Consider the following 54,022-nt stretch of genomic DNA (forward strand, 5'->3'; position numbering starts at 1 on the left):
CAAATCCTCTCAGACAGGGGCTTCCTCGCGCCAGCCCCGGCGTGCGCCCGTACCGCGTCAGCGGTTTAGTTCAATCCCGATTCCGTCAAAACGCGGCCCGCTCTAGCCGAAGCTCGCCCTTCGCCCAACGCGACCGAAGGAGCGTTCATGCACGCCGGAGATCACAACGCCGAACTGGCCCAGGCCCTGCTCGGGGTCAGCTACGATCAGCTGACGCCGGTGCAGCGAAGCGTCATCGACCTGATCGCCACCGAGCAGCCGAGCGGGCTGAACCCCAAGCTGACGGGGGACGACCGTACCTACTGGCAGAGGTTGGCCGACACCATCGCCGCGGTTGGCGGATCGTGGACCTTCATCTTCAGTTTCCTGGCGGTGCTCACCGCCTGGGTGACCTGGAACGTCCTGGCCGGGAATCTGACCTTCGATCCCTACCCCTTCATTTTCCTGAACCTGATGATGTCGATGATCGCGGCCCTGCAGGCGCCGGTGATCATGATGAGCCAGAACCGCGCCGCGGCGCGCGACCGCGTGAACGCCGAGCACGACTATGTCGTGAACCTGCGCGCCGAGCTGGAGATCATGCACCTGCACGACAAGCTCGACGCCCTGCGCAGCGAGGACCTGGTCAAGGTGATCAAGGCCCAGACCGAGACCCTGAACCTGCTCAAGCGCGACATGGCCGAACTGAAGGCGAGACGCTAGACCCTTTCCGGATCAGGTTGAAACAACCTGATCGGATAAAAAGGGTCTATCTTCTTGAATCTAGAGCATGTCCGGGCGGCGAACCGGTGTCCACTTGCGCCTGACATGCTCTAGGCCCGCGCCGCACGCCGCAGCGCCTGGGGCGGCTGACCGAAGGCGCGGAGAAAGGCGCGGCGCATCCGCTCGGGATCGCCAAACCCCACGGTTTCGGCCACGCGGTCGATGGGATCGGAGGAGGCCTCCACCCGCTCGCGCGCGGTCTCCACGCGCAGGCGCTCCACGGCCTTGGCCGGCGTCATGCCGGTCTCAGCGGCGAAGGCGCGGGCGAAGTGGCGGGGGCTCATGGCGGCCCGGTCGGCCAGCTGGTCGACGGTGAGCGGCTGGTCCAGATGCTCGCGCATCCAGTCCAGCAGGCCCGCGAACCGGCCACCCAGGCCGCCCATCTCGATCAGGGCCGAGAACTGCGACTGGCCGCCCGGCCGCCGGTGATAGACCACCAGGGTCTGGGCGGTCTTGCGGGCCACGTCCTCCCCCAGGTCCTGCGCGATGAGGGCCAGGGACAGGTCGATCCCCGCCGTGATCCCCGCCGAGGTCCAGATCGCCCCGTCCCGGACGAAGATGCGGTCGGCCTCCACCCGGACCTTAGGATAGCGCTTCTGCAGTTCGGCGCTGCGGGCCCAGTGGGTGGTGGCGCGCTTGCCGTCCAGCAGGCCGGCCTCGGCCAGCAGATAGGCGCCCGAACAGACGCTGGCCGTCCGCCGCGCCTTGGCCCCCACCTGCTGGATATAGGCCTTGGTCGCAGGGGCCTTCGACGCCTGGCTGGCCCCGATGCCGCCCGAGATCACCAGGGTGTCGAGATCCTCGTCCAGCGCCTCGGCGCCCATGCCGGCGGCGGCCGAACTGGCGACCATCCCCGGCTCCGCCGCCATCACCTTCAGGCTGTAGGCGCCCGGCATGTAGCGCCCGGCGATCTCGAAGGCGCCCAGCGGCCCGGCCACGTCCAGCAGCTGGAAGTCCGGGAAGATCAAGAAGCCGATCTTCCGGGTCATGGCTGAATCCGAGGTAAGATTGTCATTTCAGACGGACGCTAGGCCTGCGACCCTGGTGTCGTCAACTTGCAGGGAGCCCCCGCCATGTCCGACCTCGTCATCGTCTTCCCGCTCTATCCGGGCGTCACCCACCTCGATTTCACCGGCCCGCAACAGGTCTTGTGTCGCGTGCCCGGCGCGAAGATCATCGTCGCCTCCATGGGCGGCGCGGACATCGAGGCCGACGGCCTGACCTTCACCAACCTGGCCGACCTCGCTCAGGTCGAAGCCTGCGACCTGATCTGCGTGCCCGGCGGCTTCGGCGCCAGCGCGGCCATGCTGGACGACGCCTTCATGAGCCACATCAAGCGGCTGGCGGGCGGGGCGAAGTACCTCACCAGCGTCTGCACCGGCTCGCTGATCCTGGCGGCCACCGGCCTGCTGAAGGGCAAGCGCGCCACCTGCCACTGGGCCTGGAAGGACCAGCTCAAGCCCTTCGGCGTCATCGTCACCGAGGGCCGCGTCGTGCGCGACGGCAACATCATCACCGGCGGCGGGGTGACGGCGGGCCTGGACTTCGCCTTCACCATGGTGGCCGAACTGGCGGGCGATGCGCTCGCCCAGTCCCTGCAGCTTGGGCTGGAATATTCCCCCGCCCCGCCGTTCAACTCCGGAACCCCGGACACCGCCCCGCCGGAGATCCTGGCGGCGGTGAGAGCCATGATGGCCGGGGCCATGGGCGAGCGCCAGGAGGCGGCCGAGGAAGCCGCCCGCCGGCTGGAAGCCGTCTAAGGGTTGGGTCGCGCTGACGTCCACCTCCCGGCCAGGCCGGGGAGTGGACGGCGTGCAACGCCGGAAGGTGGGCCTGGCGCCGAGGGACGCCTAGTCGGCGATGTGGATCAGCATCTTGCCGTTGTTCAGGCCGTCGAACAGACCGATCAGACCTTCCGGCGCACGCTCGAAGCCGTCCAGGATGGTCTCCTGGTACTTGATCTGACCCGACTTCAGCCAACCGGTCATGTCGGCCAGGAAGTCGGCGTTCATGTGCGGGAAGTCGCCGGCGACGAAGCCCTCCATGCGGATGCGGCCATAGATCAGGGAGAACAGGTTCTTCACCCCTTCGCCGTCGCCGTTATAGGTGGAGATCATGCCGCAGACTGGGATGCGGCCACGCACGTTCATGCGGGGCAGGGCGGCGTCCAGGTGCGCGCCGCCGACATTCTCGAAATAGACGTCGATGCCCTTGGGCGTGGCCGCCTTCAGGGCCTCGGCCAGGTTCTCTTTCTTGTAGTTGATCACCGCGTCGATCCCGACCTCGTCGCGCAGCCAGGCGGCCTTCTCGTCGGTCCCGGTGGAGCCCACCACGTAGCAGCCCTTGATCTTGGCGATCTGGGCCACGACCGAGCCCACGGCCCCGCCGGCGGTGGAGACGAAGACCTGCTCGCCATCCTTCAGCGCGCCGGTGCCCAGCAGGCCGCCATAGGCGGTGATGCCTGTGCCGCCGAGCGCGTGCATGTAGACGCTGAGCGGCAGTTCCGGATCGCGGTTCAGCACCGAGACGCCGCGGCCGTCAGAGACGAAGGTCTCGCGGAAGCCGGCGCCGTGGCGGACCAGGTCACCTTCCTTGAACTTGGGGTTCTTCGACTGGGTCACCCGGCCGATGCCGCCGCCCAGCAGGGGCGCGTCCAGGGCCTGATCGGCGTCGAGGCGCGGCCGCATGTAGGGATCCACCGACATCAGCAGGGCCGTCACCTGGATCTCGCCGTCGGCGGCGTCGGCGACGGGGGCCTCCACCAGGGCGAAGTCCTCAAGCACCGGCTTGCCGTTGGGGCGGCGGACGAGGTGGATCTGGCGGGCGGTGGTCATGGGAAACTTCCTGGCGAGACTGGAATGAATTCAAACAATCGTTTGGAGGTAGTCCCGCAAGCCGCCGCGGTCACGCCAGAAAAACTCAAGCCGCAGAGATCAGACGGCGTCGAGGCCGATGTCGAGCACGGGCGCCGAGTGGGTCAGGGCGCCGACGCTGATCACCTGGACGCCGCTTTCGGCGATGGCGCGCACGGTCTGCAGGTTCACACCGCCCGAGGCCTCCAGCACCACCTTGTCGCCGGCCATCGCCACGGCTTTCTTCAGGTCATCGGGGCTGAAGTTGTCCAGCATGATGACGTCGGCGCCGTGCGGCAGGGCCTGCGCCAACTGCTCCAGGCTGTCGACCTCCAGCTCCACCTTGGTGAGGTGGCCGGCGAAGGCCCGCGCGCGCTTGAGCGCATTGGCGACCCCGCCGCAGGCCGCGACATGGTTGTCCTTGATCAGGATGGCGTCATCCAGCCCGAAGCGGTGGTTGACCCCGCCGCCGCAGCGCACCGCGTATTTCTCCAGGTGGCGCAGGCCCGGCGTGGTCTTGCGGGTGTCGACGATGCGGGCGGCGGTGCCCTGGGTCTGGTCGACATAGGCCCGCGTCAGGGTGGCGACCCCGGACAGGCGGCCCATCAGGTTCAAGGCCGTGCGTTCGGCCGACAGGATGGCCCGCGCATTGCCGGTGACCTTGGCCAGGACGGCTCCGGCCTCGACGCTGGCGCCGTCCTCCACCACGGCCTCGAAGCTGGCCTTGGGGTCGAGGGCCAGGATCGCCAGGCGCGCGCAGGCCAGGCCCGCCACCACGCCGCTCTGCCGGGTGGCGAAGACCACGCTCATCTGGGCGTCGGCGTCGATGCAGGCCTGGGCCGTGATGTCCCCCGCCCGGCCGAGGTCTTCGGCAAGCGCGGCGCGGACGGTGGCTTCGATCAGCAGGTCGGGGAGGGGTTGGATCATTCGGCCGCTAAACTGAGAGGGTCATCCGACCTGAGGTCGGCGAAGGTGACGAAGGTCCGCTTGGGGGGCAGGGGCTCGGGGAAGTCGGAGCGGTAATGGCCGCCCCGGCTTTCCTTGCGGTCCAGGGCGCACTGGGCTGTCAGGCGGGCGGCCACCAGGGGGCCGGCGCGGCCGTGGGCGGCCTCGAAGCGATCGATCTCGGAAAGCAGGTTGGTGAGGCCGGCGCCGTCGCGGACCACGCCGGCGTCGCGGCTCATGCCGATGCGCAGGGCGGCCAGGGCCTCGGCCGGCAGGTCCGGGGTCAGGATGCGGCGCAGGGGACCGGAGGGGGCCTCGCGTTGCTCGCGGGCCGCCTTGCCAGCGCGGGTCCCGAAGACGGCGGCCTCAAGCAGGGAGTTGGACGCCAGGCGATTGGCGCCGTGTACGCCGGTCGACGCGCACTCACCGGCCGCGAACAGCCCCTCCAGGGAGGTCTGGCCGTTGGCGTCGGTGACGATGCCGCCCATGTGGTAGTGGCAGGCCGGCGCCACCGGGATCGGCTGCACGCGCGGATCGACGCCGCCCGACAGGCAGGCGGCGTAGACGGCGGGAAACTCCTCGGGGAAGTGATCGCCGACGGCGGCGCGAGCGTCCAGGAAGGCGCCTCGGCCGGCGGCCAGCTCGGCATGGATGGCGCGGGCCACCACGTCACGGGGCGCCAGCTCGGCGTCCGGGTGGTAGGCGGCCATGAAGAACTCGCCCGCCGCATTGATCAGCCGGGCCCCCTCGCCGCGCAGGGCCTCGGTGGCCAGGGGGGCGGGATCACGGCCGATGTCGATGGCGGTGGGATGGAACTGCACGAACTCGGGATCGGCGATGGTGGCGCCGGCCAGGGCCGCCAGGGCCAGGCCCTCGCCCTGTAGTTCGGCCGGGGTGGTGGTGACTGCGTAGAGGCCGCCGATGCCGCCGGTGGCGAACAGGGTGGCCGGCGCGGTGATCTCGATCAGGCGACCGGCTTGTTCCGCCACCACGCCCCGCACCCGGCCGCTCAGGTCGTGCAATACGCCGCGCAGGCGCATGCCGGCCCGGACCTCGATGTGCCGTGAAGAAAGAGCCGTCTGGACGACCGCCTCCATGATCGCGCGGCCGGCCTGGTCGCCCTTCACCCGGGCCACGCGGCTGCGGGAATGGGCGGCCTCCAGGCTGGTGGCGAAGTCGCCCGCGGCGTTGCGGTCGAAGGGGGCCCCCAGCGCCGCCAGGTGGCGCACGGCGGCCGGGCCTTCCTTGGCCAGCAGATGGGCCATGGCCGAATCCACCAGGCCCGCCCCCGCCGCGATGGTGTCGGCGGCGTGCAGGGCCGGCGCGTCGTCGGCCGACAGGGCCGCGGCCATGCCGCCCTGCGCCCAGGCTGACGAGCAGCCCTGGTTCAGGGGCGCGCCGGTGAGCAGCAGGACGCTGCGCGGCGCGGCGGCAAGGGCCGCGCTCAGGCCAGCCAGGCCCGCGCCGACGATCAGGACGCCGTCATGGTGGATGCGGTCGACCACCTCAGATCAGCTCCACGTCCACGTGGTGGCGGGCCTTCACCAGGTCGTAGCGGGCCGGGACCAGGGGCGGCGGCAGGTCGATCATCCGTTGCACGGCCACGCGAGCGCGGGCGGCGATGGCCGGATCGACAGTCACCTCGTAGCGGTTGTGGACCAGGCTCTCGTAGATGTTCTCGAGCGTGATCCGCTTCATGTGCGGGCACAGGTTGCAGGGGCGCACGAACTCGGTGTCGATGGCGTCGACGGCGACGTTGTCGGCCATGGAGCATTCGGTGATCAGCACCACCTGCTTGGGCTTCCGCGTCAGGACGTAGTCGTTCATGGCTGCGGTCGAGCCGGCGAAGTCCGACACTTCCAGCACCTCGGCCGGGCATTCCGGGTGGGCCAGGATCTGGGCGTTCGGATAGGCGGCCTTCAGCTCCAGGATGTCGGCGGCGGTGAAGCGTTCGTGCACCTCGCAGCGGCCCTGCCAGGCGATGATCTTGATGTCGGTCTGACGCGCCACATTGCGGGCCAGGAACTCGTCGGGGATCAGGATCACCCGGTCGACGCCCCACTCGCGCGCCACATGCTCCACCACCTGGACGGCGTTGGCGCTGGTGCAGCAGACGTCGGTCTCGGCCTTCACGTCGGCGGTGGTGTTGACGTAGGTGACCACCGGCAGGCCGGGATAGCGCTGCTTGATCAGGCGCACGTCGGCGCCGGTGATCGAGGAGGCCAGGCTGCAGCCGGCGCGCAGGTCCGGGATCAGCACCGTCTTCTCGGGCGACAGGATCTTGGAGGTCTCGGCCATGAAGTGCACGCCGGCCTGGACGATGATCTTGGCGTCCGACTTGGCGGCTTCCTTGGCGAGGCCCAGGCTGTCGCCGACATAGTCGCCGACCCCGTGGAAGATGTCGGGCGTCATGTAGTTGTGGGCCAGGATGACCGCGTTCTTCTCGCGCTTCAGGCGGTTGATCTCGGCGATCAGCGGGGCCTGTAGGCGCCATTCCATGGGCGTGATGTGGCCCTTCACCTTTTCCCAAAGCGGCTGGGTGGCCTTGTCGACCTCAGGCGTGAACGCGAATTGGAACCCGTCGGCCATCTGGCCCTCCTTATGCTCACATTGAGCATTTCTTCCGCCTCAAAAACGCCGGGGAACACTCTCGGCACCCTCGGCGTGATGGATATGCTCAATTGGAGCAAAACCCAGTATCAGACATATAGACCCGTGTTCGCGCTCCGGCAAGGGGATCTTCAGCGGACGGCGCGAGGATCGCCTGACCTGTCCGAGGCGCGCGTCGCGCCTGGACGGCTGGCCGGGGCGCGCGGCGGGGGATAATGGCTCCTGTGCCCGGCCACGGTTCACCGTCGAACCTTCGCCCTCTTCCTTGCTACACTGGCTGACCCGGAAACGATCGAAAGACCCGACGCTGAGCCTCCGCCTTCCTCCCTGTCACCGCGCCGGCCTGGCCCTGGCCGCGCTCGCGGTCCTGCTGGCCGGGTGCGTGACCTACTACGTGCCGCGCGGCGCGGGGCGGCTGCAGGGCGTGGCGAGCGTCAGCGAGACCCTGTCCGACAAGGGCCTGGCGCGGCTGACCGCTGACATGGACCCGGCCATGCTGGCCCTGGCCCGCCGACACGATCCCCACCATGGCGCCGATCTCTGGGGCCGGCCGGAGGGCTGGTCCAGCCTGGACATCCGCACCCCACCCGACCTCGGCTTCGGCACGGCGGTGGACGCCCTGGCCGAGGACATCAACGCGCTGCGGCCCTTCTCCCACCTGCCGATCCGGCCCATGAAGCCCTTCAAGCTCGACGTCGCCACCCAGGACGGCGACCGCGCCCTGCTGTGCCTGGCCCAGGCCGTCTATTACGAATCCGCCCGCGAGCCACAGCTCGGGCAGGAGGCCGTGGCCCAGGTGGTGCTGAACCGCCTGCGCCATCCGGCCTATCCGAAGTCGGTCTGTGGCGTGGTCTATCAAGGCTCGGCCCGGACCACCGGGTGCCAGTTCACCTTCACCTGCGATGGGGCGTTGCAATACGCTCCGGAGGTCGGCCGCTGGCGGCAGGCCCAGGACGTGGCCCGCCGCGCTCTCAACGGTTTCGTCGCCAAGGGCGTGGGTTCGGCGACCCACTACCATGCCCAGTATGTCGCCCCCTACTGGGCGCCCACCCTGGTGAAGATGAAGCAGATCGGGGCGCATATCTTCTACCGCTGGACCGGTCCCTGGGGCGAGCCGCCGGCCTTCACCGGCCGCTATGCCGGGGGCGAGTCCAACCTGTCGGCGGCCATCCTCGGCAGCCTCGACCAGCGCACCCAGGGTCTGCTCGACCCCGAGAGTCAGGGCGTCCCGGCCGGCCGCAAGATCACGCTTTCGGTGGGGGGCGAGGTGCGCACCTACAACGTCGTCGATCCCCTGGCGGCAGGCGGCGAACGCACCCGGGTCCTGGGGACCATCTTCGCCCCGCGCCGCAAGCCGACGCCTGAGGAGATCAAGAAGATCAACGAGTCCCTGGCGGCCATGGAAGCCCCCGTGGCCACCCCCGCCGCGCCGCTCGGGGCCCCCGCGCCGGACTAGTTTCCGAAGGCGTCGGGGTAGGCCACCAGCACCGGCTCGGCCAGCGCGCCGTCCTCGATCTCCAGGGCCATGAAGGCCGGGCTGCCGGAGTAGGGGGCCTTCACCTTGGCCGCCGCCTCCGGGGTGAAGCCGAACTTCGGGTAATATGTCGGGTGGCCGAGCACGATGACCGCGTGGGTCCCGAACTCGCGGGCGGTGTCGAGGGAGGCTTTCACCAGCCGCGAGCCGACCCCGGACCTCTGCAGGTCAGGGCGGACGGCCATGGGCGCCAGGGCCGCGTACATGTTGACGCTGTCGGCCCACAGCCGGCTGTAGAAGATGTGGCCCACCACGACGCCGTCCTCGTCGGCCACCAGCTCGAAGACCTTGTCGCCATCGGCGCGCAGGCGCTCCACCAGGTCAGCCTCGTCGGGCTTGCCAAAGGCGGCGATGTTGACTTCGCGGATGGCGGCGTGGTCGGCGGGCTTGGCGTGTCGGATCATGCCGCCAGTCTACGCCCCTGCGACTTCAAGGGAAGGCATAGCCCCCCATCGGAGGAGGTTGGCGCGCTCGTGTCTCTTCCTCCCCCGTAAACGGGGGAGGAAGAGAGCGGCGCTCATTGGAAGGTCAGTCCCCCGCCACCCACGACACGTCGGCCCCCAGCGCATTCAGGTTCTCGACGAACTTGGGATGGGCGCGCTGGATGGGGGTGGCGTTGAGGATGGTGCTTTCGCCCTCGATGCTGGCGGCCAGCATGAACAGCGCGATGGCCACGCGGATGATGTAGGGGCTCTCAACCTGCGCCGGCACCAGCGGCTTGCCGCCGAAGGTGATCAGGCGATGGGGGTCGCACAGCAGGGAGTGGGCGCCGAACTTGCCCAGTTCCGAGGACCAGCCCAGCGCGCCCTCATAGACCTTGTTCCAGAACATGCACTGGCCTTCGGAGCGCACGCCGAGCGCCACGAAGATCGGCAGCAGGTCAGCCGGCACATAGGGCCAGGGCGCGGCCTCCACCTTCTGCAGGATGTTAGCGGTGAAGGGCTGGCGCACCCGCATGCCGCCACCGTCGACCTTGGCGCGGCTCCAGCCGTCCTTGTGGGTGATCTCGACGCCGAACTTGGCGAAGGTGCGGTCCAGCAGGGGGAACTGGTCCACCGAGCCGTTCTTCACCGCGATATCGCCGCCGGTCATGGCGCCCATGGCCAGGAAGGTGGCCACCTCGTGGAAGTCGTCGGCGAAGGTGAACTCCGTGCCGGAAAGGCTCGCGACCCCCTCGACGGCGATCCGCGAACCGCCGACCCCCTCGAGCCGGGCGCCCATCCTCTCGAGGAATCCGCAGAACTCCTGAACGTGCGGCTCGCAGGCGGCGTTGGTCAGCTGCGACCGTCCCTTGGCGGTGGCGGCGCAGAGGATGAAGTTCTCGGTGGTGGTGACCGAGGCGTAGTCCAGCCAGTGGTCGGTGGTGGCGAACCCCTTGGGGGTCTTGATGTAGATGGCCTCGGGCTTGCGGTCGATCTGGGCGCCGAAGCTCTCGAAGACCTCGATGTGCGGGTCGATCTCGCGGACCCCCAGCGTGCAGCCGGTGACGTCCTCCTCGATACTGGCCCCGCCGAACCGGTAGAGCAGGGCGGGGATCAGCATCAGGGTCGAGCGCATGCCCAGCGGCAGGTGCGCGGCCTTCGGGTCCAGGCCCTCGCCATGGCGCAGTTTCAGGGTGCCGGTGGCGTAGTCCATGTCCACGGAGGAGCCCAGGTTTCCGAAGAAATCCAGGATCTTGCGGACGTCTGTTATGTCCGGGACGCGGTGCAGGACGATCGGCTGATCGGTCAGCAGGGTGGCGCACAGGATCGGCAGCACGGCGTTCTTGTTAGCCGAGGGCGTGATGGTTCCGCGCAGGGCGCGTCCGCCTCTCACGATCAGGTTGGTCATGGCCGGCGGCCTCGTATTTTCGGGCGGAAGTGTTGGGTCGGACTAGATCAGGCCGGGTCGAAAGTCACCAGACGCCGATGCGTTCGGCCTCGTGGTGGCTGAGGGGATGGTTGTCCCGGATATGGTCTTCCTCGGCCAGGAGGCGCACGGCCTCCAGGGCGGCCATGCAGCCCATGCCGGCGGCGGTGACCGCCTGGCGATAGACATCGTCGGTGACGTCGCCGGCGGCGTAGACCCCCTTGATGGCGGTGGCGGCCGAGCCGGGCGTGACCTTCAGATAGCCGGCGGCGTCCATCTCCAGCTGCGCCTTGAACAGCTCCGAGGCCGGCGCGTGGCCGATGGCGACGAACACCCCGTCGCAGGCGACCTCACGGGTCTCGCCGGTCTTGACGTGCGTCAGCCGCACGCCGGTCACCCCCATGGGGTCGCTGTCGCCGGTCACCTCGACGACCGAGCTGTCCCAGATCACCTCGATCTTGGGGTTGGCGAACAGGCGCTCCTGCAGGATCTTCTCGGCGCGGAACTCGTCCTTGCGGTGAACGACGGTGACCTTGGCGGCGAAGTTGGTGAGGAACAGGGCCTCCTCCACCGCGGTGTTGCCGCCGCCCACCACCACCACGTCCTTGCCACGATAGAAGAAGCCGTCGCAGGTGGCGCAGGCCGAGACGCCGAACCCCTGGAATTTCTGCTCGCTCTCCAGGCCCAGCCACTTGGCCTGGGCGCCGGTGGCGATGATCAGGGTCTCGGCCAGCCAGACCTCGCCGGAGTCGGTGGTCAGGCGGAACGGACGCTGCGACAGGTCGGCGGTCAACACGATGTCGTTGATGATCTCGGTGCCCACGTGCTCGGCCTGGGCCTGCATCTGCTCCATCAGCCAGGGGCCCTGGATGACGTCGGCGAAGCCCGGATAGTTCTCCACCTCGGTGGTGATGGTCAGCTGGCCGCCGGGCTGGATGCCCTGGATCAGCACGGGCTTGAGCAGGGCGCGGGCGGCGTAGATCGCGGCGGTGTAGCCGGCCGGGCCGGAACCGACGATCAGGCAGCGGGTGGTGCGGGGGGCTTTGGTCTCGGACATGTGGCCTATGTAGGTGAGATTCCGCGCCAGCGCACCCTGGCGAGGGCGATCTAGCTTTCGCAGAAACATCCCCGCAACATGACGCAACGACATGTTGCTGAAAACGCCAGGGCCGCGAACGTCCTGGCCCCAAGAATTGACTTGGTTTGATCGCCGCACTCTGGCGCAATCTGGCCAAGCATAAGGAGGAACGCCTAGTGACCGACGTCGCAGCCCAACGGCCGGCCCTGACCCTACCCATCAAGCTGGCCTATGGCTTCGGGACCGTCGCATTTGGGGTGAAGACCCAGCTCATGGGTCTGTTGCTGCTCTATTACAATCAGATCGTCGGCCTGCCGCCGCACTGGGTCAGTATCGGCCTGGCGGTGACCATCTTCTTCGATGCGCTCTGGGACCCCTTCGTCGGACAGATTTCCGACAACTGGCGCTCCCGCCTGGGTCGCCGCCACCCCTTCATGTATTTCGCCGCCCTGCCGTCGGCCATCACCCTGGTGGCCCTGTTCAACCCGCCCCAGGGCTGGTCCGACGGCGCCATCACCGCCTACATGATCGTCATGGTCATCGCCGCCAAGGCGACCATCAGCCTCTATGAGGTGCCGGCCACGGCCCTGACGCCCGAGCTGGCGCCGGCCTACCACGACCGCACTCAACTGCTGACCTTCCGCTACTTCTTCGCCATCTTCGCCAGCAGCGCGGCGGCGGTCATGGGCTGGGTGGTGTTCCTCAAGGACACGGTGGGTCCGAACGGCGAGAAGATCCGCGGGCAGCTCAATCCGGACGGCTACGGCCCCTACGCCCTGGTGGTCGGCGGCCTGATGATCTTCTCGATCCTGGTGGCCTGCCTGGCGACCCAGAGGTTCATCCCCTTCCTGCACAAGCCGGCGGCCCGCAGCATCAGTGTCCTCGACGTGGTCAAGGAAATGCTGGTGACCATGTCCAATCGTAACTTCCTGGTGGTGTCTCTCTCGGCCCTCTTCGTGGGGGTCGGGGCGGGGCTCAGCAACGGGCTGAACATCTATTTCCAGACCTACTTCTGGGGCATGGGCTCGGCCAATCTGGCCTTCATCGTGGCCGGGACCATGCTGGGCAGCCTGCTGGCCCTGATCCTCGCGCCCCTGGTCTCGCGCATCTACGGCAAGAAGCGGGCCTGCGCGATCCTGATGGGGCTGGCTCTGGTGACGTCTCTGACGCCCATCTCCCTGCGCCTCTTGGGGATCATCCCGCAGGACATGAACGGCACCGGCAGCCTGACCGGCATCCTGTTGCTGGACCGCACCCTCTACGGCGCCTTCGCCACGGCCGCGGCCATCCTCACCGCCTCGATGATCGCCGATGTGGTGGAGGAGTCTCAGCTCGCCACCGGCCGCCGCTCGGAGGGCCTGCTGCTCTCGGCCGACAACGTCCTGCAGAAGGTCGCCGGCTCGGTGGCCAGCATCATCCCGGGCTTCCTCCTGCTGTGGGTGGGCATGCCCGAGAAGGCCAAGCCGGAGAGCCTGGACCCGTCCGTCATGACCAACCTGGCCCTGCTGTACCTGCCGGCCACGGCGCTGTTCGCCCTGATGGCCATCAGCGCCATCATGTTCTACCGCCTCGACCGCGCCGGCCACGAAGCCAATCTCGCCAAGCTGGCCGACGTCGCGGCCCTCGGTGCGGTGGTGGTGGAGACCGAGGGCGGTGTCGACGGGTCCGACCTGGCGGTCCCGGGCGCCAAGCCAGTCTAGGAGGGCGGCGCCCGACGGCTGACCCCGGCGTTCGCTTAACGCCTGCTTCAGCGCGTCGGGCTAGGGTTGGGTGTTCATCCTGCTTGGTCGCCCATGCCTGACGCCCCCCACATCGAGATCGCCGGCCGTCGGATCGGGGCGGACCACGAGCCCTACGTGATCTGCGAGCTGTCGGGAAACCACAACGGCAGCCTGGACCGGGCGCTGTCCATGATCGACGCGGCGGCCGACACTGGCTGCGACGCCATCAAGATCCAGACCTATACCGCCGACACCATCACGATGGATGTCGACCGGCCGGAGTTCAAAATCCATGGCGGCCTGTGGGACGGGCGCAGCCTGCATGAGCTCTACCAGGAGGCCCAGACCCCCTATGAGTGGCACGCCGCCCTGTTCGAGCGGGCCGCCCGGCGCGGGGTGACCCTGTTCTCCAGCCCCTTCGACGAGAGCGCGGTGGACCTGCTGGACGGCCTGGGAGCCCCGGCCTTCAAGATCGCCTCCTTCGAGGCCGTGGACCTGCCGCTGATCGCCTATGCGGCGGCCAGGGGCAAACCGCTGATCATCTCCACCGGCATGGCCAACCTGGCCGAGATGACCGCCGCCCGCGACACCGCCCTGGCCGCCGGCGCGCCCGGCGTGGTGATGCTCCACTGCGTCTCCAGCTACCCGGCCGCGCTCAAGGACGCCAATGTCCGTACCGTGGCCGACATGGCCAGCCGCTTCGACAGCCCCATCGGCCTCTCCGACCACACCCACGGCACGGCGGCCTCGGTGGCCGCCATCGCGCTCGGCGCCTGCGTCATCGAGAAGCATTTCACCCTGGCCCGCGCCGACGGCGGGCCGGACGCCGCCTTCAGCCTGGAGCCCGCGGAATTCACGGCCCTGGTGCGCGACTGCAAGGACGCCTGGACGGCGCTGGGCCGCGCCCACTACGACCTGCTGGGGTCGGAAAAGGCCAACCGTCAGTTCCGCCGCTCGCTCTACATCAGCGCCGACGTCAAGGCCGGCGAGGTCCTGACGCGGGCCAATGTCCGCTCGATCCGGCCCGGAAATGGCCTGCCACCGGCCGAGCTGGCCAAGGTCCTGGGCAAACCCGCGGCGCGGAATCTCAGCCGTGGCGAACCCCTGGCCTGGGACATGCTGGATTAGATATATCTAAATGGCGGGGCAAGCAACGACTGCAGGCGGCGCCCAAACCTAGGCGGCGATGGCCTCGGAGGCCTCGATGTTCAGGGCCTGGGCCAGCGACTTGGAGATCTCCGACAGCGAGGCGGTCTGGGTCTGGGCTTCCCAGGCGCCGGCGATGAAGTTGGCGCCCTGGTGCTTGGCCAAGGCGGTGTGCAGGCCCGACAGCTTGCGGGCGGCGTCCAGGGAGTGCTGGGCCCAGCGGGGTTCGACCTGGATCGAGACGGTCTCGTCCAGGTGCAGCGAAGCGCCGCCGAAGCCGCCCATCAGCCTGTGAACCTCTCGGCGCAACTCGCTGTCGGAGACCTCCGACACGCATTCCGCCGAGAGCAGGGCCTGGCCCCGGCACTCATAGAGGTGCACCCGGAACACCGATCCCTCGGCGGTGAAGTTGCGGACATGGAAGGGCAGGGGGCCGGCGTAGCGGGCCTTGAAGATGTAGCTGGTCAGGCTCTTGGCGAGGCGCTTGGGAGGCTCCAGGTCGAGCGGGGCGAACAGCGGCGACGGATCGGCCGCCCAGACCAAGATGTCACCGGCCTCGCGGGCCGCGAAGGCCTGCTGCGGCGACAGGAAAGAGGCGGTCTGGATGGTCACGCCCAACCGTTCCAGGGCGCTCTGGCAGCGCATGAAGAAGGTCTGGAAACCGCCGGCGGGCAGGCTCGCCGTCTGGTTCTGCAATCGGCCCCACAGGGCGCGGGGAATGCCGTAGAGGCCGTCATAGACCGGGTCGGACTTCTTGGCCCGGGCCAGGTCGCAGGTCTCGATATCGGTCGCATAAACCCGTTTTACGCCCAGAGGGATGGCCGCCCCGGCGTCGACTTCGTCCAGCCAGGCGCCCAGGACCCACTGGCAATAGCGGGTCAGAGGGCCTGAAATATCATGGGGATAGGCGCGGATCCTGTCGGCCAGACTGTCGCCGGTCACCGGGGTGAGATCCAGCGTGCGGGTGCGCAGGGCCGGGCCTTCGAAGTCGTGGGTGAAGGCCAGGTCGCCGCCCGGCGCGGGGCTGACCGAGCCGAAGCGGTTCTCGAAGTCCTCGAAGACCAGGCCGTTGGCCTCCAGCAGGGTGCGGGTCGGATCGCCCTGCGGTCCGAAGTGGCGGCGGTCGGCGCGCAGCTCCAGGCCATGGTCGCGGCGCGGCCAGGCGGTCCCGCCCAGCTGATCGAACCGCTCATGGAGTTCGATGTCGCGGCAACCGAGGCGATGGGCCTCGAAGGCGGCTAGAATTCCCGTGAGCCCGCCGCCGATGATGCGGACCGTCGGGGCCTTTGAGCCCCGGATAACACCAAGCTGTCGCATGCCGACTGTCTTACGAGCGCCTTCGGCGCCTCCCCGTTTCCGCCAACCTAGGCCATGGGGTGCGAAAGGACCGTTAAGGTTGCGGGCCCTGCGGATGAGGCAGGCTGTCGCGGGTGGCGATGAGCTTCAGGAAGGTCTCCGCGGCCCGGCCTGCGCCCAGGCCGTCGCAGATCGCCGCGCTGGCGGCCGAGAGCCGGGCGCGAAGCGCCGCGTCGGTCAGCAGGCGTACGATGGCGCGGTCCAGGCGGGCGTCCAGGTCATCGGCGCGGGCGTCGACCACCAGGGCGGCCTCGCGTTCGGCCATGGCGTCGGCCGCGCCCTGCTGGTTCTGGGCCAGCACCAGCATGGCCGAAGGTAGCCCCAGCACGCAGCGCTCCCAGATGCTCGACCCCGCCGCCCCGATGGCGATGTCGGCGTTGAGGATGAGGTTGGCCATGTCCTGGCTGTCGACGTGCAGGGTCATGCGCGGGTCACGGCTGGCGATCTTGGTCAGCCCCGGCAGGCTGGGCGCGCCGGCGCCCAGGACAACATCCAGGGTCACGTCGTTGAGGCGCATCCGCAGCCGTTCCACCACCCGTGCGGTGATCGCGCCGACGTCGGTGAGGCCAAGCGTCACCAGCACGCGGCGCACCCCGCCGCCCCTGCGGGCCAGGGCGGGGTTGCGCAGGTGGGCGAACTCCGGACGCACGGGAGCGAACTCCGGGCCCAGCAGCAGCTGAGCGTCGGTCAGCAGGGCGTAGTCGCTCGGCTGGCGGCCCGGGCCGGAGTCCAGCACCAGGTTGGCGGCCAGGGGGCGGTCGGCTAGGTCGTCGATCACCAGGGTCGTGCGGCCCCTGGCCAGGGCCTCGTGATGCTCGCGGCCCAGGCCGTAGTGATCGAAGACCACGGCGTCGAAGCGCACGCCGGTGAGGGCGTCGGCGATATGGTCGGGGTCGAGGCCGGTGGCCTCCTCGCGCACGATCTCCGGACCGAAGACCTCCAGCAGGGCGGCCACCTCCAGCGTGCAGGCGAAGGCGCAGTCGGCGCCCCGCTCGCCCAGGGCGCGGGCGAGCGTGATGCAGCGCATCACGTGGCCGCCACCGACTTCGGGGCCGGCGTTGGCGACAAACAGGATCCGGGGGCGGACGGGAATCATCTCCCGTGCATGGAAGGCCGAAAGCGGCGCGCTGGGAAGGCGACTTTGCAGCGCAGTTAGCCGTTCGCGGCCTCGATGGCGGCGTCCAGGGCGTCGCGGAAGATCACGAAGAACAGCTCCGGATCACCTGGGTCGAGGTTCTCCACCATGCCCGAGACCTTGTAGCCGCGCGCCACCAGCAGGGTGCGCATGGGCTGGTTGGACTCGTTGCAGGAGACGAACATCCGGTCGCCCTCGAACTGGCCCTCGATGTTGGCCATCAGGGCTCCGGCCACCCCCCGGCGCAGGAAGCGCTCGGCGGTGTAGATGCGCTCCAGGAAGGGGTGGCCAAAGAACTCCGCCATCACCGCGTAGCCGGCGATCTCGTCGTCCAGCACCAGGACGCGGACATCCATGCCCCGATCGCCGGCCAGGGCCTTGCTCACATAGTCGTGGCGGCGCTCTTCGCGCCGGGCGACGGGATCGAATTCCAGGATGGCGGCCAGGTCGCCTGGGTTGGCGGGGCGGATCTCGACGCTCATGCCGGGGTTCGCTCATCATAGCGGCGCAGCACCTCGACGGCGGCGCGGTCGGTTTCGGCCAGCGGCGGATACTTCCAGCGGTGGAAGGCGCCGCCGAACGGCCGGGCGGCGCCGAGGCGCTCGAGGTCTTCGTGGAACAGGCGGAACTTGAGGCTGTCGCCGTCCATCTTGAGGATGAAGACCGGCTTGCCGGTGCTGGCGGCGTCGGTGGCCATGTTGGTGGAGTCCTCGGTCACCAGGATGTAGTCGGCCGCGGCCAAGAAGGCGAAGTAGGGGTTCTCCCCCTCGCCATCCCAGATGATCCCCGGAATGTGCCGCAGCCGCGCCGTCAGCAGGGCGCGGGCCGCGTCGGGCGTGCGGCGCGAGAAACTCACCATGACCGATCCGCCTTCCTGCACGACGGGCAACTCGATCTCATGTGCGAGGGAGGCGGCGCGCTCGACCGACAGGTTGTGCGCCTTGGACCTGCCGCCGATCACCACGGCGACGCGGGGGCGGGGCAGGGCGTCGATCTGTTTCTTGAAGCGCGCCAGCTCGGCCTTCAGCCGCTTGGCGTTGACGCCATTGGGCGAGCCGGTGATCGGGAACACGTTGTCGCCCTGCAGCCGGTCGTGCTTGGGGGGGATCACCAGGTCAAACAGACTGGTGGGCATGCGGGGGTCCTGAGTCTGGACCACGAAGGTGGCGTTCTTGGTCCAGGCCTTCAGGCGGATGGAGAGCGGCAGGGTGGCGCGGCCCGCGGCCAGCCAGATGTCGGGCCAGGGCGGGCCGATACCAGTGTCGGGCTTCAGGGTCTTGAGCGGCAGGGGATTCAGCCACCAGGGCAGGCGGCCGATGCGGCCCTTCCAGGCCACGCGCTTGATCACGATCTGCGCCTTGCGCCGGGCGGCGATGGCGTTGGCCAGTCCCACGACCTGGCTCTCCATGCCCGCCCGTCCGTCGGATACGGCCCAGATGACGAGCGGCGGCGTGTCGGGGGATTTCGCCAAGCTTGCGGCTTCCGTGCTCAGGCATGAGTCAGGGAGCCGACTCTCGCCGGCTCACCATAGCGACCTTTTCGGCTTGGCTAAGGCCTAGCTAAACCCACTCGACCTTTAGGATCTCGTAGGCCTTGGTGCCGCCGGGGGTCGGGACCTCGACGACGTCTCCGGTCTCCTTGCCGATCATCGCACGCGCGATGGGGGAGGCGATGGAGATCTTGCCTGCTTTTACGTCGGCTTCGTGCTCGCCGACGATCTGGTAGCGGGCCTCATCCTCGGTGTCCTCGTCGACGACGGAGACCGTGGCGCCAAACTTTACCTGACTACCGGAAAGTTTGGAGACGTCGATGACCTGTGCGCGGGCCATCCGATCTTCGATGTCGGCGATCTGGCCTTCGATCCAGCCTTGGCGCTCCTTAGCTGCGTGATACTCAGCGTTCTCCGAGAGATCGCCATGCTGGCGAGCTTCCGAAATGGCCGCGATCACCGCTGGTCGCTCCAGGGTTTTCAAACGCTTGAGGTCTTCGTCGAGGCCTTGATAGCCTCCGACGGTCATTGGGACTTTTTCCATGGCAGATAGGTAACTCGGGTTCGCCCTTGGGTTTGTGTTCCGGCCGCGGGCGCAGGCGACCGGGGGGATAGAGGATAGAAGCCAGACTGTGAAAACTCAAGGGGTGCAATGCAGCAATGTCATTGCGAAGCGCGGCGGATGCCGGAATGGCCTCCCAAACTCCCCGCCCTTGGGAGGGTTCCATCGGCCGGCGGTGGCGCCGGGCGGGTCGGGCGCCTAGATTGCCCCTGCAACGAGAGACAAGACCATGGCCGCCAAGCGGGGCGTCACCCTCTATCACTCCCCCGCCAGCCGGGCCTTCACCGCCTACTGGCTGCTGGAGGAGCTGGGCGTGCCCTTCCGCGTCCAGACCGTCGACATCGCCAACGGTGACCAGAAGAAGCCGGAATACCTGGAGCTGAACCCGTCGGGAAAGGTGCCCACCGTCACCGACGGCGAGGTGGTGGTCAGCGAGAACCCCGCCATCTGCCTCTATCTGGCCGACCGCTACGGATACGGTTCGCTGGCCCCGAGGATCGAGGAGGCCGATCGCGGCCCCTATCTGAAGTGGATGGTCTATTCGACCGCGGTGCTGGAGCCGCTGCTGATGCTGCACGACAAGCACATCGACCTACCGGGGCGCGAGACCGGGTTCGGCGGCTATGAGGACGTGATCGGCGTGCTCACCGGCGCCCTGAAGGACCGCCAGTACCTGCTGGGCGACCGGTTCTCGGCCGCCGACGTCATGCTAGGCTCGGTGATCTCCACCTCGCTCTATCGCAAGGAGCTGCCGGAGCATCCCGTGCTGGTGGATTACAACGCCCGCCTGACGCACCGCGAGGCCTATCATCGGGCCGCCGACGCTACGTGGCCGGCCCACCTCTTCCCGGCGCCCTAGCTCTCCGAGATGATCGCGCCCCTCAGCTCCTCGGCGTCGGGGGCCTCATAGACGCCCTCGATGAAGTCGAACATGTCGGGGTTCACCTCGATGGCGAAGGTCTCGCCGTGCACCTCGTTGCGCTCCAGGACCCGCGCGCGGCGGATCTCCGAGCTGGCGGTGACGAAGTGGAACTGGAGAGGGAGTTCGCAGGCCTCGGCGATCTCCGCGACGCGGGCGCGGTCGGACTTGCGCATCAGGCCCAGGTCGAGGACCACCGAGGTTCCCGCCGCCATGGCCGCGGCGGCCACCGACCAGATCTGCGCCTCGCACCGCTCGACGCGGGACATCATCCACTCGAACTCCAGCGGCTCGGGCATGTCGGCGGCGAACAGCCGCGCCATCCAGTCGTCGATGGCGAAGTGGATGGCCGGCTCGGTGCGGGCGAGCTGCTTGGCGTAGGTCGACTTCCCGGCGCCGGAGGGGCCGAAGATCACGTGCAGGGTAGCGGTCATGGGCCGCCGGTTACTTCACCGAGAGGCCGCCGTCGATGACCAATTCCGCGCCGGTGACATAGCGGCTCTCCTCCGACGCCAGCCAAAGGACGCCGTTGGCGATGTCCAGCGGGTAGCCCTTGCCCCCCAGGGGCACGGCGTCGGCGCTCATGGCGTCCAGCACCTGGGGCCGGGGCGGGCGGGCGTTGTCGCCCGGCTCGCCGGTGCCGATGATGTCGTCCCAGATCGGCGTCTCGATGATGCCGGGGTGGACGGAATTGACCCGGATGCCGTCCTTGGCGTTTCCGCACTCCATGGCCACGGCCTTGGTGAACAGGCGGACCCCGCCCTTGGTGGCGCAGTAGCCCGCCAGGATCGCCGAGCCCTTGAGGCCCGCCACCGAGGACATGTTGATGATCGAGCCGCCGTCGCCGCTGAGGCGCATCAGCGGGATCGAGTGCTTCACCCCCAGGAAGACGCCGTCGAGATTGATCGCCACCTGTCGCTGGAAGTCGCTGAGGGGCATGTCCAGCACTGAGCCGGAGATGCCGATGCCGGCGTTGTTGACCAGGATGTCGAGCCGGCCGTGGTCAGCCTTGATGGCGGCGACCACATCGACCCACGCCTGCTCTGAGGTGACGTCCTGATGACGGTACTGCGCCTTGCCCCCCTTGGCCGCGATCTCGGAGGCCAGGGTCTGGCCCTTTTCGTCCTGCAGGTCGGTGAGGACGACGATCGCGCCTTCCTCGGCCAGGCGCTCGGCGCAGGCGCGCCCGATGCCGCTCGATCCGCCGGTGACCAGGGCCACCTTGCCTTGAACCCGTCCCGCCATTCTGTTTCCCCGTGGCTTCTTGTTCGTCGTGGCACGAGGGGTAGCCTAGGCCCGGCGCTTTGCCCAGCATCACCCCGCGTCAGGCTGGGCGTGGGTGCGCAAGAGTAAGAGCGTCCGCCCAGACTTGATCCAGGCGGACTTGGTGCGTCGAAGGTGTGATCCGCGCTGGCCCCTGCGCACTCGGGGCGGGGGCCAGCCCAGATCGTGTCCGGCTACCGGAGGTAGGACGGTGTTGAGTCACCCGTGGTGACGAGGCCGTAGATCAGCCCGATGGCCAGCACCACGACGGCGGCGACCATCAGGACACCGATCAGGCCCTCGAAGCGCTCATAGAGATGCCGGTTCTTGTGATGACGGACAGCCGTTTCGCCGGTCTTGAGATCTTCTGACATGGCGTTTCCCTCGCATTCTGTTGGGGGAACAAGTCCCCACGCCAGGCTGCGACAGGCGCCCTCTAGGGCTAGTCCGGTCAGTCTTCAGGGGCCGCCGGAAACACGCCCACTTGCGCCTGCAAAAGCAAGGCGACAGGCGGAGGTTGAGCCCAAAACGCTGTTCGGTCAATGAGGTCAGGCGGGCTGGCGGAGTTGATGTGTCACCGAGGCCGACTATGAGATGGGGGCATGGACATCGACAAGGTCGAGATCGCGCGTAAGGCGCCAGCGCCGGTGTCGCCCGCCGGGACGACAACGGCGGGGCGGCGGCGCTTCAATCCCTTCACCGCGCTTGGTCCTGGGTTGATCACCGGGGCGGCCGATGAGGATCCCGGGGGCATCGCGACCCACAGCCAGGCCGGCGCCCAGTTCGGACTGGGCATGCTGTGGACGGCCTTCGCCACCTATCCCTTCATGGCGGCCTTTCAGTCGGTCTGCGGACGTATCGGGCGGGTGACGGGCCGCGGTCTAGCGGCCAATATCGGCCGCGCCTTTCCGCGTTGGGTGGTGCTGAGCGTCGTCGGGTTGCTGCTGCTGGCCAATGTGCTCAACATCGCCGCCGACGTGGCGGCCATGGGCGAGGCCGCCCAGCTGGTGTTCGGCGGCAACCGGCACGTCTTCACCCTGGGCCTCGCGGTCTTCTCGCTGCTGCTGCAGGTCTTCGTGCCCTACCATCGCTATGTGGGCTTCCTGAAGTGGATGACGCTGGCCCTGTTCTCCTATGTGGCGGTGGCCTTCGCGACCCACATCCCCTGGACGGAGGTCGTGGCCCAGACCCTCGCCCCGCAGATCAAGCTGGACTTGGCGACGGCGACCGTGGTGGTGGCGGTGTTCGGGACCACCATCAGTCCCTACCTGTTCTTCTGGCAGGCCGCCGAGGAGGTAGAGGACGTCGCTCTTCGCCCCGACGAACACCCCCTCACCGAGCATCCCGAGGAGGCGGAGTACGAGCTCAAACGGATCGGCTGGGACACCTACCTGGGCATGGCCTACGGCAATGGCATCGGCTTCTTCGTGATGCTGGCCACGGCCGCAACCCTACACTCGGCCGGCATCACCCAGATCGATACGGCGTCCCAGGCGGCGATGGCCCTGCGGCCCCTGGCCGGGGACCTGGCCTTCATGCTGTTCGCCCTGGGCATCATCGCGACCGGCCTGCTGGCGGTGCCGGTGCTTGCCGCCTCGGCCGCCTACGCCCTCTCCGAGGCCATGGGCTGGAAAGCCAGCCTGGAGAGTCGCTTCAGTGAGGCGCACGGCTTCTACGGGGTGATCGGGGTGGCGATCCTGGCCGGGGTGATCCTCGACTATTCGCCCCTGGACCCGATCCGGGCCCTGTTCTGGAGCGCCGTGATCAACGGCGTGATCGCCGTGCCGCTGATGGCGGTGATCATGCTGGTGGCGACCCGCAGGTCGATCATGGGCGCCTTCACCGCCACCCCTCTCCAGCGCATCGTCGGCTGGGCGGCGGTGGCGATCATGGCCGCGGCGTCCGGGGTTATGTTCGCTCAGATGGCGGGGGCGTTCTGACCCTCAGGCGTAGCTCTGCAGCGGACGAACCTCCAGGGGCGCCTTGGCGGTCTCGGCGATGGCCTGGGCCGCGGCCAGGGCGCCGGCCGCGGTGGTGAAGTAGGGGGTCTTCATCATCAGGGCCGTGCGGCGCAATTCGAAGCTGTCGGCCACCGACTGCTTGCCCTCGGTGGTGTTGAAGACGAGCTGGACCTCGCCATTCTTCATGGCGTCGACGATGTGCGGACGGCCCTCCAGGACCTTCTTCACGTGCTCGACGGCCAGGCCTTCGCCGGCCAGGTAGGCGGCGGTGCCGCCCGTGGCGAGGACCCGGAAGCCCTGGCCCAGCAGCAGGCGGATCGGCTCGACGATCCAGGGCTTGTCGGCCTCGCGCACGGAGACGAACACGCAACCGGTCTTGGGCAGGGTCACCCCGCCGCCCAGCTGGGCCTTGGCGAAGGCGCGGGCGAAGGCGGGAGCCAGGCCCTCGCCCTCCCGCCGCCAGTCGAGGCCCATGACCTCGCCGGTGGAGCGCATTTCTGGGCCCAGGATGGTGTCGACGCCGGCGAAGCGGGCGAAGGGGAAGACGGCTTCCTTCACCGCGATGTGGTTATAGGGCGGCTCGCTGGTGTCGAAGGACGACAGTGGTTCGCCGGCCATCACCTTGGCGGCGATGGCGGCGAGCGGCTTGCCGATGGTCTTGGCCACGAAGGGCACGGTGCGGCTGGCGCGCGGGTTCACTTCCAGCACGAAGATCCGCGGATTGTCGGAGTGCGGCTCCTCGATAGCGAACTGGACGTTCATCAGGCCCTTCACGTTCAGGGCCAGGGCCATGCGCACGGTCTGGGCCTTCAGCTCGGCGATGGTTTCCGGTTTCAGCGAGAAGGGGGGCAGGGAGCAGGCGCTGTCGCCCGAGTGTACGCCCGCCTCCTCGATGTGCTCCATGACGCCCGCCACGAACACGTCCTTGCCGTCGCAGATGGCGTCGACGTCCACCTCGGTGGCGCGGCTGAGGTACTGATCGATCAGGACCGGGCTGTCGCCGGAGACCTGAACGGCGGTGCGGATGTAGCGGTCCAGCTGCTCGTCATCGCGGATGATCTCCATGGCCCGACCGCCCAGCACGTAGGAGGGGCGGATGACGATGGGGTAGCCGACCGAATGGGCGCCGGCGAAGGCCTCTTCCGCCGTGCGGGCGATGGCGTTGATCGGCTGGGCGATCTCCAGCTTGTGCAGCAGTTGCTGGAAGCGTTCGCGGTCCTCGGCCAGGTCGATGGCGTCGGGGCTGGTGCCCAGGATCGGTATGCCGGCGTCTTCCAGGGCCTGGGCCAGCTTCAGCGGGGTCTGGCCGCCGAACTGGACGATGACCCCCAGCAGGGTCCCCTTGCGCTGCTCGACGGCGATCAGTTCCAGCACATCTTCCGCGGTGAGCGGCTCGAAGTACAGGCGGTCGGAGGTGTCGTAGTCGGTGGAGACCGTCTCCGGGTTGCAGTTGACCATGATCGACTCGATGCCGAGGTCGGCCAGGGCGAAGGCGGCGTGGCAGCAGCAGTAGTCGAACTCGATCCCCTGGCCGATCCGGTTGGGACCGCCGCCGAGGATGATGGCCTTGCGCGCCTCGGTGGGCTCGCTCTCGCACTGGGGTTCCTGGCCAAGCGAGCCGGTCTCGTAGGTGGAGTACATGTAGGGCGTGGCGGCGCGGAACTCGCCAGCGCAGCTGTCGATGCGCTTGAAGACCGGGCGAACGGCCAGCTCCTGGCGAAGGGCGCGGACCTTGGCCTCCGGGGTGTTGGTCAGCTTGGCCAGGCGGGCGTCGGAGAAGCCCTGGGCCTTGAGGGCGCGGAAGCCCTGGGCGGTGACGGGCAGGCCCGCGGCGCGGACGTGACCTTCGGTGCGGACCAGGGTCTCCAGCTGGCGCAGGAACCAGGGCTCATACGAGCAGGCGCCGTGGATTTCCTCGACCGCCAGGCCGTGGCGGAAGGCCTGAGCGATGACGCGCAGTCGATCAGGGGTGGGCATCGTCAGGGCGCGCAGGACCGCGGCGCGGCCGGTGTCGGGATCGTCCGACCCCTCGATATCGATCTCGTCCAGGCCGGTCAGGCCGGTCTCCAGGCCGCGCAGCGCCTTCTGCAGGCTCTCGGCGAAGGTGCGGCCGATGGCCATGACCTCGCCAACCGACTTCATGGCGGTGGTCAGGTGGGGCTCGGAGCCCGGATACTTCTCGAAGGCGAAGCGGGGGATCTTGGTGACGACATAGTCGATGCTGGGCTCGAAGGAGGCCGGCGTCGCCCCGGTGATGTCGTTCATCAGCTCGTCGAGGGTGTAGCCCACGGCCAGGCGAGCGGCGACCTTGGCGATTGGGAAGCCGGTGGCCTTGGAGGCCAGGGCCGAGGACCGCGAGACCCGTGGGTTCATCTCGATCACCACCATACGGCCGTCGGCGGGATTGACCGCAAACTGCACGTTGGACCCGCCGGTCTCGACCCCGATCTCGCGCAGCACGGCGATCGAGGCCGCGCGCATGATCTGGTATTCCTTGTCGGTCAGGGTGAGGGCGGGGGCGACGGTGATCGAGTCCCCCGTGTGCACCCCCATCGGGTCGATGTTCTCGATCGAGCAGACGATGATACAGTTGTCGGCCTTATCGCGGACCACCTCCATCTCGTACTCTTTCCAGCCGAGCACGCTCTCCTCGATGAGCACCTCGGTGGTGGGGGAGAGGTCCAGGCCGCGCTCCACGATCTCGCGGAATTCCTCGACATTGTAGGCGATGCCGCCGCCGGTGCCGGCCAGGGTGAAGGACGGGCGGATGATGGCCGGCAGGCCGACGAATTCCAGGCCTTCCAGGGCCTCGTCCATCGAGTGGGCGGCCTTGGACTTGGGGCTCTCGAGGCCCAGCTTGTCCATGGCGTCGCGGAATTTCTGGCGGTCCTCGGCCTTGTCGATGACGTCGGCCTTGGCCCCGATCATCTCCACGCCGTACTTGGCCAACACGCCGGAGGCTTCCAGGGCGAGCGCCGTGTTCAGCGCGGTCTGGCCGCCCATGGTGGGCAGCAGGGCGTCGGGGCGTTCCTTGGCGATGATCTTCTCGACCATCTCCGGGGTGATCGGCTCGATATAGGTGGCGTCGGCCACATCGGGGTCGGTCATGATCGTGGCCGGGTTCGAATTGACCAGCACGATGCGGTAACCCTCGGCGCGCAGGGCCTTGCAGGCCTGGACCCCGGAGTAATCGAACTCGCAGGCCTGGCCGATGATGATGGGACCGGCGCCGATGATCAGGATCGAGGAGATGTCTGTGCGTTTGGGCATCGTTCGGTCCGCGCATAAGGGCGGCGCCGCGTGGCCGCGCGCCGTTCCCGTTCAATCTGTAGGTTAAGGCGCCCGTTTAGAGAGGGAGTCGTGCCTGCGCAAGCGGGCAGGGGGCGCCTGCGAAGACTCTCCTTGGCGGGCCTCGGATAGCGCGGAAAGAAAATGGGCCGGCGCGGACGCCGGCCCATTCCCGGGCGCCTGTCGGGGCGAGAGGCTCCGCGGCGGTGCTAGACCTGCAGGTTGCCCGCAGACATCTTGCCGCTGCGCTTGTCGCGCTCGAGTTCGAAGGTGACCTTCTGGCCCTCGTCCAGCGAACGGAGCCCGGCGCGTTCCACGGCGGAGATGTGCACAAACACGTCCGCGCCGCCGTCATCGGGCTGAATGAAGCCGTAACCCTTGGTGCCGTTGAACCATTTCACGGTGCCGGTAGACATAGAGATATTCGTCCTTGGATAGATATCTCCCACGCCCGAAACGTTCGGACGGGGATCAAAAGTCGGGGGATCGGGAGGCAGGTCCGGTGCGTCCGGGAACGCGTCGAAAGTCAGCCGAACCTACGAGTTTGACAGTGCCATCTTGGCCTAAAATCGCTCTGAAAGCAAGATGGAGCCACGTTGCTGTCTAGCAGCCGACAGGAGAAGCAACGACCATCCTCTAGGTCCCAGCCTGGGCTATCTGCACATGACGTTTCTTGCCGCCGCCCTGCCCGCTGGGGGTGGCAGGCCGTGATGCTCGACCACACGGGCGTCCGCCCAGGCCAGGGGTCGGGCGGCGCCGAGGTCTTCCTCAACGGGCGTTAACCATGATTTCATAGCCAAGCCTCAGCCTGATGCTCAACAAACTCGGGCTGGGATCTCGTCATGTCTGCATTCGCACGCCCGCTCGGGCAACCGCCGGCGGACGCCGCGTCCCTCAAGGGGGATGGCGGCAAAGGCGCGCCCACTTCCCTCGTGGCCCTCACTCGTTATGGCCTGGAACGGCAGGCGAGGGGCGACTTCCAGGCGGCCGTCGAGGCTTTCCGCGCGGTGGCCGGGGCCGCGCCCCGTCAGGCCCTGGTCTGGAACAACCTGGCGCTCGCGCTCGGCGGTTTGGGAGACCACGAGCAGGCCGCCATCGCCCTGCGCAAGTCCCTGGACATTGACGCCAGCCAGGTTTCGGCCTGGGTCAGCCTGGCCGCCTCGCTGCTGCAGCTGGGCCGCCCGGACGAGGCCGAGAGCGCCTGCGACGGCGCCATCGCCCGCGACCCCGACAACGGAGACGCCTGGCAGATTCGCGCCATGGTCCTGGCCGGCCGTGACGACTTCGGCGGCGCGGCGGCGGCCTTCGCCCGCACCATTGAGATCACTGGCGAGACCGGCGCCCTACGCGCCAACCTGGGCGTGACCCTCTTCAAGTCCGGCGCCTTCCACGAGGCGCAGCGCAACTTCGACGCCGCCATGGCCCTGGAGGCCGACGCCAACGCCGACGAGATCGTCGAGATGGCGCGCCTGTGCCGGTTCGTGGTGGCGGGGCTCGACGGCGACATGACCCGTGTCACCGCCATCAGCCGGGAGCTGACCGGCGCGGCGGAGACCGACACCCTCTTCAAGACCGCGCTGCTCTGCCTGGACTGGGCGGGGCGCAAGGGGCCCGCGGCCCTGATCGCCCAGACCTGGGCCGCCCTGCGCCCCGGCAACCTGGAGGCCCGGCACATGGCCGACGCTGCGATGGGCCGCCCGGTGGAGCGGCAGCCCGCCGCCTTCGTGGCCCAGCACTTCGACGGCATGGCCGAGCAGTTCGACGAGAAGCTCGTGGGCCGCCTCGGCTACCGGGGCCCGGAGGAAATCCGCAACCTGATGGCGGCCTGGATCGACGCCGATGCCGCCCTGGACGTGCTCGACATCGGCTGTGGCACCGGACTGTGCGGTCCAGTTCTGCGCCCCTATGCGCAGCGGTTGACCGGGGTCGATCTCTCTGACGGCATGCTGGCCAAGGCCCGAGCGGGCGGCCTCTATGACGAACTACGGTGCGCCGACCTGGTGGACACCCTCAGCCAGGCCGGCGCCCGGTGGGACATGATCGTGGCGGGCGACACCTTCCCCTATGTCGGAACCCTGGGCGGCGTCTTCGACGGCGCCGCGGCGACCTTGAAGTCGGGCGGCTGGCTGATCTTCTCCACAGAGGCGGCGGAAGGCGACGGAGTCACCCTGCGCGGCAACGGGCGTTACGCTCACGGGCGGGGCTATATCGCCGACCTCGCCGCCGGCCGCTTCGACATCATCGAGCGCAGGTCCACCATGCTCCGCCGCGAGGCCGGGGTGGCGCTGGAGGGCGACTACTTCATGATGCGCAAGATCTAGCGCTTCAGGGCCGCCTTAGGCCTTGCCAGCGGCGGTCGGCTTGGGGCAGCTTCGCCGCCAGCCTTCCGCCGGAAAAGACCCAAACTTGCCCGCGACCTCTGCGATCGATCCGCTGACCGAGTTGATGCCGAGGATCGCCGCGGGCGACCGCGCGGCCCTGCGACAACTTTACCAGGCCACCTCGGCGAAGCTATTCGGCGTCTGCCTTCGTATCCTCTCCAACAGAGATGAAAGCGAAGACGTGCTGCAAGAGGTCTACATCACGATTTGGCGTCGCGCCGACCGCTTCGAAGCGGGCCGGGCCAGCGTCATGACGTGGATCTCCACCATCGCCCGCAACCGCGCCATCGACCGCCTGCGCGCCCGTGGGCCCCTGGCCTATGCCGAGCAGGTGGAAGAGCTGGAGATCGACGACGGCCTGCCCCGCGCCGACGCTCTGCTGGAGGCCGCCCAGGATGGCGAGGCCCTGGGCCGGTGCCTGTCGGAACTGGACGAGCGCACCGAGAAGGTGATCCGCACCGCCTTCTTCGAGGGCGTCACCTACGAGGCCCTGGCCGCCCGGATGGAGGCCCCGCTGGGCACGGTGAAGAGCTGGATCCGCCGGGGCCTGGCCAAGCTCAAGGGGTGCCTTGAGTCATGAGTGAGCCCCTGACCCCCGACCTGCCCGAGGATGAGGCCTTCGCCGCCGAGCATGCTCTGGGCGTGCTGAACGCCGGTGAGCGCGCCGCCGCGGAACTGCGCATGGCCCGGGAACCGGCCTTCGCCGCCCATGTCGAGGCCTGGCAGGCGCGACTTGCACCCATGCTGGCCGCTGTGGCGCCCGTGGAGCCGCCCGCCAGCCTCTGGCCCCGTATCGAGCGCGGCCTTCCGGCCAATGACAACGAAGGCCGCGGCGTGAGGTTCTGGCGTGGCTGGGCCATGGGCGGCATGGGGCTGGCCGCCGCCAGTTTGGCCGCCGTCGTGGTGCTGGCCACCCGGCCGCCCGAGATCATCGCGCCGCCGACGCCAGGCGAACTGCTGAACGCCCGTCTCGACACCAGCGGCGGCCAGCACCTGTTCGTCGCCGCCTACGATCCGGTGCGCCAGAAGCTGATCGTCACCTCGCTGGTGGCGCCGGGGACCGACCCGATCCACGTCCACGAACTGTGGCTGATCCCCGCCGACGGCAAGCCGCGCTCGCTGGGCCTCATCGCGCCAGGGACCTCCAAGAGCCTGCCGATGCCGGAGGGCTTGCCGGCGCTCACCACCGAGGGCGCGTCCATCGCCGTCTCCGTCGAACCGCTGGGAGGCTCGAAAGAGAACGGACCGTCAGGGCCGGTGGCCGCGATCGGCAAGCTCGCCCGGATTTAATCTTCGGGTCCCTGCGTCCGGATAAGTTTCCGGACCGTATTCATGTCATCGCCGTCTAGTGGCGAACTGAATTCAAGGGACCGGAACATGAAGATCAACACTATCGTCGCGCTTGCGACCGGCGTCTCCATCTCGTTTGCTGGCGTTACTATGGCCTCTGCTCGGGCCATGGACCAGAAAACTGTGATGGTCGGTGGCGCCGCCATGTATCCTTCAAAGAATATTGTAGAGAACGCCGTCAATTCGAAGGATCACACCACCCTGGTCGCCGCCGTGAAGGCCGCAGGTTTGGTGGAGACCCTGTCGGGGTCTGGCCCTTTCACGGTGTTCGCACCCACCAACGCCGCGTTCGCCAAGCTGCCGGCCGGAACCGTGGAGAGCCTGGTGAAGCCTGAGAGCAAGGCCGCCCTCACCAACATCCTGACCTATCACGTGGTCCCGGGCCGCCTGACCGCGATGGATCTCACCGCCCAGATCAAGGCCGGTGGCGGCAAGGCCATGCTGAAGACTGTGCAGGGTGGAGACCTGACCGTCTCCGCCATGGGTGACATGGTGATGCTCACCGACGCGAAGGGCGGCATGTCTCACGTCACCATCGCCAATGTCATGCAGTCCAACGGCGTGATCCACGTTGTCGACACGGTCCTGATGCCGTAACGCTCGCGGGGCCGGCGAAAGCCGGCCCAAGTCGTTGCTGTGGCTCAGGCCGCGGCCCGCGTCACCGCGAAGAGCGTGTTGAGGTCAGGGCCGGAGATTTCGCCGTCGGTGAAGGCGACGCTGCCGGAGTCCCGCAGCAGTTCGGCCGAGCGCCTCACGAAGCCCAGGGCCGCCCGCGCCAGGGACCCGCCGACGCTGATCCGCCGCACGCCGGCCGCCAGCAGTTCGTGAGCGTTGCCTGACGATCCGCCGAGACCCAGGACCAGATTCACCGGGCCCGCGATTTCCCGCACCAGGGTTCGGGCCGTCGGCAGGTCGGTCACGCCCGGTAAGAAGACGCAGTCCGCCCCCGCCTCAAGGTACAGGTTGGCGCGGCGGATGGAGGCGGCGAGCGGGTCGCCTTCGCCCACCAGCCAGGCGTCGGTGCGGGCGTTGATCACCAGGTCGGAGCTTCTCGCCATCAGCGCCTGCCGCGCGACGGCGATCCGCTCAGCCGCTTGGCGGGGCTCGTAGAGGCGTTCCTCGCCGACCGGCTTGTCCTCAATGTTGCAGCCAGCCAGGCCGATCTCCACGGCCTGCAAGACACAGTCGGCGACGTCCTCGGGGCGGTCGCCGTACCCCGCTTCCAGGTCGCCGCTCACCGGCAGGGCGACCGCCTCGATGATTTGGCTGCAGCGGTCGAACATCTCCTGGCGCGTCACCCCCAGGCGCGGGTCGCTGACCCGGTAGTCCTGCTTGCCCAGGGAGAAGGCGATCCCGGCGCTCGTCGTGCCGATGGCGTCAAAGCCCGCCGCTGCGAGGATAAGGGCGCTGCCCGGATCCCAGGCGTTGGGCAGGATGAAGCCGCCGGGCCTCTGGTGCAGCGCCTTGAGCGCCTGTGCGGCCTGTTGTTGTCGGGTCATGAACGCCTCTCGGTTGGACATGAGCCGAGGAATAGGCAGGCTGTAAGTATCCGGCAAATGCATATAGATGGTGCTGATGATCAGGAATTTGCATGGATACTGAGGCGCTGCGCACCTTCGTCATAATCGCGCGGACAGGCGGGTTCTCCGGGGCGGCCGAGCAGATGGGGCGGTCGCAGCCGGCGATCAGCCGGCGGATCGCGCTGTTGGAGGCGGAGCTCGGCATGCCGGTGTTCGAGCGCCTGGCGGGCGGCGTGACTCTCAGCCAGGCGGGCGAGGCTCTGTTGCCGCATGCCGAGCGGGTGCTGGCCGCGCTGGAGGACGCCTCGAGCGCCATGCGAGTGCTGCAGGTCGGCGAGGGCGGGCCGATATCGGTGGCCGTGGTGGGCACCCTGGCCGGCGCCGATCTCGCCCAGGCGCTGAAGCGGTTCGCCGGGCAATTTCCGAAGGTGGCCCTGACCCTGCGCACCGCCACCAGCGTCCAAGTCACCGATCTGGTGCGGCGCGGCGAGGCGACGCTGGGCCTGCGCTACTTCGAGGACCCGTCACCAGACCTGGAGAACCGCGCCTGCGCGCCGGAGGCCTTGGTGGTGGTCTGCGCGCCCGACCACCGGCTGGCGGGAGGCGAGGTCGCCAGCCTGCGGGACCTGCGGAACGAGCCCTGGCTCGGCTTCCCGCCACCGGAGGGACGGGACGAACGGTGGTCGGGGATGCTGTCGGCCCAGTTTCTGACCCGCGGTGTGGCGGAGGCCCGGTTCACGGCCGTGGACAGTCTGACGGCGCAGAAGCGGCTGGTGGAGGCGGGCTTCGGACTGGCTCTGATGCCGGTCAGCGCCGTGGCTGAGGAACGCGCCGCGGGGAGCCTCGCCGTCATTGCGGTCGCTGACCTGGCGGTCTCCAATCCAGTCAGCCTGATCACCCGCAAGGGCGGCTATGTCAGCCCCGCGGCGCAGGGCCTGATCGAGGCTTTGACCGCCTAGGCCTTCCGGGCGTCCATCAGGCCCGCGAACCTTTCGAACAGGTAGAGGCTGTCGGTCGGGCCCGGCGACGCCTCAGGGTGGTGCTGCACCGAGAAGACCGGGCGGCCTTCCAACTGCAGGCCGGCGTTGGTGCCGTCGAAGAGCGAGACGTGGCTCTCCTTCACCGGGGCCGGCAGGCTGTCGCGGTCGACGGTGAAGCCGTGGTTCATGGAGACGATCTCCACCTTGCCGGTGGTGAGGTCCTTCACGGGATGGTTCGCGCCATGGTGGCCCTGTTCCATCTTCACGGTCTGGGCGCCGAGGGCGAGCGCCATCATCTGGTGGCCCAGGCAGATGCCGAACACCGGGGTGCCGCTGTCCACCAGCTTGCGAATCTCCGGCACGGCGTAGACGCCGGTGGCCGCGGGGTCGCCCGGGCCGTTGGAGAGCAGGACGCCGTCCGGCTTGCGGGCCAGCACGTCCTCGGCGGTGGTGGAGGCGGGCACCACGGTGACGCGGGCGCCGATCGAGACCAGGGAGCGCAGGATGTTGCGCTTCACGCCGAAGTCCATGACCACGACGTCGTACTTCGGCGTCTCGGCGGCCTTGGCGTAGCCCTCGGGCCAGGAATAGAGCCCTTCCTCATAGACGAAGGGCTGGAGGCAGGAGGCGTCCTTGGCCAGGTCCAGGCCCTCGATGCCACCCCACTCGCGGGCCTTGGCGCGCAGGGCGTCGAGATCGAACTTGCCGTCAGGCGCATGGGCGATGACGCCGTTTGGCATACCCTTCTCCCGGATAGCCAGGGTCAGGGCCCGAGTGTCGATGCCGGCCAGGCCGATAACCCCGCGCCGCTTCATCCAGCCGTCCAGGTCACTGTCGGCGCGCCAGTTGGCCGGCGCCGTCGGCACGTCGCGGAAGATCGCGCCGCGCGCCGCGGTTTCGGCGCTGCCCGACATCTGCTCGATGTCTTCGACATTGGTTCCGACATTGCCCATGTGCGGGAAGGTGAAGGCGACGATCTGGGCCATGTAGGAGGGGTCCGTCAGGATCTCCTGGTAGCCGGTCATGGCGGTGTTGAAGCAGACCTCGCCCACCACGGCGCCGGCCGCGCCGACCCCGATACCTTGGAAGACAGTCCCATCGGCGAGGACGAGAACCCCGGTGACGCCAGGCAGCAGCTCGCTCATGTTCCGGGTTTCCATCATCTTGTCGCAAGGGGTGGGCGTCCCCGGCTCATAGCATGTGCGCCGGGTAAACGGGCGCGTAGGTAGTCAGTCCCGCCCCACGGGTCAATCTGATCCTCCAGCGCAGGTTCAGGGACTCTGGCGGAAAACGAGGGAAGCTTGTCATTTCCGCCGCGCGGCGCAGGTGGCAGCATGACGCCACACTTCAGGAGGCCTCGATGCTCGCCCTGCGTCCCAACTGCGAATGCTGTGACAGCGACCTGCCCGCCGACAGCGCCGAGGCTCGCATCTGCACGTTCGAATGCACCTTCTGCGCCGACTGTGTGGACAACCGGCTCGGCGGCGCCTGTCCCAACTGTGGCGGGAACTTCAGTCCGCGGCCGATCCGGCCGGCGGCGTTGCTGCTGAAGTACCCGGCGTCGGCCGAGCGGGTGGTGGGCAAGCACGCGGGGTGCTGAGCCTAGGCCTGTCCTCGCGGAGGTCGCCGCCGGCCTGGCGCCCTTGGCCCGGCGGTTGGAACAGGGTGGCTTGGGCGCGCGGGGCGGGCTAACTCCTGGCATGGCCCGCACCAAGCAACCTTCCGAGTTTGAGATCGACGTCGACGGGGAGACCTATGTCTGGCGGTTCCACCGCCGGCCCCAGTGGTCTGGCCCCGCCGCGGAATGGCGCGGCAAGGTGGTTGCGGTGCGGCACAAGGATGGCCAGCGCGAGGCCATGCTGGAATTTCCGCCGGGCCCGCCGCCCCGGCACGGCGCCCCGCAACCGCAGGCCTCGTCGATCGCACCGGAACTGGTGGCCAAGGCCATCGCCTCGGCCATCGCGGCGGGATGGGATCCGCAGTCGCGCGGGAAAACCGTCGCCATCGTGGTGGATGCGGACGGCGGCTGAGGCGCTGAATTTGGGCGTCAGATGAGGCGCAACTTCAGCGCCCTTCTTGCGGCCTAGTCCAGCACCCCCGAGATCGCCTCGAACAGCTCCTCGGCCCGCAGGGGCTTACCGATATGGCGGTCCGCCCCCGCCGCGGCCGAGGCCTCAACGTCGGTGGTCGAGGTGTTGGCGCTGATGACGATGATGGGCGCCCGCGGCAGGCCGGCGCCCTCGGCCCGGCGGATGGCGCGGATGGCTTCCAGCCCGTCCATGACGGGCATGCGCAGGTCCATGAGCACCACGTCAAAGGTCCCGGCGCGCCAGGCGTCCACGGCCTCCTGACCGTTCTCGACGCTGATCACCTCGGCCCCGGCGGCGGCCAGCATCAACTCCACCACCTTGCGGTTGGTGGGATTGTCGTCGGCGGCCAGCACGCGGAGAGGCGGCACGTCGGAGGGCGCGACGACGCCCGCCGGGGCGGCGTCAGCGGCGCGCGCCCGGTCCCCGTAGTCGAGGAGCCCGTTGACCAGGCCGTCCAGGTCCTGGGCCGATGTCATCATCTCGGCCAGAAGCCCCCGCTGGTCCTCGGTAAGGTCGGTGGCCGACAGGGCCCTGCCCAGGCCCAGCACGCCGTTCAGCGGGGTGCGCAGTTCATGGCTCATGTCGGCCACGAATTCTGTCTTGGCGCGGCTGGCGGCCTCGGCCCGGTGCAGTGCGTCCTCCAGGGCCTCGGCCTGCTGCTTCATGGCGGTGATGTCGACCCGCAGGCCGATGACCCCCCCGTCCGAAGTCCGCCGCTCCTCGATCATCAGCCAGCGGCCGTCGGCCAGCCTCTGCTCGTGCCGTTCGCCCGACGGGTTGGTGAGCTTGTCGAGGCGCGCAGCCAGCCACGCCTCCTCGCGGCCGATGGCGTCAGGATAGTCGCCGCGCGCCACGCCGGTTATCAGGGTGTCCGACAGCTTCGCCCCGGGCCGGAACAGGTCGGCGGAGCGATGGTACATCTCCGCATAGCGCTTGTTCCAGAGGATGTAGCGGCCTTCGGCGTCCAGGAAGACGACGCCCTCCGGCAACAGGTCGATGGCTTCGCGCAGGCGGTCCCGGGCGGTGGCGGCGTCGGCCTCGGCGGCGGCCACCGCATGGTGGCCAAGCCTGCGGCTCAGGCCGCGAAGCCGCCGTCCGATCCAGCCGGAAATTCCAGCCACTGCCATGCAAACGCCCCGGGGGAGGAATCGATAAATGAACAGCGATCAGGTCAGCGCAAATTGGTTGCGAAAGTGCGACGTTCGCCATCCCTGGTCGCAGCCCCCGCGAGGCGCCCAGCGATTAAGCAGACACTTCCCAGCGGCGCCTGAACCCCGACCGCCTTTCACTCCCGGGCCCACGTGAGGTATCAGGCGCCATGTCGATCACCACCCCCGCCGTCACGACCGTCGGCCTCGATGCCGATGACACCCTCTGGCACAACGAGACCCTGTTCCGCCTGACCCACGACCGGTTCGGCGCCCTGCTGGCCGACGTCGCCGATCCGGAGTTGATCGAGCAGCGGCTGGCCGAGGTGGAGCGGCGCAATCTGCGGCTCTACGGCTATGGGGTGAAGGGCTTCACCCTCTCGATGATCGAGACCGCCATGGAGCTCTGCGGGGGCGAGGCGCCGTCCTCGGTGATCCGCGAGATTCTGGCCGCCGGTCGCGAGATGCTGAACGAGCCGGTGGAGCCCCTGCCTGGCGTCGAGCGCTGTCTGGCCGAGCTGTCCGAGCGATACCGCCTGGTGCTGATCACCAAGGGCGACCTGCTGCATCAGGAGCAGAAGCTGGCCGCCTCCGGCCTGGGCGACCTGTTCGCCGCCGTGGAGATCGTCAGCGAGAAGGACGCCGGCACCTATGCCCGCGTCTTCGCCCGCCACGGCACCGGCGTGGCGCAGGCGGTCATGTGCGGCAACTCCATGCGCTCCGACATCCTGCCGGCCCTGGAGGCGGGCGCCTACGCCGCCCACGTGCCCTATCCCCTGACCTGGGCGCACGAGCTGGCCGACGCGCCGGCTGGCCATGACCGCTTCGTGGAGCTGGCCTCCATCAAGGACCTGCCGGCCTGGATCGCGAAAATCGTCTAGGCGGATGTCACAGCCGCCCGCTCTCGCCCGTCCTTGGGGTGTTGATCGGGAGGGTTTCGATGACACGCATCATCGCCGTGGTTCTGGCCGTGATCCTGGGCGCCAACGCGCTGTTCCAACTGGCTGCGCCGCTCGCCTGGTATGACGCCGTGCCGGGCGTCCCCAGCACCGGCGCCTTCAATCCACACTTCGTCCGCGACATCGGGGCGGCCTATCTGGTGACGGCGATGGGCCTGGCCTGGTTCGCCTGGCGGCCTGTCCAGGGCTGGCCAGCCCTGGTCGCCGGCGCGGCGTTCCTGACCCTGCACAGCGCCATCCACCTGTTCGACGCCAGCTGCTCGGCCAGCCCCCTGGCCGATCTGATCCGCGACTTCCCCGGGGTATTCCTGCCGACCTTGGCGGCCGCCGGGATCGCCATCGTTCACAAGCCTGAGGAGATTTGAATGCTGCGCGCCCTGCTGAAAAGCCAGATCGACAAGATGGAGCGCACCTGGGGCTATGACGCCGCCTACATGCGGGTTGTCCTGCGCGCCTCGCCCATGAGCTTCCTGAAGTTCGGCTTCGTCAGCCAGATGGTGGACCGCAAGGCCGCGCCTCCCGAGGCCCTGGCCGCCGCCGGCATCGTCGGGACCCTGGCCGAGGACTGCGGCCCCTGCACCCAGATCTCGGTGGACATGGCCGTCGCCGGGGGCGTGAAGCCCGCAACCTTGCGCGCCATACTGGCCGGCGACGAGGCGGCCATGGGCGAGACCGCCGCGCTTGGCTGGCGCTTCGCCAGGGCCAGTCTCGCCCGCGACATGGAAGCCGCCGATCCCTTGCGAGACGACATCCTTCGGCGCTGGGGCGAGACGGGGCTGGTCGCCATCGGGCTCGCCCTGACGACGGCGCGGATGTATCCCACCCTTAAGTACGCCCTCGGCCACGGCCGCGCCTGCTCCCGCGTCACGGTGGCGGGCGAGGCCACGCCGGTCATGCACCTCCTGGCGGCCTGATGACTGACACCGACGTCTTCGAAGCCCAGCGCCCCCGGCTGACCCGCCTGGCCTACCGCATGCTCGGCTCGGTGGCGGAGGCGCAGGACGCCGTGCAGGACGCTTGGCTGCGCTGGAGGCGAGCCGGTGATGAGGTCGCTGAACCCGCGGCCTGGCTGGTGCGGACCACCACCCGTCTCTGCATCGACCGAATGCGGGCGGCCAAGAGCCAGCGCGACGCCTATCGCGGCCCCTGGCTGCCCGAGCCGCTGATCGAGGACCTGGCGGTCGACCCGGTGGAGCGGGCGGAGGATGTGTCGGTGGCCTTTCTCCTGGCCCTGGAGCGATTGTCGCCCCTGGAGCGCGCGGTCTTCCTGCTGCACGACGTCTTCGAGGAGGACTATGCGGAGGTCGCCGAGACGCTCGGCAAGAGCGAGCCCGCCGTCCGCCAGCTCGCCACCCGCGCCCGGGCCCATGTGAAGGAGGCCCGGCCCCGTTTCACCGTCAGCCAGGAGGACGCGGCCAAGCTCGCCGCGGCCTTCATGGTGGCCGCGGCGCAGGGCGACATGAGCGCCCTGTCGGCGATGCTGGCGCAGGACGCCGTGATGGTCACCGACGGCGGCGGCAAGCGGAAAGCCGCCCTGCGCCCCCTGATCGGCCGCGAGGACATCGTGCGCCTGATGGAAGGCCTGGCCTGGCGCGGCGCCGACCAGACGCTCAGCTTTCGGTCTGTGCGGATCAACGGCTATCCGGGCCTGATCATGATCAACGCCGACGGCCCGATGACGGTGGCCTTCCAGCCAGGGGAGGGCGGCAGGCTGGTGGGCATCTACATGGTCCGCAACCCTGACAAGCTGTGGCATCTGACGCACTGAGGTTGTCGACCGAGGCTCAGCGAGCGCCTAGATAGGCCGTGCGCTTCGACGAACGCTTCCTCGACGAGATCAAGTCCCGCCTTCGCCCGTCCGATGTCATCGGCAAGACGGTGAAGCTGCGGAAGCAGGGGCGTGAGTATGTCGGCCTGTCGCCCTTCACCAAGGAGAAGACGCCCTCCTTCTACGTCAACGACGACAAGGGGCAGTTCTTCGACTTCTCGTCCGGCAAGACCGGCGACCTGATCAGCTTCCTGCAGGAGACAGAGCGGCTGACCTTCGTGGAGGCCGTCGAGCGGCTGGCCGCCGAGGCGGGTGTGCCGCTGCCGGCCGTCGATCCCCGCGCCGCCGAGCAGGAAAAGGTCCGCCAGAGCTTGTCGGACTGGCTGGAGCTGGCGGCGCAGTGGTTCGAGGCCGAGCTTCGCCGCCCGGTGGGCAAGGCGGCGCGTGACTACCTGGAGCGCCGGGGGCTTCCCGAGAGCGAGTGGGCCCGCTTTCGCCTGGGCTTTTCCCCCGGTGGCCGCACCGCCCTGAAGGACTACCTGATCGCCAAGGGCGCCCATTCGGGCGAACTGGTGGAAACCGGCATGCTGATCGCCCCCGAGGACGGCGGGGCGCCCTATGACCGCTTCCGCGACCGCATCATCTTCCCCATCACCGATGCGCGGGGCCGCGTCGTCTCCTTCGGCGGCCGGGCCATGGATCCGCAGGCCCGGGCCAAGTACCTGAACGGGCCGGAGACCTCGCTCTTCCACAAGGGCCACCTGCTCTACGGCCTGGCCGAGAGCCGCAAGATCCTGGCCGCCGCGCCCTCGGGCGAGACCCCGCCTCTGGCGGTGGTGGAGGGCTATATGGACGCCATCGCCTGCCAGCGCGCGGGGATCGCCGCCGTGGCGCCCATGGGTACGGCCCTGACCGAAGAGCAGATGGAGCTGCTGTGGCGTCATCACGCCGAGCCGACCCTCTGTTTCGACGGTGACCGGGCGGGCGTCCAGGCGGTCAGCAGGGCCATCGACCGGGCCCTCCCGATCCTCAAGCCCGGTAAGAGCTTCCAGTTCGCGGTGGTGGAAGGCGGCAAGGACCCCGACGAGGTGCTGCGCGAGCAGGGGCCCGCCGCCCTGCGCAGTCAACTGGCCGACACCATCCCCTTCGTCGACGCCCTGTTCGCCCGCGAGCGCGACCTGGAGAACCTGGACACGCCGGAGCGCAAGGCCGGCTTCAAGGGGCGCCTGCGGCAGATCGCGGCCACTATCGCCGACAAGGACCTACAGCAGGCCTATCGCGAGGAATTTCTGCGACGGTTCGACGCGGCCTTTGGACGCCAGCCGCAGCCGGCGTTCCAGCCGCAGCAGGCCCGGCGCCCCTATACGCGTGGCAAGTTCTGGAAGCCCGAGGACGAAATGTTGCGTCCGCAATCGGCCCTGGCCGAGACCCGAACCATGGTGGCGCAAAGCTCCCGGCTGGATCCGATCCTGGCGGCTCTCGCTCAATACGCCATCAACGACCCGGCGATTTTGGACGACCATCTGGAGGAGTCCTTCACCGCCCGGGGGTTCGGCGATCCGGTCCTTTCGCAATTGGCGAAGGAAATCATCCGCCTGCGGCTGGACGCTGAACATCTTGACTCTGCCACCCTGACACGCCATCTCGCATCCTGCGGGTTTAACGCGCTACTGACAGACATCGACCGGGCCGCATCGCAAGCGGGCGCGCCCTTCATGAAATCGGATGTCTCCCTCGAAGCCGCTAGATCGCAGTGGTCGCAGGCCTTCGCCCGTCTTTCGAGGTTGGCGGCGCTCGACGAGGCTATCGGATCCGCCAAGGGCAACCTTCGCGGTCGCTCCGATATGGAGGTCCTCGAGCGCCTGAAGGGTGAACGCGACGCACTGAAACGCGCGATCAGAGAATGGAACGATTAGGGCGGATGACGGGTCGTATTTAGGTGCGATCCAGTTTTGACCGCCATTCACCATCTTCGGCCCGACCCTTGCAGGGGGTTTGCGGCTGAATCGGAGACCTAGATGAGCACGACCACGGCTGAAGCTGAACCGACGGAAACCACTGGCGGCGACGGGCCCCTGCTCGACCTGACCGATGCCGGCGTCAAGAAGTTCATCAAGCAGGCCAAGGCCCGCGGCTACGTCACCATGGACGAGCTGAACAAGGTGCTGCCGAGCGAGGAAGTCACCTCCGAGGCCATCGAAGACACCCTGGCCATGCTGTCGGAAATGGGCGTCAACGTCGTCGAGGCCGAGGAAGACGCCGAGGGCGGCGAGGTCGCGGTCCGCGAGGAGACCGCGGTCGTCGAGACCCCCAAGGAAGCCGCCTACGACCGCACCGACGACCCCGTGCGCATGTATCTGCGCGAGATGGGCTCGGTGGAGTTGCTGTCGCGCGAGGGCGAAATCGCCATCGCCAAGCGGATCGAAGCCGGCCGCGACACCATGATCCGCGGCCTGTGCGAAAGCGCGCTCACCTTCGAAGCCATCATGGTTTGGCGCGAGGAGCTGGGCACCGGCCGCATCCTGCTGCGCGAGGTCATCGACCTCGACCTGACCTATAACGGCATCAACGCCGCCGCCGCCGCCGAGGCCCTGGCCAACGCGCCGCCTGAGGAAGAAGAGGCCGAAGAGGCCGAGGCCGAGGTCACCGCCGACGGCGAGGCCGTGGCCAAGGGCGAGAGCGACGACGACGACGACTTCGATGATGGCGCCGGTCCCACGATCAGCGCCATGGAAGGCGAGCTGCGCGAAGGGGTCATGGTGACCCTGGACGCCATCGCCTCGGAATTCGACGCCTTCCGCGCCCTGCAGGAGAAGCTGGTCGGCAAGCGCCTGAAGGGCGAAGACCTCTCCGACGCCGATCGCAAGGCCTATGAGACCGCCAGCCTGGCCATCGTTCAGCACCTGAAGACGCTGAAGCTGAACAACAACCGCATCGAGGCCCTGGTCGAGCAGCTCTACGCGATCAACAAGCGCCTCATGGGTCTGGAAGGCCGCCTGCTGCGCCTGGCCGACAGCTACGGCATCAGCCGCAACGAGTTCCTGAAGGCCTATTTCGGCTCCGAGCTGAACCCGGCCTGGGGCGATCAGGTCAAGCCGCTCGGCGTGCGCTGGACAAAGTTCGTCGAGAATGACGCCAGCCAGATCGGCGACATCCGTCACGAGATCGCCGCGCTCGCCACCGAAACCGGCGTGCCGATCGACGACTACCGCCGCATCGTCCAGACCGTGCAGAAGGGCGAGCGCGAGGCCCGTCAGGCCAAGAAGGAAATGGTCGAGGCCAACCTGCGCCTGGTGATCTCGATCGCCAAGAAGTACACCAACCGCGGCCTGCAATTCCTTGATCTCATTCAGGAAGGCAATATCGGCCTGATGAAGGCGGTCGATAAGTTCGAGTACCGCCGGGGCTACAAGTTCTCGACCTACGCCACCTGGTGGATCCGTCAGGCGATCACCCGCTCCATCGCCGACCAGGCCCGCACGATCCGCATCCCGGTGCACATGATCGAGACGATCAACAAGATCGTCCGCACCAGCCGGCAGATGCTGCACGAGATCGGCCGCGAGCCGACCCCGGAGGAGCTGGCCGAGAAGCTGGCCATGCCCCTGGAAAAGGTCCGCAAGGTCCTGAAGATCGCCAAGGAGCCGATCAGCCTGGAAACCCCGATCGGGGACGAGGAAGACAGCCACCTGGGCGACTTCATCGAGGACAAGAACGCCATCCTGCCCATCGACGCGGCCATCCAGTCCAACCTGCGGGAAACCACCACCCGCGTGCTGGCCTCGCTGACGCCTCGCGAGGAACGCGTCCTGCGCATGCGCTTCGGCATCGGCATGAACACCGACCACACCCTTGAGGAAGTGGGCCAGCAGTTCAGCGTGACCCGCGAACGCATCCGTCAGATCGAGGCCAAGGCGCTGCGCAAGTTGAAGCACCCGAGCCGCTCGCGGAAGCTGCGCAGCTTCCTCGACAGCTAGGGCTTTCACTCGCGATCTGTTGAGAACGCCCGCCCCAGCCACGCGCTGGGGTGGGCTTTTTCTTGAGCGCTGATCCTCAGTGCGTCGCGCCGGTGGCCATCTGGTAGAGGGTGAGCGCCACCTCCAGCAGGATCAGCCCCACCACGATGGCCTCCAGTCGCAGGGAGCGTTCGGTGTCGATGAGGTCGGTCATGACGGTCACGGTGTCGCCGATCAGGTCCAGCTTGCGGCCCAGGGTCTCGGCCCGCTCCACCAATTCGTATTCGTCCTCCAGCCGCGCATAGAGCCGTTCCAGGTCGGGACGGTCCCAGAGGATGTCGGGCTTCTCGCGCACCGCCACTCGCTCGGCCACCCGATGCTGCACCAGCAGGGCCGAGCCGATCAGGCGGACCATGGCGCGCCGGCCGCTGGGGCTGCGGCCACGCTCGGCGAGAAAGCGGGCCCAGGGCTCGATGGTGTCGAACACCTGGGCCACCTGGCGCTCGTCACTGGCCAGGGCGGCGCTCTTGGCCAAGGCGTCGGCCACCACCAGCAGCTTGTCGGGCGAAAGGGCGCCGATGCGCACCACCCCGTCGGGCTGCACGCCCTCGTCCTGGTCATTGCCGGCGGCCAGGCGGATGGTCTCTTCCTCCTGCAGGACGAGTTGGCCGTGCACCCGGGGGCGGATGCCGCGCAGCACCTCGTCCTCGGCGATGGGGTCCAGGCCGATGAGCACGGCCACGCCGTAGCGGAACACCACCACCAGGCCCCGGCCGACCCGGAAGGAGAGTGGGGCGGTCGACAGCGCGTCTCGCCGTTCCAACCCCGCGGTGTCCATGCGCCACACCCCATCACATGCGCGCCAAAGGTTGAAGCCCGCACGCGGCGCGGTGGTGACATTCGGCCCCGGCTTTGCGGAACCCGGTACGGGACGAAGTCGCTAGCGCCAGCCGTAGTTGAAGCTGATGGAGATCCGCTCGCGCTTGGCGGCGTTGGGCGGGACCTCGTGGCGCAACCAGCTTTCCCAGAGGATCAGGCTTCCCGGCTCGGGCCGCAGATAGACGAAGGTCCTGGCGGTCTCGTCGGCGTCGGACAGGCGCGGCGGGGCGGCCATCATCAGCGGCAGGCGCGGGTCCTCCAGCTTCAGGGCGCTCGCCCCCTTCGGCGTGGCCACATAGACGGTGCCGGAGAGCACGCTGTGGGGATGGATGTGGCCGGAGTGGGCCGCGCCGGGCTTGAGGATATTGACCCACAGGCTGTCCAGCTTCAGCCGGCCGCCGCCCAGGTCCATCTGCAGGGCCGCGGCGAAGGCCTTGGCGTGCCTGTCGAGCCGGGTCTTCAGGTCGCCGAAGACGGTGGCGCGCTGCGGCAGGTCGTCGAGGGAGGCGTAGGAGGTGTAGCCGCCATAGGCGTTGGCCTTGCACCAGGCCTGACCGGCCATGTCCTCGTCGGCCAGCATGCGGCAGGCGTCTTCGAGTTCGGCGTTGAAGCCCTCGAACCCCTTCTCGGCGGCGAGGGAGGCTTCGTAGACCTGGGTGACGAAAAGCGGGCGCGTCGACATGCGTCCGCGCTAACGGCCCTAGGCCAGGATGTCCAGCAGGCTGTCGGTCATCTCGCCCGCGGTCCCGATCACCGCCAGGTTGGCGCTGAACTCGTGCTTGGCGGTGATCTGCTCGACCACCTCGTGGGCGTAGTCCACGCTGAAGGCCGGATCGCCCATGCGGACCGTCCGCTGGGCGGAGGCTTCGAAGCGTTGGCTGGCGGCGAACAGGCCGTACTGCGCCGTGGCGATGGGGTTCATGGTCAGGCCCTCCGTGAAACTAACCCTGAACCCCCGCGGTAAAGGCTTCGCCAGCGAAGATGGTGAACGGTCAGGCGTAGGCGTATTTCGGGCTCCAGGCGGTGACGCCCTCCGGGATCATGTCAAACAGGTGGTAGGTGATGCAGAAGTCGTCGCCCGGGCCGAGTTCGGCGTCCGAGACGCGCACGATCTGGTCGCCGCGCTTCTGGAACACCGAGACGCCTGGATGCCAGCCGCCGTTCTCGCCGCGATAGCCCATGTCCTGCGCGAAGCTGGACCCCTCATGGCTGACCATCGGGAAGCGCCAGCCCCGGCCGGCGGCGAAGTCACGCTGGACGGCCGGGGTGTTGGGGGTGGAGAGCACGAAGGCCGCGCGGCTGGCCAGGTGGTCATAGACCCCGTTGAAGCCGTCGGCCCACATGGTGCAGCTGGTGCAGCCGGTCCCCATGTTGTGGATCACGAAGAGGTCGGTCTTGTCGCCAAACAGCTGCGACAGCGTCACCGACCCATCCAGGGTCTGGAAGACGTAGTCGTCGACGGGTTGCGGTTCGATGGCCTGCTGAACCTCTCGCATCTGCTGGCGCAGGGCGGCGATCTGGGCGCGGTGGCCGGTCAGGGTGTCCTTGGCTTGGGCGTAGTTCATCACCGGTCATCCTTCTTGGATTGGGCGCGCTCGTCGTCGAGGCGCAGGAGGTGTTGGGCCAGGGTTTCGAAGCCGGCCTGCCAGTACTTGGCGTAGCGGTTCATCCAGACGGCGGCGTCGTGCAGGGGCGCGGCGTCCAGGGTGCAACGGCTGATGCGGCCGCTGCGGGCCTGATGGACGAGGCCCGCCCGGACCAGGACCTGGATGTGGCGGGAAACCGCCTGCAGCGAGATGTCGAAGGGCGCCGCCAGTTCCGAGACCAGCAGGGCGCCCTCGTCCAGACGCACCAGGATGGCGCGGCGGACCGGGTCCGACAGGGCGAAGAAGACCGCGTCGAGGGCGTCTTCTGGCGCCACATGAAGAGGTATAGGGGCCGGGGTCATGGCCGAAGAATAATCAACACATATGTTGAGAGTCAATCGATCTGTTGATTGTTTGTTCGCCGGAAACCCGCCACCTTTGTGGCGTGTCATGTTCCCGAATTCCTGGAGAAATTTCGTGATGCGTATTTCGATGATCGCGGGCCTGGCTCTCGCCGCCTGCGCCGGCGCGGCGCTGGCCGGTCCGATGAGCAACCCGCCGACCGAACGAACAATTTGCATCGATGTGGGCGGCCAGAGCCTGCCGGCGGTGTGCAAGGTCCCCGCCAGCCGCCTGGATAAGCGCGAGGACTTCTGCCTGTGCAACGAAGGCGTGAAGGTCACCGCCCCGGTCTGCGGTCCGGGCGAGCGGGCGCCGGCCGAGAACATCGCCTACGAGAAGGCGCGCAAGGCCGCCGCCCGGGACGGCAGCCTGATCGGCGACCTCTATGAAGGCCGCGCGATGTGCGTCGCCGCCCGGGACCCGCTCAGCGGCTTCTAGAGCGGGCTACTTTCCGAGCGCGCCGTAGACCAGCTTCTGGAACACCGGCAAGGCCACCCGCCCGCCCATGCGTTGGCCGGTGGCCAGCTGGCTGGCGGCCTCGGGCCCCAGCGGCATGGAGTTCTGGATCAGGTAGAGCATGACCATGTCCTCGGCCGGGTCGGCCTGCCACCAGGTTCCGAAGGCGCCGGGCCAGCCGAAGGCGCCCTTCGAGCCCGCGCCCATCCAGGCCTGCTTCTCGGGGTCGGTGATCACCGAGACGCCGAGGCCGAAGCCCTGGCCCATCCAGAAGGGGATGCCCATGAAGGGAATCTCGCGCTGGGCGTCGGTGAGCTGGTTCGTGGTCATCAGGTCGAAGGTGCCGGGGCTGATCAGGCGCACGCCGTTCAGCTCGCCCTTGTTCAGCATCAGGCGCGCGAAGGTCAGGTAGTCGTCGGCCGTCGAGATCAGGCCGCCGCCGCCGCCGCAGAAGGCCGGGGGCGCGTCCTCGTGGATGAAGGAGACGTCCTGCAGTTTGTCGGTCTCGGGATTGACCCGGTAGAGGTGGGCCATCCGGTCGCGCTTCTCCGGCGGACACCAGAAGTCGGTGTCGGTCATGCCGAGGGGCTGGAAAATCCGCTCCATGAGGAACTCGCGGAAGCCCATCCCGGCGATGCGGCCCACCAGGAAGCCCAGCACGTCGGTGGCGTGGCTGTAGTGGAAGCGGTCGCCCGGCGGGTAGGAGAGCGGCAGTTCGGCGAGCCGCGCCATCCAGATGTCCGGCGCGTGGGGATTGCCGATCGGCGACCCCAGCGCCTTTTCATAGGCGTGGGCGATGGGGCCTACAGAGGTGAAGCCATAGGCCAAGCCTGAGCGGTGGGTCATCAGGTCGTCAATGGTGATCTCGCGCGGCGCGTCATAGACCTGATCCACCGGCCCGGTCGGGTCCTTCAGGACCTTCATGTTGGAGAACTCGGGCGCCCACTTGGTGATGGGGTCGTCGAGCTTCACCTTGCCCTCTTCCATCAGCATCAGCAGGGCCACCGAGGTGATCGGCTTGGTCATCGAGGCGATGCGGAACAGGGTGTCGCGGGTCATCGGCTTGCCGGACGCGATGTCGCGCAGGCCGATGGTGTTGACCTGGGCGACCTCGCCCTTGCGCCACAGCAGGGTGACAAAGCCCGACAGGTCGCCCGCGTCCACCACGCCCTGCAGGTTGGGGGCGATCTGGGCGAGGCCCGCCGTGTTGAAGCCGCCCAAGGATTGATCGCCGTCCATACTGATTTCCACCCTGTTGGCGCGGGCTGCACGGCCGCGCGGTCACGAGCTGATTGCGACGGGTGACGCAGGCGCCGTCAAGCAAAAGGCGAGGGGCCTTGCGTCTGATGCGGGCCTTCGCGCGTAGAGGTCTGGAACCTCAGCCGACGGGACGACCGCCCATGACCCATCCTCTCCGGCTCGGCCTGGCGGCCGCGACCGCAGCCCTGACCGCGGCCTGTTCGCCCCTGACCCTGTTCTCCACCTTCACGCCCAAGGATCCCGCCACCCGCGCCGATATGGGGACCGCCTACGGCCCGCTCTCGCGCCAGAGGCTGGACGTCTACGCGCCGCGCAATGCCGAGGCGGCCGCGCCGGTGGCGGTGTTCTTCTACGGTGGGTCCTGGGATTCCGGACGCCGGCAGGACTATCGCTGGGTGGGCCAGGCTCTGGCGGCCCAGGGCTACCTGACCGTCGTGCCGGACTATCGGATCTATCCCGAGGTGACCTATCCGAGCTTCCTGGAGGATGGCGCAGCCGCGGTGCGCTGGGCGAGGGACCACGCCAAGGACCTGGGCGGCGACCCCAGCCGCATCGTCCTGGTGGGCCATTCGGCCGGCGCCTACAACGCGGTGATGCTGGGGTTCGATACGCGCTATCTGAGGGCCCAGGGCGTCGACCCGCAATCCATCCGCGCGGTGGCGGGTCTGTCAGGCCCCTACGACTTCATCCCCATCGACGGGCCGATCACCCGCCGCACCTTCGGCAGCGCCGCCGACCTCGCCGCGACCCAGCCGGGGCAGTACGTCAGAAGGTCCAGTCCCGCCGCCTTCCTGGCCACCGGGGACGCCGACCGCACGGTCTATCCCCGCAACACCAAAATGCTCGCCGCCGCCATCCGCGCGGCGGGCGGACAGGTGGAGGAAAAGCACTATGCGGGCGTCGATCACGCCGGATCGGTGCTGGCCCTGTCCCTGCCGTTCCGCAACAAGGCGCCGATCCTGGCCGACTTGACCGCCTTCCTGGACGGCGCCGCCAAGTAGGCGCGCGGTTGACAGCCTGGGGCCGCCCCGCCAAAGCGTGACCATGGCCTGCGCCCCGACCCATGCTCAGCAACAGCAACACCGTCCTTCGGCGGTGCGGGTGCGCGCGATCTGTTCGGGATAGGCCCCGAACTCCTCGAATGAGCCCCCAACCCCGCCCGGCCGGCGGGGTTTTTCTTTGCCCGCCGGGCTTTCCCCTCAAGGAGACCCTGATGACCAAGTTCTACCTGTCCGAAGACGCGGTCGCCCGCATCGCCCGCGGCCTGATCGAACGATCCCTGCCCAAGGCGGAATGGACCCACGCGGCCCATTTCGCCGCCTGCCTGTGGCTGCTGAGGGACCGGCCCGCGGCGCGTGTCGTGGCCGACATGCCCGGGCTGATCTGCGCCTACAACGAGGCCACCGGCGTCGAGAACACTGACACGGCGGGCTATCATCACACCATCACGCTGGCCTCGATCGGCGCGGCGGCCGCGTTCCTGGGACGCTACCCCGAGCATCATCCACTACACGCGGTGGTGGACGACCTGATGGTGTCGCCGCTGGGAAAACCCGGCTGGCTGATGGCCTACTGGACCCGGCCGCGCCTGTTCTCCGTCGAGGCGCGACGCGGGTGGGTGGAGCCCGACATCCGGGCGTTTCCCCATGGGGTCGGTTGATGGGCTCGGCTGTTTCGGCCACGGTCGGCGCCATGTCGCGGCCCGTGCAGATCGTCATCCTCAACGGCAGCGGCAGCGCCGGGAAGAGTTCGACGGCCCGGGCGCTGCAGGAGATCTGCGCCCGGCCGTTCCTGCATGTCGCCATGGACGCCTTCCTCGACATGCTGCCCGAGGCGATGTTCGGCCACGCCGACGGCATGATCTTCGAGACGCTGGAGGAGGACGGCAAGCCCTCGGTGGCGATCCGCACCGGGCCGGTGATGGAGGCCGCCATGCGCGGCATGCGCCAGGCCATCGCGGCGATGGCCGGGCAGGGGAACCAGCTGATCGTCGACGACGTGATCCTCGATCCCGCCGACGAGGCCGACTATCGCGCCTTGCTGTCGGGGTTCGAGGTCCGCTTCGTGGGACTGTTCGCGCCGCTGGAGGCGCTGGAGGCCCGCGAACGGGCGCGCGGCGACCGGCAGATCGGGCTGGCCCGCTGGCAATACGACCGCGTGCACCAGGGCCGGGCCTACGACCTGGAGATCGACACCTCGGCGACGACCCCGGCGCAGAACGCGGTGCTGATCCGCGACGCGTTCGGGCTGTAGGCCCGATCTCTCCTCCCTTCCGGGAGAAGGGGTCCGCGTAGCGGACGGATGAGAGGGCGCTGCGCTCTCAGGTCAAGAACTGCCGTCATCCCGGGCGACCCGTAGGGGAGACCCGGGACCCAGGGGGATTGATCGCGGCCCCTGGGTCCCGGCTCTCCGCTTCGCTGCGGCCGGGATGACGTTGAAGGTTTATCCGATAGGGAGACCGCCCCCATCCGACCCTGTTCTGCAGTGCCATCGCTCAACCCGGCAAGGGGAGAAGGATCCTTAGATGGCTGTGGCCCCAGCGTTTAGCCTCGGGAAGGGGGCCTTGGGGGGCGGCAGTCCAAGAAACGGGCAGAGTTTGTCCCAGCCGTCGCCGGCGGTGATGTCCATTTCCAGCAGGTCGTCGGGCCGGTCCGCGAAATAGCGGCGAACATCGGCGTGGTGGCGGTGGAAGGACGCCGTCAGGATCGCTGCGTCGTAACCCACTGTCTCGTAGATCGCCATGCGCCGAGCGATGCGGTCGTGCTGGCCGGCGATGGGGCGTGGGTCAGCGGTGTGGGCATGGAGCATCGAGGCCAGCCAGGCGTCGAGCGGTCGGGTCATCAGCACGAACTTCGAGCCGGGAAAGATGTAGTCCAGGTACTTGTAGTGCAGGACGACGCCGTTCTCGCTGCCGCCTCGCAGGGTGCGCAGCTGCTCGAACCCAGGGCTCTGGGCGACCGGGTCATAGCCTAGCAGGGTCAGGGCCTCGCAGAACGAGGTGTTGCCCGTCCGCACCAGGCCTACGCCCCAGCAGCGGGGCGGAAGGTCGTCGTCCCGCGTCACTGACAAGCCTGACCCGCGCGTTTGCGGTCATAGGCGGCCACCAGGCTCTGATAGGGCGGCAGGAAGGTGTGCAGCTTCACCGCCTTGCCGTCGGTCGAGGTCCCGGCGACGCCGGAGCGGATCTCGAAGTGCATGTGGATGGTGGTGGGGGTGCCGCCGAAGTCGTTGGAGGCCTTGCCCAGGTTGTCGCCGGCCTTGACCACGGCGCCTTCCTTCACCGCCAGCTGGTTCATCCGCATGTGCAGGTAGCGATAGACGCGGTGCGGCGGCGCCGAGCCGGTCAGGGTGACGGTGTAGGTCCCCATGTCGGTGATGATCCCGTCCTCGGCGGCCACCACCCAGTGCTTGTCCTTCTTGCAGGTGGCCGGGCGGATGTCCTGGCCCTGGTGGCCCTTGCCGTTGGCGCAGAGGGGGCTGGCGTGGCCGCGGCTTTCACAGAAGTTGTCGCGCCACGGCAGGCTGTAGTTGCTGGCGTCGCACTGGCTGGGCTTGTCCTGCGGGCCCATGCCGCCGCCGGCCCCATAGACCTGGGAGTTGGCGAAGGCGTCCTCGGCGAAGGGGAAGCAGAGCTGGGGCGACCAGGCGGTGCGGTCGAGATAGCCGGAGCCGGACTTCGGCAGCAGGTCTCCGGCCGCAAAGTGGCCGAAGCTGCCGGCGGACGGGACGTCGGGGGTCTTCACCGGATCGACGGGGGCCTCGGCCTGGGCCTCGTCGGGGAGTTGCTCGGCGCCGCCGTCGCCGACCGGTTCATCGGGCTCGGCCGTGGCGCCGTCGGGCAGGGGCCCTCCCGGCAGGATGTCGCCCGCCGTGGTGTGCGTCGGCGCGGAGGATGGCGTTCCAAACCAGCCGGAATTGTATCCCACCAGGGCCAGGACCGCGAGAATGATGAGGATCAGGAAGATCAGAGGCGCGCGCATCTCCTAGACCCTTTCCCGATCAGGTTGAATCAACCTGATCGGATCAAAAGGGTCTATCTTCTTGAATCTAGAGCATGTCCGGGCGGCGAACCGGCGCCCACTTGCGCCTGACATGCTCTAGGCCCCAAGTCCGGCGGCCTGGCGGGCCGCCTTGCCCATGACGACAACGGTGCTCCTGACCACCAGGGAGCGCACATAGGTCTCGTTCCGGCAGCGGGGGTCCGAAGGCGCGTCGCAGCGCAGTTCGGCGGTGTAGAGCACGCCATAGCGGACGAAGCTGGCCAGCTGGCCGTCCACCGTGCGCTGCACCACCAGTTGCTCGGGCCCGATATTGGGCAGGTTCAGCTTGGAGCCCGCCGGCAGGGGCGTGGTTTGCGCCGTGCCGGTCAGAGAGACCCGCGCGCCCGAAAGGTTGGCGGTGATCGAATAGTAGTCGCCGAAAGAATAGATCCGCGCGCCGCCCATCAGGTCGGGGTCGGCGGGCAGCAGGATCGGCAGCCGGGTCTTGTCCACCGCGGCCTGATCCAGGCCGCGTCCGATTGGGGAATTGCCGCCGCCGCTCTGGCGCAGGCCGCCAACCGCGCCGGCCCAGTCGACGCCGCCGGGGGGCGGGGGGCGGGTCGCGCCAGGACGGGTGGACGGCGCGGGCGTGGGCGCCACCTGGGCGCTGGCGGTCACCGCGGCGAGCGTCGCGCCCGCCACGATCAAGGCTCGGATCTTGGGATTTCGCATTGGGCCCCCGCCATCACGTCAATGTCAAAGTCTCGCGCATTTGAGCTTCGCTGTTAACCCGGGGTTGCAGCAGGCGTGTGAATTTGGTGGTGTCGCGCCGAAAGCGCCGACGAATTCACCTCAGGATTGAGCCGAGGCGCGGAGTGAGGTTGACCCAGGGTCAACATGTTGCGTCGCGGCAATTGAACGGGCGCCCCTTACTGGCTATATGAAAGTCCTGTCGCGGGGCGGATTGCTGACCGCGCGCCTGTGCGTAAGGACGGCCATGCTGGTGACCCTGATGAAGGCCAAACTTCACCGTGCGACGGTGACCCAGGCCGACATGGACTATGAAGGCTCCATCGCCATCGACCGCGCCCTGCTGGACGCCTCGGGCATCCTGCCGCACGAGCAGGTGGATGTGCTGAACATCACCACCGGCGCCCGCTTCACCACCTACGCCATCGAGGCGCCGCGCGGCTCCAAGGTGATCGGGGTCAACGGCGCCGCCGCCCGCCTGGTCCAGAAGGGCGATAAGGTCATCATTGTCACCTACGGCATGCTGCCGGCCGAGGAGGCCCGCAACTATTCGCCGACCGTCGTGCTGCTGGACGACGCCAACGAGATGAAGCAGGCCGCGTGAGCCCGCGCCTGACCCTGGCGGTGGCCCTGGCTCTGAGCCTGTCGGCATGCTCGCCGGCGGTCCTGAAGGGCGTGGATATCGCGGCCCTGGATGCGGCGATCAACGACACGGTCGGCGACCCGGGCACCTGCGTGCTGATCGGCGAGACCGGTTCGGGGGAGATCGTCCACCGCTTCGGCTCCAACGTCACCTGCGCCCGCGCCCTGCCGGCCTGCAACGGCGCGACACGGACGCTGGAAGACCTGTTGAACGTGACCTCAAAGAGCCGCCAGCCGGTGAACATCAGCTGCCCCAGCGCTCCGGACGGCGGGCGGACGGTGGGCTGGGCGGCCGGTCCGGTCGAGACCCACGACGAGCTGGTCTACGCCGCGGCGATGGAAGGCCCCAACACCCCGCCCGGCGTGGTGATCGCCGACAAGCTGAAGTTCGCCTTCGAGAAGGTCGGCCTGATCAAGCGGTAGGCCGCGCCCTCTTTCCTCCCCCGTAAACGAGGGAGGAAAGATCTCGTTTAGCGCGTCAGCTCGTAGAGCCCGGTCACGTCCACGCGCACCCGCAGCTCGCCGCCGGCGATGGGGGTGGAGCTGTCCTTTTCCATCCGCGCCGTGGCCATCATCGGCATGGGGGAGGGCGGGGTGTAGCCGCCGCCTTCGCTCAGCGTCACCAGACGACCGACACGGTAGCCGGTGGCCCGCGCATAGAGGTTGGCCTTGTCGCTCAGCGCCTTGACCGCGGCCTCGCGGGCGGCGTTCTCGGCGGCGGTGGGATCGGTGAGGCCAAAGGAGATGCCGTTCACCTGGTTGGCGCCGGCGCTGACCGTGGCGTCGACGGCCGAGCCCAGGCGGGCCAGGTCACGGACGGTGACGGTGACCTGGTTGGTCGCCTGATAGCCACGCAGGCGGGGCGGGTTGTTCTCCACATAGTCATACTGGGCGTTGAGGTTGAGGCCCGAGGTCTGGATGTCCTTGTCGGCGATGCCGGCGCGGCGCAGGGCCGCGAAAATCTTGTTCATCTGGGTCGCGTTGGCGGCCATGGCGGCCGAGGCGGTCGGGGCCTCGGTGTTCACACCGAGATTGATGGTGGCCATGTCCGGCGCGACGCGGCTCTCGCCATAGGCCGAGAGGTTCAGGGTGGTGGCCCGGAACATGGAGTCGGCGGCGGGCTGGGCGGCCTGGGCCAGGGCGGCGGGGGCCGCGATCGTGGTGGCCAGGAGCAGGCTGAGGGCGCCGGCGCGGACGAAGGTTTTCATAGGTATCTCCCAGAGGGTGCGAGCTTGACTGTACCACCCCGCATTTGAACGGTGAACGCGGCGCTGGGTTCCCTGATGACAAGGCCAAGCTGAACGGCGGCTTTAATGGTCGTGCAGCCCATGGTAACCCGCCCCGTCGCTGCAGGGGCCTGTAGCTCAATGGTTAGAGCCGACCGCTCATAACGGTCTGGTTGTAGGTTCGAGTCCTACCGGGCCCACCAGCGCGCTTCCGTCGATG

Annotated in this window: 58 protein-coding genes and 1 tRNA gene (1 of these 59 cut by a window edge); 27 read left to right on the forward strand and 32 right to left on the reverse strand. The window is 68.4% G+C overall.

Annotation, left to right across the window (positions count from 1 at the left end; all coding sequences use genetic code 11):
- The first annotated feature begins 147 nt into the window (after positions 1–147).
- Entirely contained in the window at positions 148–702 is a 555-nt protein-coding gene (locus OCL97_RS15905; RefSeq protein WP_377370861.1) for a DUF1003 domain-containing protein, read from the forward strand.
- 110 nt (positions 703–812) lie between these two features.
- Here the strand turns inward: OCL97_RS15905 and OCL97_RS15910 are convergent, their stop codons facing one another.
- Positions 813–1,751 carry a GlxA family transcriptional regulator gene (locus OCL97_RS15910; protein ID WP_377370862.1) on the reverse strand — a complete coding sequence of 313 codons (939 nt, stop codon included), beginning with the start codon at positions 1,749–1,751 and terminating at the stop codon, positions 813–815.
- 84 nt (positions 1,752–1,835) lie between these two features.
- On the opposite strand from OCL97_RS15910, the gene OCL97_RS15915 reads away from it, so the two are divergent.
- Positions 1,836–2,522, forward strand: coding sequence for a DJ-1/PfpI family protein (locus tag OCL97_RS15915; protein WP_377370863.1), 687 nt, complete (start codon positions 1,836–1,838; stop codon positions 2,520–2,522).
- Positions 2,523–2,612: 90 nt separating this feature from the next.
- Here the strand turns inward: OCL97_RS15915 and OCL97_RS15920 are convergent, their stop codons facing one another.
- The 4 genes from OCL97_RS15920 to nadA all read right to left on the reverse strand — a co-directional run bounded on the left by OCL97_RS15920 (position 2,613) and on the right by nadA (position 7,148).
- Positions 2,613–3,596, reverse strand: a complete 984-nt coding sequence (locus tag OCL97_RS15920) for an NADP-dependent oxidoreductase (protein WP_377370864.1) — start codon at positions 3,594–3,596, stop codon at positions 2,613–2,615.
- A 99-nt stretch (positions 3,597–3,695) separates the two neighbouring features.
- Positions 3,696–4,541 carry a carboxylating nicotinate-nucleotide diphosphorylase gene (gene nadC, locus OCL97_RS15925; protein WP_377370865.1) on the reverse strand — a complete coding sequence of 282 codons (846 nt, stop codon included), beginning with the start codon at positions 4,539–4,541 and terminating at the stop codon, positions 3,696–3,698.
- Positions 4,538–6,064, reverse strand: a complete 1,527-nt coding sequence (locus OCL97_RS15930) for an L-aspartate oxidase (RefSeq protein WP_377370866.1) — start codon at positions 6,062–6,064, stop codon at positions 4,538–4,540. The genes nadC and OCL97_RS15930 overlap by 4 nt, the downstream gene beginning before the upstream one ends.
- 1 nt (position 6,065) lies before the next feature.
- Complete coding sequence (gene nadA / locus OCL97_RS15935) at positions 6,066–7,148, reverse strand: quinolinate synthase NadA (RefSeq protein WP_304778484.1); 1,083 nt, start codon at positions 7,146–7,148, stop codon at positions 6,066–6,068.
- Between the two features lie 403 nt (positions 7,149–7,551).
- Between nadA and OCL97_RS15940 the strand changes: the two genes are divergently transcribed.
- Positions 7,552–8,625, forward strand: a complete 1,074-nt coding sequence (locus OCL97_RS15940) for a cell wall hydrolase (protein WP_377370867.1) — start codon at positions 7,552–7,554, stop codon at positions 8,623–8,625.
- Here OCL97_RS15940 and OCL97_RS15945 read toward each other — a convergent pair.
- The 3 genes from OCL97_RS15945 to trxB all read right to left on the reverse strand — a co-directional run bounded on the left by OCL97_RS15945 (position 8,622) and on the right by trxB (position 11,608).
- Positions 8,622–9,107: a GNAT family N-acetyltransferase gene (locus OCL97_RS15945; protein ID WP_377370868.1), complete on the reverse strand. Its 486-nt coding sequence runs from the start codon at positions 9,105–9,107 to the stop codon at positions 8,622–8,624. The genes OCL97_RS15940 and OCL97_RS15945 overlap by 4 nt on opposite strands.
- A gap of 124 nt (positions 9,108–9,231) precedes the next feature.
- On the reverse strand, positions 9,232–10,533 hold the full coding sequence (locus OCL97_RS15950; protein WP_305338592.1) for a UDP-N-acetylglucosamine 1-carboxyvinyltransferase: 1,302 nt from the start codon (positions 10,531–10,533) through the stop codon (positions 9,232–9,234).
- A 64-nt stretch (positions 10,534–10,597) separates the two neighbouring features.
- Complete coding sequence (gene trxB, locus OCL97_RS15955; protein WP_377370869.1) at positions 10,598–11,608, reverse strand: thioredoxin-disulfide reductase; 1,011 nt, start codon at positions 11,606–11,608, stop codon at positions 10,598–10,600.
- Positions 11,609–11,805: 197 nt separating this feature from the next.
- Here trxB and OCL97_RS15960 point away from each other — a divergent pair, with 197 nt between their 5' ends.
- Together OCL97_RS15960 and pseI are read left to right on the forward strand one after the other, a co-directional pair.
- On the forward strand, positions 11,806–13,329 hold the full coding sequence (locus OCL97_RS15960) for an MFS transporter (RefSeq protein WP_377370870.1): 1,524 nt from the start codon (positions 11,806–11,808) through the stop codon (positions 13,327–13,329).
- 93 nt (positions 13,330–13,422) lie between these two features.
- Positions 13,423–14,478: a pseudaminic acid synthase gene (pseI, locus tag OCL97_RS15965; protein WP_305338595.1), complete on the forward strand. Its 1,056-nt coding sequence runs from the start codon at positions 13,423–13,425 to the stop codon at positions 14,476–14,478.
- A gap of 48 nt (positions 14,479–14,526) precedes the next feature.
- Here pseI and OCL97_RS15970 read toward each other — a convergent pair whose 3' ends face one another.
- From OCL97_RS15970 to greA, 5 genes are all read right to left on the reverse strand, one after another.
- Positions 14,527–15,813 carry an NAD(P)-binding protein gene (locus OCL97_RS15970; protein ID WP_377370871.1) on the reverse strand — a complete coding sequence of 429 codons (1,287 nt, stop codon included), beginning with the start codon at positions 15,811–15,813 and terminating at the stop codon, positions 14,527–14,529.
- A gap of 73 nt (positions 15,814–15,886) precedes the next feature.
- Positions 15,887–16,948, reverse strand: coding sequence for a UDP-2,4-diacetamido-2,4,6-trideoxy-beta-L-altropyranose hydrolase (gene pseG / locus OCL97_RS15975; protein ID WP_377370872.1), 1,062 nt, complete (start codon positions 16,946–16,948; stop codon positions 15,887–15,889).
- A gap of 56 nt (positions 16,949–17,004) precedes the next feature.
- Entirely contained in the window at positions 17,005–17,469 is a 465-nt protein-coding gene (locus OCL97_RS15980; protein ID WP_377370873.1) for a GNAT family N-acetyltransferase, read from the reverse strand.
- Positions 17,466–18,458 carry a mitochondrial fission ELM1 family protein gene (locus OCL97_RS15985; RefSeq protein WP_377370874.1) on the reverse strand — a complete coding sequence of 331 codons (993 nt, stop codon included), beginning with the start codon at positions 18,456–18,458 and terminating at the stop codon, positions 17,466–17,468. The genes OCL97_RS15980 and OCL97_RS15985 overlap by 4 nt, the downstream gene beginning before the upstream one ends.
- Before the next feature lie 88 nt (positions 18,459–18,546).
- Complete coding sequence (greA, locus tag OCL97_RS15990) at positions 18,547–19,020, reverse strand: transcription elongation factor GreA (protein ID WP_304778457.1); 474 nt, start codon at positions 19,018–19,020, stop codon at positions 18,547–18,549.
- 247 nt (positions 19,021–19,267) lie between these two features.
- Between greA and OCL97_RS15995 the strand changes: the two genes are divergently transcribed.
- A complete protein-coding gene (locus OCL97_RS15995) occupies positions 19,268–19,897 on the forward strand; it encodes a glutathione S-transferase family protein (protein WP_377370875.1) in 630 nt (209 codons plus the stop codon).
- Here the strand turns inward: OCL97_RS15995 and OCL97_RS16000 are convergent.
- From OCL97_RS16000 to OCL97_RS16010, 3 genes are all read right to left on the reverse strand, one after another.
- On the reverse strand, positions 19,894–20,391 hold the full coding sequence (locus tag OCL97_RS16000) for an AAA family ATPase (RefSeq protein ID WP_304778451.1): 498 nt from the start codon (positions 20,389–20,391) through the stop codon (positions 19,894–19,896). The two genes, OCL97_RS15995 and OCL97_RS16000, sit on opposite strands and share 4 nt — an antisense overlap.
- Before the next feature lie 10 nt (positions 20,392–20,401).
- Positions 20,402–21,202, reverse strand: a complete 801-nt coding sequence (locus OCL97_RS16005) for an SDR family NAD(P)-dependent oxidoreductase (RefSeq protein ID WP_377370876.1) — start codon at positions 21,200–21,202, stop codon at positions 20,402–20,404.
- 212 nt (positions 21,203–21,414) lie between these two features.
- Positions 21,415–21,594 carry a hypothetical protein gene (locus tag OCL97_RS16010; protein WP_304778445.1) on the reverse strand — a complete coding sequence of 60 codons (180 nt, stop codon included), beginning with the start codon at positions 21,592–21,594 and terminating at the stop codon, positions 21,415–21,417.
- A gap of 228 nt (positions 21,595–21,822) precedes the next feature.
- Here OCL97_RS16010 and OCL97_RS16015 point away from each other — a divergent pair, with 228 nt between their 5' ends.
- Positions 21,823–23,160: an NRAMP family divalent metal transporter gene (locus OCL97_RS16015; protein WP_377370877.1), complete on the forward strand. Its 1,338-nt coding sequence runs from the start codon at positions 21,823–21,825 to the stop codon at positions 23,158–23,160.
- A 3-nt stretch (positions 23,161–23,163) separates the two neighbouring features.
- Here the strand turns inward: OCL97_RS16015 and carB are convergent, their stop codons facing one another.
- A complete protein-coding gene (gene carB / locus OCL97_RS16020; protein WP_304778440.1) occupies positions 23,164–26,451 on the reverse strand; it encodes a carbamoyl-phosphate synthase large subunit in 3,288 nt (1,095 codons plus the stop codon).
- Between the two features lie 227 nt (positions 26,452–26,678).
- The gene (locus OCL97_RS16025) at positions 26,679–26,885 is read right to left on the reverse strand and encodes a cold-shock protein (protein WP_293497834.1); all 207 of its coding nucleotides are present in this window, start codon (positions 26,883–26,885) and stop codon (positions 26,679–26,681) included.
- 426 nt (positions 26,886–27,311) lie between these two features.
- Here OCL97_RS16025 and OCL97_RS16030 point away from each other — a divergent pair, with 426 nt between their 5' ends.
- The 4 genes from OCL97_RS16030 (at position 27,312) to OCL97_RS16045 (ending at position 30,797) form a co-directional block, all read left to right on the forward strand.
- The gene (locus OCL97_RS16030; protein ID WP_377370878.1) at positions 27,312–28,790 is read left to right on the forward strand and encodes a methyltransferase domain-containing protein; all 1,479 of its coding nucleotides are present in this window, start codon (positions 27,312–27,314) and stop codon (positions 28,788–28,790) included.
- Positions 28,791–28,875: 85 nt separating this feature from the next.
- On the forward strand, positions 28,876–29,430 hold the full coding sequence (locus tag OCL97_RS16035) for a sigma-70 family RNA polymerase sigma factor (protein ID WP_377370879.1): 555 nt from the start codon (positions 28,876–28,878) through the stop codon (positions 29,428–29,430).
- Positions 29,427–30,140 carry an anti-sigma factor gene (locus tag OCL97_RS16040; protein WP_304778427.1) on the forward strand — a complete coding sequence of 238 codons (714 nt, stop codon included), beginning with the start codon at positions 29,427–29,429 and terminating at the stop codon, positions 30,138–30,140. The genes OCL97_RS16035 and OCL97_RS16040 overlap by 4 nt, the downstream gene beginning before the upstream one ends.
- A gap of 168 nt (positions 30,141–30,308) precedes the next feature.
- The gene (locus tag OCL97_RS16045; RefSeq protein ID WP_377370880.1) at positions 30,309–30,797 is read left to right on the forward strand and encodes a fasciclin domain-containing protein; all 489 of its coding nucleotides are present in this window, start codon (positions 30,309–30,311) and stop codon (positions 30,795–30,797) included.
- Between the two features lie 44 nt (positions 30,798–30,841).
- Here the strand turns inward: OCL97_RS16045 and OCL97_RS16050 are convergent, their stop codons facing one another.
- Positions 30,842–31,699: an isocitrate lyase/PEP mutase family protein gene (locus OCL97_RS16050; RefSeq protein ID WP_377370881.1), complete on the reverse strand. Its 858-nt coding sequence runs from the start codon at positions 31,697–31,699 to the stop codon at positions 30,842–30,844.
- Between the two features lie 92 nt (positions 31,700–31,791).
- On the opposite strand from OCL97_RS16050, the gene OCL97_RS16055 reads away from it, so the two are divergent.
- The gene (locus OCL97_RS16055) at positions 31,792–32,679 is read left to right on the forward strand and encodes a LysR family transcriptional regulator (RefSeq protein WP_377370882.1); all 888 of its coding nucleotides are present in this window, start codon (positions 31,792–31,794) and stop codon (positions 32,677–32,679) included.
- Here the strand turns inward: OCL97_RS16055 and carA are convergent.
- Entirely contained in the window at positions 32,676–33,845 is a 1,170-nt protein-coding gene (gene carA, locus OCL97_RS16060) for a glutamine-hydrolyzing carbamoyl-phosphate synthase small subunit (RefSeq protein WP_377370883.1), read from the reverse strand. The genes OCL97_RS16055 and carA overlap by 4 nt on opposite strands.
- 215 nt (positions 33,846–34,060) lie before the next feature.
- Here carA and OCL97_RS16065 point away from each other — a divergent pair, with 215 nt between their 5' ends.
- The gene (locus OCL97_RS16065; RefSeq protein WP_377370884.1) at positions 34,061–34,300 is read left to right on the forward strand and encodes a DUF1272 domain-containing protein; all 240 of its coding nucleotides are present in this window, start codon (positions 34,061–34,063) and stop codon (positions 34,298–34,300) included.
- 100 nt (positions 34,301–34,400) lie between these two features.
- Positions 34,401–34,730: a hypothetical protein gene (locus OCL97_RS16070; RefSeq protein WP_377370885.1), complete on the forward strand. Its 330-nt coding sequence runs from the start codon at positions 34,401–34,403 to the stop codon at positions 34,728–34,730.
- A gap of 53 nt (positions 34,731–34,783) precedes the next feature.
- Here the strand turns inward: OCL97_RS16070 and OCL97_RS16075 are convergent, their stop codons facing one another.
- Positions 34,784–35,917, reverse strand: a complete 1,134-nt coding sequence (locus OCL97_RS16075; RefSeq protein WP_377370886.1) for a response regulator — start codon at positions 35,915–35,917, stop codon at positions 34,784–34,786.
- A gap of 191 nt (positions 35,918–36,108) precedes the next feature.
- Between OCL97_RS16075 and OCL97_RS16080 the strand changes: the two genes are divergently transcribed.
- From OCL97_RS16080 to rpoD, 6 genes are all read left to right on the forward strand, one after another.
- On the forward strand, positions 36,109–36,819 hold the full coding sequence (locus OCL97_RS16080; RefSeq protein WP_377370887.1) for an HAD family hydrolase: 711 nt from the start codon (positions 36,109–36,111) through the stop codon (positions 36,817–36,819).
- 59 nt (positions 36,820–36,878) lie between these two features.
- Positions 36,879–37,262 (forward strand): hypothetical protein, encoded by a 384-nt coding sequence (locus OCL97_RS16085; protein WP_304778407.1) that lies wholly within the window; start codon positions 36,879–36,881, stop codon positions 37,260–37,262.
- A complete protein-coding gene (locus OCL97_RS16090; RefSeq protein ID WP_377370888.1) occupies positions 37,263–37,811 on the forward strand; it encodes a hypothetical protein in 549 nt (182 codons plus the stop codon).
- Positions 37,811–38,665, forward strand: coding sequence for an RNA polymerase sigma factor SigJ (gene sigJ, locus OCL97_RS16095; protein WP_377370889.1), 855 nt, complete (start codon positions 37,811–37,813; stop codon positions 38,663–38,665). Before OCL97_RS16090 ends, sigJ begins: the two co-directional genes overlap by 1 nt.
- Before the next feature lie 38 nt (positions 38,666–38,703).
- A complete protein-coding gene (gene dnaG / locus OCL97_RS16100) occupies positions 38,704–40,581 on the forward strand; it encodes a DNA primase (protein ID WP_377370890.1) in 1,878 nt (625 codons plus the stop codon).
- Positions 40,582–40,683: 102 nt separating this feature from the next.
- Positions 40,684–42,642, forward strand: a complete 1,959-nt coding sequence (gene rpoD, locus OCL97_RS16105) for an RNA polymerase sigma factor RpoD (RefSeq protein ID WP_305663982.1) — start codon at positions 40,684–40,686, stop codon at positions 42,640–42,642.
- A gap of 76 nt (positions 42,643–42,718) precedes the next feature.
- On the opposite strand, the gene OCL97_RS16110 is transcribed toward rpoD, so the two are convergent.
- The 5 genes from OCL97_RS16110 to OCL97_RS16130 form a co-directional block, all read right to left on the reverse strand.
- Positions 42,719–43,459 carry an RMD1 family protein gene (locus OCL97_RS16110; protein ID WP_377370891.1) on the reverse strand — a complete coding sequence of 247 codons (741 nt, stop codon included), beginning with the start codon at positions 43,457–43,459 and terminating at the stop codon, positions 42,719–42,721.
- Between the two features lie 102 nt (positions 43,460–43,561).
- The gene (locus OCL97_RS16115; protein WP_377370892.1) at positions 43,562–44,182 is read right to left on the reverse strand and encodes a TIGR02466 family protein; all 621 of its coding nucleotides are present in this window, start codon (positions 44,180–44,182) and stop codon (positions 43,562–43,564) included.
- Between the two features lie 18 nt (positions 44,183–44,200).
- A complete protein-coding gene (locus OCL97_RS16120) occupies positions 44,201–44,422 on the reverse strand; it encodes a flagellar hook protein FlgE (RefSeq protein ID WP_377370893.1) in 222 nt (73 codons plus the stop codon).
- A 70-nt stretch (positions 44,423–44,492) separates the two neighbouring features.
- Positions 44,493–45,065, reverse strand: a complete 573-nt coding sequence (locus OCL97_RS16125; protein WP_377370894.1) for a DUF899 family protein — start codon at positions 45,063–45,065, stop codon at positions 44,493–44,495.
- Complete coding sequence (locus OCL97_RS16130; RefSeq protein ID WP_377370895.1) at positions 45,065–45,421, reverse strand: ArsR/SmtB family transcription factor; 357 nt, start codon at positions 45,419–45,421, stop codon at positions 45,065–45,067. Before OCL97_RS16130 ends, OCL97_RS16125 begins: the two co-directional genes overlap by 1 nt.
- A gap of 145 nt (positions 45,422–45,566) precedes the next feature.
- Between OCL97_RS16130 and OCL97_RS16135 the strand changes: the two genes are divergently transcribed.
- Complete coding sequence (locus OCL97_RS16135; RefSeq protein WP_377370896.1) at positions 45,567–45,926, forward strand: hypothetical protein; 360 nt, start codon at positions 45,567–45,569, stop codon at positions 45,924–45,926.
- 6 nt (positions 45,927–45,932) lie between these two features.
- Here the strand turns inward: OCL97_RS16135 and OCL97_RS16140 are convergent, their stop codons facing one another.
- Positions 45,933–47,183: a serine hydrolase domain-containing protein gene (locus tag OCL97_RS16140; RefSeq protein WP_377370897.1), complete on the reverse strand. Its 1,251-nt coding sequence runs from the start codon at positions 47,181–47,183 to the stop codon at positions 45,933–45,935.
- 161 nt (positions 47,184–47,344) lie between these two features.
- Here OCL97_RS16140 and OCL97_RS16145 point away from each other — a divergent pair, with 161 nt between their 5' ends.
- The 3 genes from OCL97_RS16145 to OCL97_RS16155 all read left to right on the forward strand — a co-directional run bounded on the left by OCL97_RS16145 (position 47,345) and on the right by OCL97_RS16155 (position 49,457).
- The gene (locus tag OCL97_RS16145) at positions 47,345–48,205 is read left to right on the forward strand and encodes an alpha/beta hydrolase (RefSeq protein ID WP_377370898.1); all 861 of its coding nucleotides are present in this window, start codon (positions 47,345–47,347) and stop codon (positions 48,203–48,205) included.
- A 212-nt stretch (positions 48,206–48,417) separates the two neighbouring features.
- Positions 48,418–48,864, forward strand: coding sequence for a hypothetical protein (locus OCL97_RS16150; RefSeq protein ID WP_377370899.1), 447 nt, complete (start codon positions 48,418–48,420; stop codon positions 48,862–48,864).
- Complete coding sequence (locus OCL97_RS16155) at positions 48,864–49,457, forward strand: chloramphenicol phosphotransferase CPT family protein (protein WP_377370900.1); 594 nt, start codon at positions 48,864–48,866, stop codon at positions 49,455–49,457. Before OCL97_RS16150 ends, OCL97_RS16155 begins: the two co-directional genes overlap by 1 nt.
- Before the next feature lie 267 nt (positions 49,458–49,724).
- Here OCL97_RS16155 and OCL97_RS16160 read toward each other — a convergent pair whose 3' ends face one another.
- The 3 genes from OCL97_RS16160 to OCL97_RS16170 form a co-directional block, all read right to left on the reverse strand.
- Positions 49,725–50,267 carry a sulfotransferase family protein gene (locus OCL97_RS16160; protein WP_377370901.1) on the reverse strand — a complete coding sequence of 181 codons (543 nt, stop codon included), beginning with the start codon at positions 50,265–50,267 and terminating at the stop codon, positions 49,725–49,727.
- A complete protein-coding gene (locus tag OCL97_RS16165) occupies positions 50,264–51,184 on the reverse strand; it encodes a M23 family metallopeptidase (protein ID WP_377370902.1) in 921 nt (306 codons plus the stop codon). The genes OCL97_RS16160 and OCL97_RS16165 overlap by 4 nt, the downstream gene beginning before the upstream one ends.
- 117 nt (positions 51,185–51,301) lie before the next feature.
- Positions 51,302–51,916 carry a hypothetical protein gene (locus tag OCL97_RS16170; RefSeq protein ID WP_377370903.1) on the reverse strand — a complete coding sequence of 205 codons (615 nt, stop codon included), beginning with the start codon at positions 51,914–51,916 and terminating at the stop codon, positions 51,302–51,304.
- Positions 51,917–52,181: 265 nt separating this feature from the next.
- Between OCL97_RS16170 and panD the strand changes: the two genes are divergently transcribed.
- On the forward strand, positions 52,182–52,538 hold the full coding sequence (gene panD, locus OCL97_RS16175) for an aspartate 1-decarboxylase (protein ID WP_304774891.1): 357 nt from the start codon (positions 52,182–52,184) through the stop codon (positions 52,536–52,538).
- Complete coding sequence (locus OCL97_RS16180) at positions 52,535–52,999, forward strand: hypothetical protein (RefSeq protein ID WP_377370904.1); 465 nt, start codon at positions 52,535–52,537, stop codon at positions 52,997–52,999. Before panD ends, OCL97_RS16180 begins: the two co-directional genes overlap by 4 nt.
- A gap of 47 nt (positions 53,000–53,046) precedes the next feature.
- On the opposite strand, the gene OCL97_RS16185 is transcribed toward OCL97_RS16180, so the two are convergent.
- Positions 53,047–53,784 (reverse strand): SIMPL domain-containing protein, encoded by a 738-nt coding sequence (locus OCL97_RS16185; RefSeq protein ID WP_377370905.1) that lies wholly within the window; start codon positions 53,782–53,784, stop codon positions 53,047–53,049.
- 145 nt (positions 53,785–53,929) lie between these two features.
- Here OCL97_RS16185 and OCL97_RS16190 point away from each other — a divergent pair.
- Positions 53,930–54,005: transfer RNA gene (locus OCL97_RS16190), tRNA-Ile, on the forward strand.
- Here the strand turns inward: OCL97_RS16190 and OCL97_RS16195 are convergent.
- Positions 53,962–54,022: the final stretch of an NAD(P)/FAD-dependent oxidoreductase gene (locus tag OCL97_RS16195; RefSeq protein ID WP_377370906.1), read on the reverse strand. 641 nt of this gene lie beyond the right edge of the window; 61 of the gene's 702 nt are visible here — the last part of the coding sequence; the start codon falls outside the window, past its right edge — the gene reads right to left on this strand; it ends in the stop codon at positions 53,962–53,964. The genes OCL97_RS16190 and OCL97_RS16195 overlap by 44 nt on opposite strands.

It is taken from the genome of Phenylobacterium ferrooxidans (assembly GCF_042714595.1).
Taxonomy (GTDB): Bacteria; Pseudomonadota; Alphaproteobacteria; order Caulobacterales; family Caulobacteraceae; genus Phenylobacterium; species Phenylobacterium ferrooxidans.

Excerpts from the sequence above, each read along its gene's own strand:
- OCL97_RS15905 (WP_377370861.1), top strand. The coding sequence starts at position 148 with ATGCACGCCGGAGATCACAACGCCGAACTGGCCCAGGCCCTGCTCGGG.
- OCL97_RS16050 (WP_377370881.1), bottom strand. The coding sequence starts at position 31,699 with ATGACCCGACAACAACAGGCCGCACAGGCGCTCAAGGCGCTGCACCAG.
- OCL97_RS16015 (WP_377370877.1), top strand. The coding sequence starts at position 21,823 with ATGGACATCGACAAGGTCGAGATCGCGCGTAAGGCGCCAGCGCCGGTG.
- sigJ (WP_377370889.1), top strand. The coding sequence starts at position 37,811 with ATGACTGACACCGACGTCTTCGAAGCCCAGCGCCCCCGGCTGACCCGC.
- OCL97_RS16065 (WP_377370884.1), top strand. The coding sequence starts at position 34,061 with ATGCTCGCCCTGCGTCCCAACTGCGAATGCTGTGACAGCGACCTGCCC.
- OCL97_RS16185 (WP_377370905.1), bottom strand. The coding sequence starts at position 53,784 with ATGAAAACCTTCGTCCGCGCCGGCGCCCTCAGCCTGCTCCTGGCCACC.
- OCL97_RS16170 (WP_377370903.1), bottom strand. The coding sequence starts at position 51,916 with ATGCGAAATCCCAAGATCCGAGCCTTGATCGTGGCGGGCGCGACGCTC.
- OCL97_RS16075 (WP_377370886.1), bottom strand. The coding sequence starts at position 35,917 with ATGGCAGTGGCTGGAATTTCCGGCTGGATCGGACGGCGGCTTCGCGGC.
- OCL97_RS16120 (WP_377370893.1), bottom strand. The coding sequence starts at position 44,422 with ATGAACCCCATCGCCACGGCGCAGTACGGCCTGTTCGCCGCCAGCCAA.
- OCL97_RS15910 (WP_377370862.1), bottom strand. The coding sequence starts at position 1,751 with ATGACCCGGAAGATCGGCTTCTTGATCTTCCCGGACTTCCAGCTGCTG.
- OCL97_RS16140 (WP_377370897.1), bottom strand. The coding sequence starts at position 47,183 with ATGGACGGCGATCAATCCTTGGGCGGCTTCAACACGGCGGGCCTCGCC.
- OCL97_RS16040 (WP_304778427.1), top strand. The coding sequence starts at position 29,427 with ATGAGTGAGCCCCTGACCCCCGACCTGCCCGAGGATGAGGCCTTCGCC.
- OCL97_RS16165 (WP_377370902.1), bottom strand. The coding sequence starts at position 51,184 with ATGCGCGCGCCTCTGATCTTCCTGATCCTCATCATTCTCGCGGTCCTG.
- panD (WP_304774891.1), top strand. The coding sequence starts at position 52,182 with ATGCTGGTGACCCTGATGAAGGCCAAACTTCACCGTGCGACGGTGACC.
- OCL97_RS15915 (WP_377370863.1), top strand. The coding sequence starts at position 1,836 with ATGTCCGACCTCGTCATCGTCTTCCCGCTCTATCCGGGCGTCACCCAC.
- pseI (WP_305338595.1), top strand. The coding sequence starts at position 13,423 with ATGCCTGACGCCCCCCACATCGAGATCGCCGGCCGTCGGATCGGGGCG.
- OCL97_RS16085 (WP_304778407.1), top strand. The coding sequence starts at position 36,879 with ATGACACGCATCATCGCCGTGGTTCTGGCCGTGATCCTGGGCGCCAAC.
- OCL97_RS16125 (WP_377370894.1), bottom strand. The coding sequence starts at position 45,065 with ATGAACTACGCCCAAGCCAAGGACACCCTGACCGGCCACCGCGCCCAG.
- OCL97_RS15995 (WP_377370875.1), top strand. The coding sequence starts at position 19,268 with ATGGCCGCCAAGCGGGGCGTCACCCTCTATCACTCCCCCGCCAGCCGG.
- OCL97_RS16115 (WP_377370892.1), bottom strand. The coding sequence starts at position 44,182 with ATGTCGACGCGCCCGCTTTTCGTCACCCAGGTCTACGAAGCCTCCCTC.
- OCL97_RS16110 (WP_377370891.1), bottom strand. The coding sequence starts at position 43,459 with ATGGACACCGCGGGGTTGGAACGGCGAGACGCGCTGTCGACCGCCCCA.
- OCL97_RS16005 (WP_377370876.1), bottom strand. The coding sequence starts at position 21,202 with ATGGCGGGACGGGTTCAAGGCAAGGTGGCCCTGGTCACCGGCGGATCG.
- OCL97_RS16155 (WP_377370900.1), top strand. The coding sequence starts at position 48,864 with ATGGGCTCGGCTGTTTCGGCCACGGTCGGCGCCATGTCGCGGCCCGTG.
- nadA (WP_304778484.1), bottom strand. The coding sequence starts at position 7,148 with ATGGCCGACGGGTTCCAATTCGCGTTCACGCCTGAGGTCGACAAGGCC.
- OCL97_RS16145 (WP_377370898.1), top strand. The coding sequence starts at position 47,345 with ATGACCCATCCTCTCCGGCTCGGCCTGGCGGCCGCGACCGCAGCCCTG.
- rpoD (WP_305663982.1), top strand. The coding sequence starts at position 40,684 with ATGAGCACGACCACGGCTGAAGCTGAACCGACGGAAACCACTGGCGGC.
- nadC (WP_377370865.1), bottom strand. The coding sequence starts at position 4,541 with ATGATCCAACCCCTCCCCGACCTGCTGATCGAAGCCACCGTCCGCGCC.
- OCL97_RS15950 (WP_305338592.1), bottom strand. The coding sequence starts at position 10,533 with ATGACCAACCTGATCGTGAGAGGCGGACGCGCCCTGCGCGGAACCATC.
- OCL97_RS16080 (WP_377370887.1), top strand. The coding sequence starts at position 36,109 with ATGTCGATCACCACCCCCGCCGTCACGACCGTCGGCCTCGATGCCGAT.
- OCL97_RS15970 (WP_377370871.1), bottom strand. The coding sequence starts at position 15,813 with ATGCGACAGCTTGGTGTTATCCGGGGCTCAAAGGCCCCGACGGTCCGC.
- OCL97_RS16025 (WP_293497834.1), bottom strand. The coding sequence starts at position 26,885 with ATGTCTACCGGCACCGTGAAATGGTTCAACGGCACCAAGGGTTACGGC.
- carA (WP_377370883.1), bottom strand. The coding sequence starts at position 33,845 with ATGAGCGAGCTGCTGCCTGGCGTCACCGGGGTTCTCGTCCTCGCCGAT.
- pseG (WP_377370872.1), bottom strand. The coding sequence starts at position 16,948 with ATGATTCCCGTCCGCCCCCGGATCCTGTTTGTCGCCAACGCCGGCCCC.
- OCL97_RS16055 (WP_377370882.1), top strand. The coding sequence starts at position 31,792 with ATGGATACTGAGGCGCTGCGCACCTTCGTCATAATCGCGCGGACAGGC.
- OCL97_RS15980 (WP_377370873.1), bottom strand. The coding sequence starts at position 17,469 with ATGAGCGTCGAGATCCGCCCCGCCAACCCAGGCGACCTGGCCGCCATC.
- OCL97_RS16070 (WP_377370885.1), top strand. The coding sequence starts at position 34,401 with ATGGCCCGCACCAAGCAACCTTCCGAGTTTGAGATCGACGTCGACGGG.
- greA (WP_304778457.1), bottom strand. The coding sequence starts at position 19,020 with ATGGAAAAAGTCCCAATGACCGTCGGAGGCTATCAAGGCCTCGACGAA.
- OCL97_RS16045 (WP_377370880.1), top strand. The coding sequence starts at position 30,309 with ATGGACCAGAAAACTGTGATGGTCGGTGGCGCCGCCATGTATCCTTCA.
- OCL97_RS15945 (WP_377370868.1), bottom strand. The coding sequence starts at position 9,107 with ATGATCCGACACGCCAAGCCCGCCGACCACGCCGCCATCCGCGAAGTC.
- OCL97_RS15920 (WP_377370864.1), bottom strand. The coding sequence starts at position 3,596 with ATGACCACCGCCCGCCAGATCCACCTCGTCCGCCGCCCCAACGGCAAG.
- OCL97_RS16010 (WP_304778445.1), bottom strand. The coding sequence starts at position 21,594 with ATGTCAGAAGATCTCAAGACCGGCGAAACGGCTGTCCGTCATCACAAG.
- carB (WP_304778440.1), bottom strand. The coding sequence starts at position 26,451 with ATGCCCAAACGCACAGACATCTCCTCGATCCTGATCATCGGCGCCGGT.
- OCL97_RS16000 (WP_304778451.1), bottom strand. The coding sequence starts at position 20,391 with ATGACCGCTACCCTGCACGTGATCTTCGGCCCCTCCGGCGCCGGGAAG.
- OCL97_RS16135 (WP_377370896.1), top strand. The coding sequence starts at position 45,567 with ATGCGTATTTCGATGATCGCGGGCCTGGCTCTCGCCGCCTGCGCCGGC.
- OCL97_RS16030 (WP_377370878.1), top strand. The coding sequence starts at position 27,312 with ATGTCTGCATTCGCACGCCCGCTCGGGCAACCGCCGGCGGACGCCGCG.
- OCL97_RS16090 (WP_377370888.1), top strand. The coding sequence starts at position 37,263 with ATGCTGCGCGCCCTGCTGAAAAGCCAGATCGACAAGATGGAGCGCACC.
- trxB (WP_377370869.1), bottom strand. The coding sequence starts at position 11,608 with ATGTCCGAGACCAAAGCCCCCCGCACCACCCGCTGCCTGATCGTCGGT.
- OCL97_RS16150 (WP_377370899.1), top strand. The coding sequence starts at position 48,418 with ATGACCAAGTTCTACCTGTCCGAAGACGCGGTCGCCCGCATCGCCCGC.